The 51,707-nt window shown below is 34.4% G+C and carries 44 protein-coding genes and 2 tRNA genes (1 of these 46 only partly in view); 22 read left to right on the forward strand and 24 right to left on the reverse strand.

Annotated elements, in window-relative coordinates; genetic code table 11:
- The 7 genes from cysS to CQA38_RS06570 all read left to right on the forward strand — a co-directional run.
- A protein-coding gene (gene cysS, locus CQA38_RS06540) for a cysteine--tRNA ligase (protein WP_137633190.1) crosses the window boundary here: on the forward strand, positions 1-553 show its 3' portion. 839 nt of this gene lie to the left of the window's left edge; the window shows 553 of its 1,392 coding nt (coding positions 840-1,392); its start codon lies off the left edge, out of view; it ends in the stop codon at positions 551-553.
- Positions 546-2,291 (forward strand): ABC transporter ATP-binding protein, encoded by a 1,746-nt coding sequence (locus tag CQA38_RS06545; RefSeq protein WP_249355225.1) that lies wholly within the window; start codon positions 546-548, stop codon positions 2,289-2,291. The genes cysS and CQA38_RS06545 overlap by 8 nt, the downstream gene beginning before the upstream one ends.
- A 55-nt stretch (positions 2,292-2,346) precedes the next feature.
- Entirely contained in the window at positions 2,347-3,405 is a 1,059-nt protein-coding gene (locus CQA38_RS06550) for a quinone-dependent dihydroorotate dehydrogenase (RefSeq protein ID WP_137633191.1), read from the forward strand.
- Positions 3,402-4,649, forward strand: a complete 1,248-nt coding sequence (locus CQA38_RS06555; RefSeq protein WP_137633192.1) for a pitrilysin family protein — start codon at positions 3,402-3,404, stop codon at positions 4,647-4,649. Before CQA38_RS06550 ends, CQA38_RS06555 begins: the two co-directional genes overlap by 4 nt.
- Positions 4,646-5,536: a 4-hydroxy-tetrahydrodipicolinate synthase gene (gene dapA / locus CQA38_RS06560; protein WP_137633193.1), complete on the forward strand. Its 891-nt coding sequence runs from the start codon at positions 4,646-4,648 to the stop codon at positions 5,534-5,536. The genes CQA38_RS06555 and dapA overlap by 4 nt, the downstream gene beginning before the upstream one ends.
- An 80-nt stretch (positions 5,537-5,616) precedes the next feature.
- Positions 5,617-6,216: an isoprenylcysteine carboxylmethyltransferase family protein gene (locus CQA38_RS06565; protein WP_137633194.1), complete on the forward strand. Its 600-nt coding sequence runs from the start codon at positions 5,617-5,619 to the stop codon at positions 6,214-6,216.
- 66 nt (positions 6,217-6,282) lie between these two features.
- Positions 6,283-7,062, forward strand: coding sequence for an enoyl-ACP reductase (locus tag CQA38_RS06570; RefSeq protein ID WP_137633195.1), 780 nt, complete (start codon positions 6,283-6,285; stop codon positions 7,060-7,062).
- 267 nt (positions 7,063-7,329) lie between these two features.
- On the opposite strand, the gene CQA38_RS06575 is transcribed toward CQA38_RS06570, so the two are convergent.
- Entirely contained in the window at positions 7,330-7,824 is a 495-nt protein-coding gene (locus tag CQA38_RS06575; RefSeq protein WP_137633196.1) for a ferritin, read from the reverse strand.
- A 321-nt stretch (positions 7,825-8,145) separates the two neighbouring features.
- Here CQA38_RS06575 and CQA38_RS06580 point away from each other — a divergent pair, with 321 nt between their 5' ends.
- A complete protein-coding gene (locus tag CQA38_RS06580) occupies positions 8,146-9,135 on the forward strand; it encodes a substrate-binding domain-containing protein (protein WP_137633197.1) in 990 nt (329 codons plus the stop codon).
- Positions 9,136-9,217: 82 nt separating this feature from the next.
- On the opposite strand, the gene CQA38_RS06585 is transcribed toward CQA38_RS06580, so the two are convergent.
- Positions 9,218-11,323, reverse strand: coding sequence for a TonB-dependent receptor (locus tag CQA38_RS06585; protein WP_137633198.1), 2,106 nt, complete (start codon positions 11,321-11,323; stop codon positions 9,218-9,220).
- 163 nt (positions 11,324-11,486) lie between these two features.
- Here CQA38_RS06585 and pstC point away from each other — a divergent pair, with 163 nt between their 5' ends.
- The 4 genes from pstC to CQA38_RS09430 all read left to right on the forward strand — a co-directional run bounded on the left by pstC (position 11,487) and on the right by CQA38_RS09430 (position 16,535).
- The gene (gene pstC, locus CQA38_RS06590; protein ID WP_137633199.1) at positions 11,487-12,401 is read left to right on the forward strand and encodes a phosphate ABC transporter permease subunit PstC; all 915 of its coding nucleotides are present in this window, start codon (positions 11,487-11,489) and stop codon (positions 12,399-12,401) included.
- The gene (pstA, locus tag CQA38_RS06595; RefSeq protein WP_137633200.1) at positions 12,398-13,495 is read left to right on the forward strand and encodes a phosphate ABC transporter permease PstA; all 1,098 of its coding nucleotides are present in this window, start codon (positions 12,398-12,400) and stop codon (positions 13,493-13,495) included. Before pstC ends, pstA begins: the two co-directional genes overlap by 4 nt.
- Positions 13,489-14,229: a phosphate ABC transporter ATP-binding protein PstB gene (pstB, locus tag CQA38_RS06600; RefSeq protein ID WP_137633201.1), complete on the forward strand. Its 741-nt coding sequence runs from the start codon at positions 13,489-13,491 to the stop codon at positions 14,227-14,229. Before pstA ends, pstB begins: the two co-directional genes overlap by 7 nt.
- A gap of 206 nt (positions 14,230-14,435) precedes the next feature.
- Positions 14,436-16,535: a methyl-accepting chemotaxis protein gene (locus CQA38_RS09430; protein WP_283202095.1), complete on the forward strand. Its 2,100-nt coding sequence runs from the start codon at positions 14,436-14,438 to the stop codon at positions 16,533-16,535.
- Between the two features lie 31 nt (positions 16,536-16,566).
- On the opposite strand, the gene cmoA is transcribed toward CQA38_RS09430, so the two are convergent.
- Positions 16,567-17,274: a carboxy-S-adenosyl-L-methionine synthase CmoA gene (gene cmoA, locus CQA38_RS06610; RefSeq protein ID WP_137633202.1), complete on the reverse strand. Its 708-nt coding sequence runs from the start codon at positions 17,272-17,274 to the stop codon at positions 16,567-16,569.
- 201 nt (positions 17,275-17,475) lie between these two features.
- On the opposite strand from cmoA, the gene CQA38_RS06615 reads away from it, so the two are divergent.
- Together CQA38_RS06615 and CQA38_RS06620 are read left to right on the forward strand one after the other, a co-directional pair.
- Positions 17,476-20,172, forward strand: coding sequence for a DNA translocase FtsK (locus CQA38_RS06615; protein WP_137633203.1), 2,697 nt, complete (start codon positions 17,476-17,478; stop codon positions 20,170-20,172).
- The gene (locus CQA38_RS06620; RefSeq protein WP_137633204.1) at positions 20,169-20,606 is read left to right on the forward strand and encodes a GNAT family N-acetyltransferase; all 438 of its coding nucleotides are present in this window, start codon (positions 20,169-20,171) and stop codon (positions 20,604-20,606) included. The genes CQA38_RS06615 and CQA38_RS06620 overlap by 4 nt, the downstream gene beginning before the upstream one ends.
- Positions 20,607-20,747: 141 nt before the next feature.
- Here CQA38_RS06620 and CQA38_RS06625 read toward each other — a convergent pair whose 3' ends face one another.
- The 3 genes from CQA38_RS06625 to CQA38_RS06635 all read right to left on the reverse strand — a co-directional run bounded on the left by CQA38_RS06625 (position 20,748) and on the right by CQA38_RS06635 (position 22,365).
- Positions 20,748-22,076, reverse strand: a complete 1,329-nt coding sequence (locus CQA38_RS06625) for an esterase-like activity of phytase family protein (RefSeq protein WP_137633205.1) — start codon at positions 22,074-22,076, stop codon at positions 20,748-20,750.
- 111 nt (positions 22,077-22,187) lie between these two features.
- A tRNA-Met gene (locus CQA38_RS06630) sits at positions 22,188-22,263 on the reverse strand.
- A 27-nt stretch (positions 22,264-22,290) separates the two neighbouring features.
- Positions 22,291-22,365: transfer RNA gene (locus CQA38_RS06635), tRNA-Gln, on the reverse strand.
- Between the two features lie 98 nt (positions 22,366-22,463).
- Here CQA38_RS06635 and CQA38_RS06640 point away from each other — a divergent pair.
- Positions 22,464-23,480, forward strand: a complete 1,017-nt coding sequence (locus CQA38_RS06640) for a bifunctional 3,4-dihydroxy-2-butanone 4-phosphate synthase/GTP cyclohydrolase II (protein ID WP_137633206.1) — start codon at positions 22,464-22,466, stop codon at positions 23,478-23,480.
- Here the strand turns inward: CQA38_RS06640 and CQA38_RS06645 are convergent.
- The 8 genes from CQA38_RS06645 to CQA38_RS06680 form a co-directional block, all read right to left on the reverse strand.
- Positions 23,472-24,332: a M23 family metallopeptidase gene (locus tag CQA38_RS06645; RefSeq protein WP_137633207.1), complete on the reverse strand. Its 861-nt coding sequence runs from the start codon at positions 24,330-24,332 to the stop codon at positions 23,472-23,474. The genes CQA38_RS06640 and CQA38_RS06645 overlap by 9 nt on opposite strands.
- On the reverse strand, positions 24,329-26,323 hold the full coding sequence (glyS, locus tag CQA38_RS06650) for a glycine--tRNA ligase subunit beta (protein ID WP_137633208.1): 1,995 nt from the start codon (positions 26,321-26,323) through the stop codon (positions 24,329-24,331). Before glyS ends, CQA38_RS06645 begins: the two co-directional genes overlap by 4 nt.
- Before the next feature lie 83 nt (positions 26,324-26,406).
- On the reverse strand, positions 26,407-27,033 hold the full coding sequence (locus tag CQA38_RS06655) for an HAD family hydrolase (RefSeq protein WP_137633209.1): 627 nt from the start codon (positions 27,031-27,033) through the stop codon (positions 26,407-26,409).
- Positions 27,030-27,362 (reverse strand): hypothetical protein, encoded by a 333-nt coding sequence (locus tag CQA38_RS06660; protein ID WP_137633210.1) that lies wholly within the window; start codon positions 27,360-27,362, stop codon positions 27,030-27,032. Before CQA38_RS06660 ends, CQA38_RS06655 begins: the two co-directional genes overlap by 4 nt.
- Positions 27,359-28,804: a potassium/proton antiporter gene (locus tag CQA38_RS06665; protein WP_137633211.1), complete on the reverse strand. Its 1,446-nt coding sequence runs from the start codon at positions 28,802-28,804 to the stop codon at positions 27,359-27,361. The genes CQA38_RS06660 and CQA38_RS06665 overlap by 4 nt, the downstream gene beginning before the upstream one ends.
- Before the next feature lie 10 nt (positions 28,805-28,814).
- Complete coding sequence (locus tag CQA38_RS06670; RefSeq protein ID WP_137633212.1) at positions 28,815-30,437, reverse strand: cation:proton antiporter; 1,623 nt, start codon at positions 30,435-30,437, stop codon at positions 28,815-28,817.
- Between the two features lie 8 nt (positions 30,438-30,445).
- Positions 30,446-30,823 (reverse strand): helix-turn-helix transcriptional regulator, encoded by a 378-nt coding sequence (locus CQA38_RS06675; RefSeq protein WP_137633213.1) that lies wholly within the window; start codon positions 30,821-30,823, stop codon positions 30,446-30,448.
- A gap of 9 nt (positions 30,824-30,832) precedes the next feature.
- The gene (locus CQA38_RS06680) at positions 30,833-31,744 is read right to left on the reverse strand and encodes a J domain-containing protein (RefSeq protein WP_137633214.1); all 912 of its coding nucleotides are present in this window, start codon (positions 31,742-31,744) and stop codon (positions 30,833-30,835) included.
- A 159-nt stretch (positions 31,745-31,903) separates the two neighbouring features.
- Here CQA38_RS06680 and CQA38_RS06685 point away from each other — a divergent pair, with 159 nt between their 5' ends.
- From CQA38_RS06685 to CQA38_RS06695, 3 genes are all read left to right on the forward strand, one after another.
- Positions 31,904-33,313, forward strand: coding sequence for a DegQ family serine endoprotease (locus CQA38_RS06685; RefSeq protein WP_137633215.1), 1,410 nt, complete (start codon positions 31,904-31,906; stop codon positions 33,311-33,313).
- A gap of 116 nt (positions 33,314-33,429) precedes the next feature.
- Entirely contained in the window at positions 33,430-34,104 is a 675-nt protein-coding gene (locus CQA38_RS06690; protein WP_137633216.1) for a response regulator transcription factor, read from the forward strand.
- Positions 34,101-35,345: an ArsS family sensor histidine kinase gene (locus CQA38_RS06695; protein ID WP_137633217.1), complete on the forward strand. Its 1,245-nt coding sequence runs from the start codon at positions 34,101-34,103 to the stop codon at positions 35,343-35,345. Before CQA38_RS06690 ends, CQA38_RS06695 begins: the two co-directional genes overlap by 4 nt.
- A gap of 1 nt (position 35,346) precedes the next feature.
- Here CQA38_RS06695 and CQA38_RS06700 read toward each other — a convergent pair whose 3' ends face one another.
- Positions 35,347-36,537, reverse strand: a complete 1,191-nt coding sequence (locus CQA38_RS06700; protein ID WP_137633218.1) for an MFS transporter — start codon at positions 36,535-36,537, stop codon at positions 35,347-35,349.
- A 95-nt stretch (positions 36,538-36,632) separates the two neighbouring features.
- Between CQA38_RS06700 and CQA38_RS06705 the strand changes: the two genes are divergently transcribed.
- Positions 36,633-37,691 (forward strand): dehypoxanthine futalosine cyclase, encoded by a 1,059-nt coding sequence (locus CQA38_RS06705; protein WP_137633239.1) that lies wholly within the window; start codon positions 36,633-36,635, stop codon positions 37,689-37,691.
- Between the two features lie 69 nt (positions 37,692-37,760).
- Here CQA38_RS06705 and CQA38_RS06710 read toward each other — a convergent pair whose 3' ends face one another.
- Positions 37,761-40,385, reverse strand: coding sequence for a TonB-dependent receptor plug domain-containing protein (locus CQA38_RS06710; RefSeq protein ID WP_137633219.1), 2,625 nt, complete (start codon positions 40,383-40,385; stop codon positions 37,761-37,763).
- Positions 40,386-40,612: 227 nt separating this feature from the next.
- Between CQA38_RS06710 and CQA38_RS06715 the strand changes: the two genes are divergently transcribed.
- The 3 genes from CQA38_RS06715 to recG all read left to right on the forward strand — a co-directional run bounded on the left by CQA38_RS06715 (position 40,613) and on the right by recG (position 44,586).
- Entirely contained in the window at positions 40,613-41,437 is an 825-nt protein-coding gene (locus CQA38_RS06715; protein WP_137633220.1) for a ChaN family lipoprotein, read from the forward strand.
- Positions 41,438-41,533: 96 nt separating this feature from the next.
- On the forward strand, positions 41,534-42,757 hold the full coding sequence (locus tag CQA38_RS06720; RefSeq protein ID WP_137633221.1) for a pitrilysin family protein: 1,224 nt from the start codon (positions 41,534-41,536) through the stop codon (positions 42,755-42,757).
- Entirely contained in the window at positions 42,754-44,586 is a 1,833-nt protein-coding gene (gene recG / locus CQA38_RS06725; protein WP_137633222.1) for an ATP-dependent DNA helicase RecG, read from the forward strand. The genes CQA38_RS06720 and recG overlap by 4 nt, the downstream gene beginning before the upstream one ends.
- Before the next feature lie 26 nt (positions 44,587-44,612).
- Here the strand turns inward: recG and CQA38_RS06730 are convergent, their stop codons facing one another.
- The 8 genes from CQA38_RS06730 to CQA38_RS06765 form a co-directional block, all read right to left on the reverse strand.
- Entirely contained in the window at positions 44,613-45,203 is a 591-nt protein-coding gene (locus tag CQA38_RS06730; RefSeq protein ID WP_137633223.1) for a cysteine peptidase family C39 domain-containing protein, read from the reverse strand.
- Complete coding sequence (locus tag CQA38_RS06735) at positions 45,188-46,042, reverse strand: hypothetical protein (protein ID WP_137633224.1); 855 nt, start codon at positions 46,040-46,042, stop codon at positions 45,188-45,190. Before CQA38_RS06735 ends, CQA38_RS06730 begins: the two co-directional genes overlap by 16 nt.
- A 116-nt stretch (positions 46,043-46,158) precedes the next feature.
- Positions 46,159-47,334: a Cj0814 family flagellar-dependent secreted protein gene (locus tag CQA38_RS06740; RefSeq protein ID WP_137633225.1), complete on the reverse strand. Its 1,176-nt coding sequence runs from the start codon at positions 47,332-47,334 to the stop codon at positions 46,159-46,161.
- Positions 47,335-47,396: 62 nt separating this feature from the next.
- Positions 47,397-48,026, reverse strand: a complete 630-nt coding sequence (locus CQA38_RS06745; RefSeq protein ID WP_249355227.1) for a hypothetical protein — start codon at positions 48,024-48,026, stop codon at positions 47,397-47,399.
- Between the two features lie 177 nt (positions 48,027-48,203).
- Entirely contained in the window at positions 48,204-49,559 is a 1,356-nt protein-coding gene (locus CQA38_RS06750; protein ID WP_137633226.1) for a Cj0814 family flagellar-dependent secreted protein, read from the reverse strand.
- Between the two features lie 94 nt (positions 49,560-49,653).
- Positions 49,654-50,169, reverse strand: a complete 516-nt coding sequence (locus CQA38_RS06755) for a hypothetical protein (protein ID WP_170999480.1) — start codon at positions 50,167-50,169, stop codon at positions 49,654-49,656.
- Positions 50,170-50,193: 24 nt separating this feature from the next.
- The gene (locus CQA38_RS09210; protein WP_170999481.1) at positions 50,194-50,943 is read right to left on the reverse strand and encodes a hypothetical protein; all 750 of its coding nucleotides are present in this window, start codon (positions 50,941-50,943) and stop codon (positions 50,194-50,196) included.
- Positions 50,940-51,539: a bacteriocin gene (locus CQA38_RS06765; RefSeq protein ID WP_170999482.1), complete on the reverse strand. Its 600-nt coding sequence runs from the start codon at positions 51,537-51,539 to the stop codon at positions 50,940-50,942. Before CQA38_RS06765 ends, CQA38_RS09210 begins: the two co-directional genes overlap by 4 nt.
- Positions 51,540-51,707: the final 168 nt, after the last annotated feature.

A 51,707-nucleotide genomic window follows, 5' to 3' on the forward strand; every position in this document is an offset into this window, starting at 1 on the left:
GCTATATCTTTTAAGCTCACATTATAGGGCACATTTTTCTTATTCTTTACAGGATTTAGCTGGGGCTAAAAAAAGGCTTGATAAGCTTTACCGCCTTAAAAAACGCTTAGGTTTAGAGGCTTTTAAGGACTTAGAAACTCAAGAATTAAAAGAAGGCTTTAAAAGCGAGCTTGCTTTAAATTTGCTTTTCAATTTAAAAGATGATTTAAATATCTCAGCAGCCCTTGCAAGCTTTGATGAGTTTATAAATGAGAGCAATCAAAAGCTTGATGAAGATAGTAAAAACAAAGCCTTAAAAGCCGATCTTAGCAAAGCCTTAGAAGAAGCTTGCTTGATCTTGGGGCTTGGTTTTTTAGATACAAATGCGTATTTTCAATTTGGCGTAAGTAAAGATGAGCTTGACTTTATTGAGGAGCAAATCGCCTTAAGAGCTGAGGCAAAAAAAGAAAAAGATTTTCAAAAAGCTGATACAATCAGAGCAAATTTACTTGCAAAAGGCATTAGCTTGCAAGATACACCAAATGGCGTAGTATGGGAAAAAAATAATGAATAAAACGCGTAAAGATATGAATTTAAAAGAAGTTTTGATCCGCTTTAAGCCTTATTATATAGAGCATAAGCTTTATTTTTTACTTGTGGGTGTTGGCATTATCTTAAGTGCAGCTGGGACATCTTTAAGTGCTTGGATAATGGAGCCGGTGATTAATGGAATTTTTATCAACAAGGGCAAGGAAATGCTGTATTATCTGCCGCTTGGTATCATTGGGGTGTATTTGCTTAAAGATATAGGTATGTATATACAAAGCTACTATACAGCCTTTATAGGCACACGTATTTTGCAAAAACTTCGCGATCATATGCTTAAAAATATACTCAGCCTTGATATGCACTTTTTTCATAAGTATAGAAGCGGAGAATTGATGAGCCGCTGCACCGGCGATATAGGGGCATTACAAAGCATAGTTTCAAATATAATTCCTGAGTTTATAAGGGATTTTATTATGGTTGTGGGGCTTTTGGCTGTAGTGATTTATCAAAGTCCAACTCTGGCTTTTTTCGCCCTTGTTGTTATCCCACTTGCTCTATATCCGCTCATACTTTTTGCAAAAAAATTAAGAAAGATAGGACACGCTTCTCAAGAAAAAAATGCTGATATGCTTTCAAGATTAAGCGAAATTTTTTCAAATATAGAGCTTATTAAAGCCAATAATGCTCATACTAAAGAAGAACTTAAATTTAGCAAGGAAAATCAAGAGCTTGCTCGGCTAAGCTTAAAAAGCGCAAGGGTTGATGCGGCTATTAGTCCTATCATGGAAATTTTTGGCTCTATAGGCGTTGCTGTAGTGATCTTTATAGGTGGAAAAGAAGTTGTTGATGGTTCGCTTGATGTGGGTAAGTTTTCAAGTTTTATTACTGCGCTTTTTATGGCTTACACTCCGCTTAAAAAACTCTCATCAATGTATGGACGCATACAAGGAGCAATGGCAGCAAGTGAAAGAGTGTTTTATCTGCTTGACTTAAGAGCTGAAATTCAAGATGGTAAAGACGAGCTTAAACACATACAAAGGATAGAGTTTAAAAATGTGCATTTACACTATGAAGATGATAAGCACGCACTTAATGGCACAAGCTTTGCTTTTGAAAAAGGACAAATTTGTGCTTTAGTTGGACCAAGCGGGGGTGGAAAAAGCTCTATCATCAATCTTTTGCTAAGATTTTATGACAAACAAAAGGGTGAAATTTTACTCAATGAAAAAGATATCACAAATTATACTTTAAAATCCCTCCGCCTTAGAATCGCCCTAGTGACTCAAAATATCTATCTTTTTAATGATACGATAGCTGAAAATGTCGCTTATAGTGAGGAATTTGATGAAGCAAGGGTAATACAAGCTTTAAAAGAAGCAAGTGCGTATGATTTTGTGCAAGATTTAGGTGGTATAAATGCCGTGTTGCAAGAGCATGGCAAAAATTTAAGCGGAGGGCAAAAACAACGTATAGCTATAGCAAGGGCTTTGTATAAAAATCCAGACTTACTCATCTTCGATGAAGCCACTTCAGCCCTTGATAATGAAAGCGAAAAGGCTATAGTTGCAAGCATAGAAAAGCTAAAAAAAGATCACGCCATACTCATCATCGCTCACCGCCTTAGCACTATAGAAAATGCTGATACTATAGTTGTAGTTGAAAAGGGCAAGGTTATAGCTACAGGAAATGATGCTTATTTGCTTGAACATTGTAGCTTATATAAGAAATTTAAAGAAAAAAGTGCTCAAGGAGAAGAAATTTAAAAGCCATTTTTTAGCTAAGCTTGGCTACAATTTTTAAAAATAATCAAGGAAAAATATGAGTTATGAATTTTTCAAACCCTTGCTTTTTAAGCTTGATCCAGAAAATGCACATCATTTAGCCGAGTGGGCTTTAAGAAGCTTAAATTTTGTGTGTCCTGGGGCTTTAAGTTTTTTAGCTAAAAATTATATCGTTGATGATGATAGCCTTAAACAAGAACTTTGTGGCTTATATTTTAACAATCCTGTGGGCTTAGCAGGTGGTTTTGATAAAAATGCGACTATGATACGTCCTTTAAGTGCTCTTGGTTTTGGCTTTTTAGAATTTGGCACTTTTACGCCAAAAGCTCAAAAGGGCAATGACAAGCCTCGTTTGTTTCGCCTCATAGAACAAGAAAGCTTGCAAAATGCTATGGGTTTTAACAATGAAGGCAAGGATAAAATCGCTTCAAGGCTAGCTAATCTTTATCCTTTTATACTTCCACTTGGTGCAAATATAGGCAAAAACAAAACTACAAGCAATGAAGAGGCTTTGAGCGATTATCTTATTTTGCTTAAGAGTTTTGAAAATTTGTGTGATTATTTTATCATCAATATCTCTTCGCCAAATACGCAAAATTTAAGGGATTTGCAAAGTGAAAATTTTATCAAAGAGCTTTTCAAAGAGGCTAAAGCTATCACTTCAAAGCCTATTTTTCTTAAAATTGCTCCTGATATGAGTATAGATAAAGCCTTAAAACTTTGTGAATGCGCGATCAAAGAAGGAGTAAGTGGGCTTATCATCGCAAATACTAGCACAGATTATTCTTTACTTGATAATAACCGCACCTTTGGAGGCATTAGTGGTAAGCTTATACAAGAAAAAAGTGGGATATTTTTTAAAGAGCTGGCTAAAACACTTTTTGGTAAAACCTTGCTTATCGCAAGTGGGGGCATTGATAGCGCTGAGGTGGCGTATGAGAGGATTAAAAATGGAGCAAATTTAGTGCAAGTTTATACAGCTTTTATCTATAAAGGACCAAGCATAGCCGCACAAATTAATCAAGGCTTAGTTGAGCTTTTAAGAAAAGATCAATTCGTGCATATCAGTCAAGCAGTAGGAGCAAATTTAAAATGATCGCTTATGAAAAACAAGTGTTAAAAAACAAATTTGAAGTTTATGCTTTTCCAGTCAATGAAAAAAGCGGAGTTATAAGTGTAGATATTTTTTATAAGGTTGGTTCAAGAAATGAAGTTTTAGGCAAAAGTGGCATAGCTCATATGCTTGAACACTTAAATTTTAAAAGCACAAAAAATTTAAAAGCAGGGGAATTTGATGAGATAGTAAAAGGCTTTGGAGGGGTTGATAATGCAAGCACAGGCTTTGATTATACGCATTATTATATCAAATGCTCTAAAGACAATTTAGACAAGGCTTTGTGGCTTTTTGCAGAACTTATGCAAAACTTAAATTTAAAAGATGAGGAATTTCAGCCAGAGCGTCAAGTTGTGCTTGAAGAAAGACTTTGGAGGACTGATAATAGCCCGCTTGGTTATCTTTACTTTCGTCTTTTTAATAATGCCTTTTTATACCACCCTTATCACTGGACGCCGATTGGCTTTATGAAAGACATTGAAAATTGGAGCATAGAAGACATTAAAGAGTTTCACCAAACCTTTTACCAGCCACAAAATGCTTTTTTGCTTGTTAGTGGAGATATCAAAGCAGCTGAAGTTTTTGAGTGCGCAAATAAGCATTTTTCTCATATTAAAAATAAGGGCAAGATACCAAAACTACACACCAAAGAGCCAAAGCAAGATGGGGCTAAACGTATAGAAATTCAAAAAGAAAGTGGCACACAAATGCTCGCTCTTGGCTTTAAAATCCCAAATTTTAAGCACAAAGATATACCAGCCTTACAAGCCTTAAGCGAGCTTTTAGGCAATGGAAAAAGCTCTTTAATCAATGAAATTTTAGTTGATAAACTAGGGCTTATAAACGAGCATTATGCCTTTTGCAATGAAAGTATAGATGAGAATTTATTTATTTTCATTTGTATTTGTAATGTGGGCGTAAAAGCCGAGCAAGTCGAGCAAGAACTGCTTAAAATTTTACAAAGTATCAAACAAGAAAAGCTTGAAAAAGAAGTGCTTGTAAAGATTAAAAATAGCGTTAAAAGTGATTTTATCTTTTCTTTGGCAAATGCAAGCTCAGTAAGCAATGTATATGGAAATTTCATCGCCAAAGGAGATTTAACGCCCTTGCTAGAATATGAAAAAAATATCTCACAACTTGAGCTAAAAGACTTAGTAAGAGTAGCTAAAAAGTATTTTACAGCTAAAAACTCAACCACACTCATCTTGAGAAAGGACAAAAAATGAATACAAAATCCATCACCGGAGCCATGACAGCTCTTGCAACGCCGTTTAAAAATGGCAAGCTTGATGAGCAGACTTTTCACAAGCTCATCAAAAGACAAATTCAAAACGGCATAGATGCTGTAGTGCCTGTTGGCACCACTGGAGAAAGTGCGACTTTAACGCATGAAGAGCATAGAATTTGCATAGAAATTGCTGTTGATGCGTGCAAAGGCACAAATACAAAGGTTTTAGCAGGAGCTGGCTCAAATGCTACTCATGAAGCTGTTGATTTGGCTCAATTTGCGGCTAAACACAAGGCTGATGGTATTTTAAGCGTTACGCCTTATTATAACAAGCCTACTCAAGAAGGACTTTATCAGCATTATAAAGCTATAGCTGAAAGTGTTGAAATTCCTGTGCTTTTATATAATGTACCAGGCAGAACAAGTTGTGAGATAGAAACAAATACCATCATAAGGCTTTTTAGGGATTGTGAGAATATTTATGGGGTTAAAGAAGCAAGTGGGAATATGAATAAATGTGTGGATTTACTCGCTCATGAGCCAAGAATGATAGTTATAAGTGGCGATGATGCTATTAATTATCCTATACTTTCAAATGGCGGAAAAGGCGTCATCTCAGTAACTTCAAATCTCTTGCCTGATATGATAGCAAAGCTTACGCATTTAGCTTTAGCTGAGGATTATAAGGGTGCAAAGGCTATTAATGACAAGCTTTATAATATCAATCAAGTTTTATTTTGTGAAAGCAATCCTATACCATTAAAAGCCGCGATGCATTTGTGTGGTTTGCTTGAAAGCTTAGAATACCGCCTGCCTTTAGTTGCTCCAAGTAAAGAAACATTAAAAAAACTTGAAGAGGTTTTAAAGCAATATGAGATCGTTTAAGTATATCAAAGCCATAAGCTCAAATTTTAAAAGCAAGAATTTATTTTTGAAAAATTCCTGTTTAGATAAAGAGGTAAGCTATGTTTAACCGCTTTGTGTGGCAGTATATTTTTGCCTTTATTTTTATCGTTTATGTGTTGGTAAGTTATAGTGCTTATGATGAGCTTGTGGCAAATATTATCCGCTTTGTGGGCTTTTGTTGTGTGATTGTAGGCGTTATTGGTAGGCTTTATGCGACGATTTTTATCGGCGGTATGAAAAATGAAGGCACAGATGGGACTCATTTTATTGATTATGGAGCCTATAGCTTGTGCCGCAATCCTTTGTATTTTTTCTCTTTTATCGCCTTTATAGGGCTTGTGGCTTTAAAAGCTCAGCTTAGTCTTATCATCATCGCAGTGATTTTTTATCTGTGGGTGTATCACTATACGATTAAAGGGGAAGAAAACTTCTTGCGTTCTAAATTTGGAAGTAAATATGAAGAGTTTCTAGCTAAAACTTCAAGATTTTTTCCAAAATTTAAAGATTTTTATGTGCCTTATGAGATTAAAATGCGCCCAGAGTTTTTTCATAAAGAACTTATGAGAAGTATAAATTGGTTTTTTGGGGCTTTTGCACTTTTGCTTGTGGAAATTTTACATCAAGGTGAGTTTTTACCAAATTTGCTTAAAGTGTATTAGCTGTTTTTTAAGCAAGATTTGATAAAATTTAGACTTTAAAAGATTATATAGTTAAAGGAAGAGAATATGAAAGATTTCTTTAAGGGAAAAACCCTTGTTATAAGTGGTGGCACAAGGGGTATTGGCAAAGCTATAGTATATGAATTTGCTAAAGTTGGAGCAAATGTTGCTTTCACTTATAATTCAAACGCTGATATAGCTTCAAGTTTGGTAGAAGAGCTTGAAAGAGATTATGCTATAAAAGCAAGAGCGTATGAGTTTAATATACTTGAGCCAGAAACCTATAAAGAGCTTTTTGAAAAGATCGATGCAGACTTTGATAGGGTGGATTTTTTTATCTCAAATGCCATTATCTCAGGACGCGCTGTAGTAGGTGGATATACTAAATTTATGAAGCTTCGTCCAAGAGGGATTAACAATATCTTTACAGCCACAGTAAATGCCTTTGTAGTAGGCGCTCAAGAAGCTGCTAAAAGAATGGAAAAAGTTGGTGGGGGTTCTATCATTTCCATCTCATCAACTGGAAATTTAGTCTATATTGAAAATTACGCAGGGCATGGCACAGCAAAAGCTGCTGTTGAGGCTATGGCAAGATACGCTGCAACTGAGCTTGGGGACAAAAATATACGCGTAAATGTAGTAAGTGGCGGTCCTATAGAAACAGACGCTTTAAGAGCCTTTACAAATTATGAAGAAGTCAAGCAAGCTACTATTGATCTTAGCCCACTTAACCGCATGGGACAGCCTGAAGACTTAGCCGGCGCATGTTTGTTCTTGTGTTCTGAAAAAGCCAGCTGGGTAACAGGACACACTTTCATCGTAGATGGTGGCACAACTTTTAAATAAATCTACCAAAAAGCCTTTTTGGGCTTTTGCTCGCTTGTTTAATCCTTAAAATTATATTTTTTTAACACTATCATTTTAAAGACAAAGCACCGCTGCGCTATTAGTAAGTAAAAGCTAGAAAAACAAAAAAGAGACAAAAAAATCTGTTATTTTAAATAAAACAAGCTTAGCATTTGATAAGATTATAAAAACTCAAAGAAATTACAAAGCAAAATGAATTCAATAAAAAAGTGTGGCTTAAAATCACTTAAAAGCCACACCAAGTTTTTAGCTTTTAGCTAAAGTTTTGATATATGCATCAGCAAGATAAAGACCATTTGCGTGATCGCCAATAAGCTTGATTTTATCAACTATACCTCTAAAAAGTGCTTCTTCTTCGTGCTGTTCAGCAACATACCATTGAAGGAAGTTAAAAGTTGGATAGTCTTTTTTGATCAGCATAAAATCAACCAAATCATTAATTGACTTTGTGATGAACTGCTCGTGTTTATATGTTTTTTCAAACACATCAAGCAAGGATTTAAACTCATCATCTGGTTTTGCAACTTCAGCAAGTTTGACATGTGAATCTGTCTCATTAAGGTAAGTGATGAGTTTTTTAGCATGATCGCTTTCTTCGCCAGCATGTTCAAATAAAAACAAGCCAGCACCATCATAACTATTTTCATAGCACCAAGAACTCATACTAAGATACAAATTCGCCGCGAACATTTCTTTGTTGATTTGCTCGTTAAGTAGAGCAATAACTTCTTTTGAAAGCATAACTTTCTCCTTTTTTTGATTTTGTGAGAAAATTATAGCACAATTTTTTAATTTTTTTACAAAAAATGAAAAAAAATTTATCAAAATTATTTTATTTTGATAATAAAAAGTGCTTTTTAAACCTTGATATTTTAGTATAAATATACCTAAAAATAGACTTTTAAACTTATATTATCAAAAATATAAGTTTTTGATAATATCATTATTTAAAGAAAATATTTATCAAAAATATGAGATTTTTTTAAATAAAATGATATGTTTCTAAAAAGTTTCTTTTTTATCTTACACTTTGCGTGTTTAAATTATTTTAAGGAGAAAAAAATGAAAAAAATTCTAGCACTCAGTGTGACTGCCTTTGCCTTGACTCAAGCAGCAGAGCTAAAAATAGCTGGTTCTTCAACCGTGTATCCTTTCACAAGTTTTGTTGCTGAAGAGTATGCAGCCGTGAAAAAAACAGCTACGCCTATAGTTGAAAGTGTTGGCACAGGCGGAGGATTTAAGGTGTTTTGCGAAGGTAAAACTGATATTTCAAATGCTTCAAGAGCGATTAAGCCAAGTGAGTTTAAAGCTTGCCAAGACTCTGGAGTAAAAGACATTATAGGTGTGATGATAGGCTATGATGGTATAGTTTTGGCACAAAACAAAGCTAACGCACCTTTAAACATCACTTTAGAGCAACTTTTTTTAGCTCTTGCTAAAGAAATTCCACAAAATGGCAAACTTGTGCCAAATCCTTACACAAATTGGCAACAAATCGACAAAAAATTACCAAATCGCAAGATAGCCATTTACGGACCTCCATCAAGCTCTGGCACAAGAGATACCATAGAAGAACTTGTTTTAAGCAAGGTTTCAAAGAAATTTAAAGAATACGGCGATCAAGCTGGCAAATACAAAAGTATGCGTCAAGATAGCGCATATATCCCAAGCGGAGAAAATGATAATTTAATCGTTTCAAAGCTAGGTGCGGATAAAAATGCCTTTGGGCTTTTTGGATATGGCTTTTTAGCTTCAAATAAAGATAAAATCAATGCTGCTAAGATAGATACCATAGAAGCAAACGAAAAAAATATCGCTGAGGGCAAATACGAGCTTGCAAGAAGTTTGTATATATATTTAAACGCTAAAAACCCTGAAACTTTAGAATTTGCTAAACTTTATATGAGCGATGATCTAGCAAAAAGCGGTGGAGAGCTTGAAAAAATAGGGCTTGTGCCACTAAGCGATGCGAATTTAAAAGCAAGTCAAAAGCATTTAGAACAGAAAACAAAACTTGATGAAAGTCTGGTAAAAGCTGGCAGGGTGTTTTAAAACAGCAAAACACCTTTACCCAAAGCCCATAAAAAGGCTTTTGGGTAAGTTTAGTGAAAGAAGTTAATAAAGCTTAAAAAGCTCAAAAGTCGTATTTATAATGCATCCAAAAGCTTCTGCCCTCAGTATAGTCTTGATAGAGGTTAGCATATCCGCTTGGATTGCCTGTTGTGGCGTCTCTTCCTGTAGCTATAGGATCAAAAAAGTCTTTATCAAATAGATTGTAAATCATAAAGCTTAAGGTTGAGTTTTTATCTATCTTGTAGCTTGTGCCTAGATCAAAAGTATAAAAAGGCTTGTATTTTTCTATGTTTGTTCCACCTGCGTTAGTTAAAGGTCTATTGTTGCCACCCTTTGCTCTAGCTATAGTGTTAAATTTGCCTCTAAATTTTAAAAAAGAGTTGAATTTACCATATTCATGATCAAGTTTAGCACTAATGATATGTTTTGGTTTGTTTTCAACCCTTGTGCCACCAAGCACATTTAAAACACCATCTTTATATACATTTTCTATAAAAGTATAGCTTGAACTTAGTCTAAAATCATAAAATTTTGCACTCTTAAAAGCAAATTCTATACCCTTAGCTTGAGTTTTGCCAAGATTGATAGGATAGGTACAACCTCCGCTTGCGTTGCAAGTTACGCCATTTGGTAAAATATCTCCCATTACTGCGTTTTGTGTGCTGATTTGATTTTTAAAGTCTGTTAGAAAGCCTGTGATAGTGTAATTTGCATAATCAAATAAATTAAAATCAACCCCAAGCTCATAATTTATGCTTTCTTCTGGTTTTAAGTCCGGATTACCATAAGCATCACTTGTTGCACTTGAGCTATATCTGCCTTTTCTGATTTGCTTAGCTTGCGGTGTTTTATAGCCTTTTGCTATGCCACCTTTTAAGGCTATATCATCAGTGATATGATAGATTGCATATACTCTTGGTGTAAATTCACTTTTAAACAAATCACTATACACCCATCTTAAACCAGTGGTAAAGATGAAATCTTCAGTGATGAAGTATTCGCCCTCGCCGTATAAAGCGGCTGTGATTTGATCGATATTTTTACCTTGTAAAATATTTGTGCTGCCTCTACTTCCTGCCGTATCATCGGTTAAAACCTCATAATCAGCCCTTGCTCCAAAAGAACCAACCAAATTTCCAGCCGCACCCAAGTCAAAAGGAAGCACAGCCTTTGTTTCTCCAACTATGATTTGAGAAACAAGGTCTTTATCCCAAGTGCGTCCGTATTGTGCGTAAGAATTAATGCTTCCAAAAGCAAAACTTCCATCATAATTTCCCACGAAATTATCTTTTTTGATTACCCTATCTGAGCGAATGGCTTGCCCGCTTGTTGAACGCGTAACGATGTTATTATCATAATGCTCATAGTCAAAATAAAAGCTATTTGCTTCATCAAGCACAAAATTAAAGCGTCCGCCTATGTTTAAGGCTGTAAGCTTGCCCGGGCTATGGCTTGGAATTTGAAAATTAGCCGGTCTTTGAGTGCCATTGCTGTAAGGCACGCTAGGCCAAAGGTGAGAAGATTCGTTTTTGCTATAGTATTTTATACGAGCTGAAAAAGAAAGCTTATCTTCTATGAGTGGGGCTGAGATATAACCATTCATAGAGCCAGCATTACCATAAATATCAGGGTGTTGTTGAAGTTGGGTATCAAGAGCTATAGAGCCACTGACTTCATTACTCATCTTTTTAGTGATAATATTTATCACTCCTCCAACCGCATCAGTGCCATAAAGTGTTGAGGCTGGTCCTCTTATAACTTCTATCCTTTCTATCATCGCAAGTGGAGGCATGTAGCCGCTTTCACTGCCATCAAAGCCATTGCTATAAAAGCCATTAGCTACGCTTTGACGCTTGCCATCTATCAAAACAAGGGTATAAGCAGAGCCAAAACCGCGTATGCTATAATCATAAGTTCCAGTTTTATTCATCGACACATCAACGCCGGGAATTTCTTGTATAGCCTCACCTATGTCTTTTATAGGACGAGAATTAAGCTCTTCGCTTGTGATTACTGAGATACTCGCAGGAGCGTCTTTGATATCTTGTTCAAAGCCTGAAGCAGAGATAACTGAAGATTCAAGAGTATGCGTTTCTTCAGCCTTTAATGCCCCCCCCCCAGCGAGCAATAGTATAGCCGCTATACTTAATTTGAAGTTTAATTTCATTAAATTCTCCTTTTTTATGATTTTAAAATGAAGTTTCAATTTTATATAAAATAGTATAAAAATTCACTTAAATAAAAAGTTTATAAGTTTCCAAAAAGTTTCCAAGTCCTTTTATACTTTCACAGCTTTTTTTAAAGCAAGAATTTTAAATTTTGAAAAGAAGATTATGAAAGAAAGAGTGATTAAAAGCATACTTTTTTTATGTGCTTTTGTAAGCGTGGTGATTAGCTTTGCGATTATGCTTACTATTTTGATCGAGGCTTTGAAGTTTTTTAGCAAAGAAAGCGTTTTTACCTTTCTTTTTTCCTCTCAGTGGGCAGCTGATGCGGCTTTTACCTTAGCTGATGGTAGCACAGGGCATGGGGTTTTTGGTGCGGCGAGTTTGTTTTGGGGGACTTTTTATATCTCTGTTATCGCTATGATTACAGCTTTGCCTTTGGGTATTATGTGTGCTGTGTATCTTGGGGTTTTTGCAGGTAAAAGATCAAAAAACTATCTTAAGCCAGTGCTTGAGCTTATCGCTGGAATTCCAACCGTTGTTTTTGGTTTTTTTGCTGTGATTATCATCGCCCCTTCAATAGTCTGGGTATTTCACGCTTTTGGTATGAATGCAAGTTATGAAAGTGCTTTAGGAGCTGGTTTTATGATGGGGATTATGATCGTGCCTATAGTGGCTTCTTTATCACAAGATTGTATTGAGGCTGTAAATGTTAAGCGAATTCAAGGAGCGTATGCTTTGGGTATGACAAAAAAAGAGGTGGTATTTGCTGTGATCTTGCCAGAAGCTATGCCCGGCATTATCGCTGCTTGTTTGCTTGGGCTTTCAAGGGCTTTAGGAGAAACTATGATCGTGGTTATGGCAGCGTCTTTGCGTCCAAATATGAGCTTAAATTTCTTAGAAGATATGACAACGATAACCGTGCATATAGTCCAAGCCTTACAAGGCGATCAAGCTTTTGATAGCTCTTTAACCTTAAGCGCTTTTTCTTTAGGACTTGCGCTTTTTATCATCACTTTAATCATCAATATGTTTAGTGTTTATCTTATCAATAAATTCCACAAAGGAAAAAGCCTATGAAAACTCTCATAAAACGACGCAAAAAAGCTTCAAAACATTTTAAGTTTTTTTGTAAAGCTGGCTTGTATATTAATATGCTTTTTTTGTTTATCTTTATAAGCACGCTTGTATATCTTGGTTTGCCTGCTTTAAAGCAAAATTATATTTTAATCAGTGCTGAGTCAAACTCAAGCGTGATAGCGTTACTCTCAAGAAATGAAAGAAGACAAATTCGCCAAAACGGCTTACCACAAGATCAAATTTGGCTCTTAGCAAATGCAGAAGTTGATCAATACGCTAAGCAGAAATTCAACAAGCTTGATGACACACAAAAAGCCCTTGTGGATACGCTTATACAAAATCATTTACTTGAGGCTAAATTTAACTCAAATTTCTTTTTAAGCGGGGATTCAAAAATAGCTCCTGAGCAATCAGGCATACTAGCTTCAGTAGTAGGCACCTTGCTTTGTATGTTTGTGTGTATGGTTGTAGCTGTGCCTATAGGCGTAGCAGCTGCGATTTATCTTGAGGAATTTGCTCCACAAAATTTACTGACACATATCATAGAAGTATGTATCAACAATCTTGCGGGCATTCCTAGTATCATCTTTGGGCTTTTAGGGCTTGCTTTATTTATCAACTTTTTTGGTGTACCTCGCTCCTCAGCTCTTGTTGGTGGGCTAACTTTAGCTATTATGAGTCTTCCTATCATCATCGTTGCGACAAAAGCAGCTTTAAAAAGCGTTGATGTGAGTATGAAAAATGCAGCTTTAGCTCTTGGCTTTACAAAATGGCAGATGGTTAAAGGCGTGGTTTTGCCTTTAGCTATGCCTATGATCTTGACAGGCTCTATCCTAGCCTTAGCCCAAGCCATAGGCGAAACTGCACCTTTAATGCTTATAGGTATGATAGCTTTTATCCCAGATGTAGCAAGCTCACTCAATCAGCCTATAACCGTGCTTCCAGCTTTGATTTATAACTGGGCTTCTATGCCTGAACGTGCCTTTTTAGAGCGAGCTGCGGCTGGAATTTTGGTGCTTTTAGGACTTTTAGTGATATTAAATTTAGTAGCCATACTACTTAGAAAATACTTTCAAGGAAAACAAACATGCTAGCACAAGTTATAAATTTAAATCTTTTTTACGGAAAAAAACAAGCGTTATTTGACATCAATATGCAAATCAATAAAAACAAAATCACCGCATTAATCGGTGCTTCAGGTTGCGGAAAATCAACCTTTTTGCGTTGTTTTAACCGCATGAATGACAAGATCGCAAAGATAGAAGGGCTTGTCGAGCTTGAGGGTAAAGATGTAAGAGGGCTTGATGTGGTTGAGCTAAGAAAAAGCGTAGGTATGGTGTTTCAACAGCCCAATGTCTTTGTGAAAAGCATTTATGAAAATATAGCTTATGCTCCAAGACTTCATGGCTTAATAAAGCACAAAAGTGATGAAGAAGCTCTAGTCGTTGATAAGCTTGAAAAAGTAGGGCTTTTTAAAGAAGTAAAAGACAAGCTTAAAAGCAACGCCTTAGCCCTTTCAGGCGGACAGCAACAAAGACTTTGCATAGCTAGAGCCCTAGCGATAAATCCAAAACTTTTGCTTTTAGATGAGCCAACCTCAGCCCTTGATCCTATCTCATCAGCTGTCATAGAAGAGCTTTTAAAAGAACTAAGTCATAATTTAAGTATGATTATGGTTACACACAATATGCAGCAAGGCAAAAGAGTAGCTGATTATACAGCGTTTTTTCACTTAGGAGAACTTGTTGAATTTAATGAAAGTAAAGAATTTTTTGAAAATCCAAAAGAGGAAAAAACGAGAGCTTATTTAAGCGGAGTGTTTGGATAATTAGTGCTTTGTGATGTGCGATATTTGACTTATTGTAACCAAGAGTGTTTGTAAAGGAAGAAAAAGTTTTTATTAAAATTTTACTTTTTAAAACAAACTTTAAATATTTTCGTGATATAATCTTGCAATTTTTTGAAAATGTGCGATTATATGATAATTTTCGTCGTTTTCGATTTAACAAACTCACTACACAAAAAAGGAAAAAGATGAAGTCTTTCAACAATCTAAATATAGGAACAAAGCTTATATCTTCAGTGCTTGTTCTTGTCGCTTTGGGTATTTTTATTATGCTTTTTACCATTTCTTCTAGGGTAACAGCAACTACAGATGAAGATGTGCAAAAAATACTCACTGCTTCAGTAAATCGCTACGCAAATTTTGCTGAAGGTATCTTTCAAGAGCTTACAACCTTACTTGAGTCTTCAAGTCAAAACATCAGATCAGGACTTATTTCACAAACGATGAGTGTAGATGAGGTTGAATTTAGCATTATTTCAGCTGTTGATGCAAGTAATTATATCGAATTTGCGTATTTGCATTTACTTAATCCAAGTGCTGAATTTAAAGATCAAGACTCAGCTTTCATCAGTAAAAATAATAAATTTATGATGTTTTATCGTGATGAAAACCCAACTTCAAGAGGTGGGGTAAAGGTTGTTGATGCTGATGATGTTGTGCTTACAGGACGATCTGTTCCAAAAGTTTTAGCAGATAAAGTTCCAGTTTTAGGTAATCCTAGAATGATGGAGTTGGATGGAAAGAAATTCTATGGAGTAAATATAGTCTATCCTATCTTTGGAGCAAAAAATGATGAAATTATAGGTGTGATCGGTTTCATTGTCGATCTTAAATCTTTAGCAGATAATATTTCAGATCCAAGATTTCAAATGTATGAAGGCGATTTGCGTTTTATCATCAATGAAGAGGGCGTCATAGCAGCACATATAAATACAAGCGCTATAGGAAAAAATCTTAAAGAATTTAACCCAAATACTCAAAGTGCTCAAAAAGTTCTTGATCTTATCCATGGTAATGAAAATCTTGCTTTTATGGACGATTATCTTACGGGCGAAAATGTTGAATCCATACTTTCAATCAAAGGTTTTAACATACGAAATATCGGCACTTGGTATATGGTAACAACAGCTCCTAAAAGTGCGGTGCTAGCAAATGTAAGAAGCTTGCAAATTGATATTGCTTTGATTGGTATTGCCGTTTTAGTGGTTATTGGGGTTATTCTTTATATCCTTGTGCGTAAAATTATCGCTTCAAGAATAGGCGTAGTGCTTAATACTTTGCTGAATTTCTTCCGCTACATCAACCACGAAAATGTTAAAGTTCATACTGTTAAAATTCACGCTCAAGATGAGCTTGGACAAATGGGAATGGCAATCAATGAAAATATAACCAAAACTCAAAGAACTCTTGAGCAAGACAAACTTTCCGTCCAACAATCAGTGCAAACCGTGCAAGTGATAGAAAGCGGCGATTTAACAGCAAGAATCACAGCAAATCCGGGTAATCCTCAACTCATAGAGCTTAAAAATGTATTAAATCGCTTACTTGATGTCTTACAGCATAGAGTAGGTTCAAATATGAATACCATTCATGAGATTTTTGAGCAGTATAAAAACCTAGACTTTAGAAATAAAATTCCTAATGCAAGTGGTAATGTAGAAATCACAACTAACACTCTAGGCGATGAAATCGTAAAAATGCTTAAAACCTCATCTGACTTTGCTAATTTACTCAATGAAGAATCAAACAAACTTCAAGAAGCTGTAAATACCCTCACTCAAAGTTCAAACTCACAAGCTCATTCTTTAGAAGAAACAGCAGCAGCTTTAGAACAAATCACTTCTTCTATGCAAAATGTCTCGACAAAAACAAGTGATGTCATCACTCAAAGTGAAGAGATTAAAAATGTCACAGGTATCATAGGAGATATAGCTGATCAAATCAATCTTTTAGCCTTAAATGCAGCTATAGAAGCTGCAAGGGCTGGAGAACATGGAAGAGGTTTTGCTGTTGTGGCTGATGAAGTAAGAAAGTTAGCTGAGCGAACACAAAAGTCTTTAAGTGAGATAGAAGCAAATACTAACTTACTTGTGCAATCCATCAATGATATGGCTGAATCTATCAAAGAACAAACTGCAGGTATTACTCAAATCAATGAAAGTGTAGCTCATATAGAAAGTGTAACTCAAGATAATGTGAAGATTGCTAATGATAGTTCTGTTATTTCTGATACTGTTAATAATATCGCCAAAGACATACTCAGCGATGTGCAAAAGAAGAAATTCTAAACCTTTTTTAAGACTTCATAATAATGAAGTCTTAATCTTTAAAAGCGATAAAGCTTTCAAAATTTCCCCATTTAAAAAAGCTTTCTATTTTTTTAAATCCTGAATTTTCAAGCATAGTGATATTTTCTTTTTCACTATAAGGCACAAGCACATTTTCCAAAGCTTCTCTTTTTTTGGCGATCTCAAAATGCGAATAGCCTTGTTCTTGCTTATATTCAGCGTAAATATCTATCATTTGCTTAGCTAAAACAGCATCTTCATACACAATCTTTTCACTTAAGATAAAAAAGCCCTTAGGATTTAAGCTGTGATAAATTTTATCAACCAAAGCTTGCCTTTGCAAAGGGCGTATAAATTGCAAGGTGTAATTTGCGATAAAAATATCGTGTTGCTTAAACTCAAGCTCGTTAAGATTGCCTTGTAAAAACGAAATTTCAGCCTTAAAAGCTTTAGCCTTTTTGCGAGCGATTGAAAGCATAGCTTCAGCCTCATCTACTCCACATAAAACAAAGTCTTTTTGCAAGGAAAAGAGTTCAAAAAGTAAAGAAGCTGTTGAGCAACCCAAATCACAAATTCGGGCTTTTTTAGGCGCAAGATGAGCGATGAGTTGTGTGATGAGCTTTACATTTTGTTTGTAAAAAGGCACGGATCGTTGTATCATATCATCAAAAACGCTAGCCACGCTCTCATCAAATTCAAATTGCTTGGTGCTTATTTTACGAAAAAGTTCGTCTTTCACACTTATCCTTTTTTTTTGAAATTTTACTCGTGATTATAGCACAGAAAAAGGCATAAAAAGTGATAAAAATACTAGCAAAGTGAGTTGATTTTATGCTAAAATACGGCTATGATTTTTTAGCTTTAAGGACACACAATCAAAAAAGAACTCATTTTTATCATCTCAAGTTTTGCTCTTTTTTATCTAGCTTTTGTTAGCATTATGCCTGATTCTTTGGGTTTTATTTCTCGAATTTTAGGAGAGTTTAATCTCTTTTTGTTTGGGGATTTTGCTTTATTTTATCCTTTTGTTTTGCTTCCTTTAAATTTTATTTTTTATAAAAGAAAATACGAGTTTGATAATATTTTAAGACGCGAGAGCATAGGACTTTTTCTAGCTTTTTTTGGCTGTGTTTTGTTGTTTGGAATTTTAAGCAAAGAGGCTGGTTATATCCCTGAAGTGCTTTATACTATCATCGGGGCTCTTTTTGGGCGAGTTTTAAGCGGGATACTTGCTTTGCTTATGCTTTTACTTGCTTTGATTTTGCTTTTTCCAGCTTTTATAGAAGCGGTATTTGGTGTAAGGATTGATTTTTCGGTTTTTGCTTCTTATGAAGAAAAATTAAAACATATCTTGTATCGTTTTTTTGGCGGTAAAAATGAAAAAGAAAAAGAACAGACTAAAGAAAATATTCAAGAAGAGCTTGTGAAAGAATTTACACAAGATGAGACTTTTAAAGAAAAAGACTTTAACACGCAAGAAGCAGAGTCAGTGCAGCTTGAAAAAGAGGATTTGCAAGGATTAGAAGCTGAAGTTTTTATTCAAAGGGATTTGCAAGATAAAGATATAAACGAACAAGAACCACAGCAGATAGAAGATAGCAAACAAGAAGAAAGCAACCTAAGTGAAGCCTTAGACGAGCCAGCTTTTTCTACTCAAAACAAGCAAATTCATAATTTTGTTACCAAAGCAAGCGCTCAAAGTTTTGAATTTGAAGATTCAAATCCTCTTGAAATGAAAAAAGAAGCCTTTGTGCCAGAGCGATTTTTAAAGCCTAAAAAATTAGAAGAGATTAAGATGAATTTAGCTTACAAATCAAATTTTGATGAGCCAAGTTATAAAAGAAAAAATATCAATCTCAAAGAAGAAATAACCAGCCCAGAACAAGAAGAAACAACACAAGAGCCAAATTTAACAGAGCAAATTCAAAGCGCTAAAACCGAGCAAGAATCAGATCAGCCTTTTAGTTTTGAAGTTAACGAGCTTGAGGTAAAAGAAAAGCCAAAAGAACCAAAAGAGCAAGAGTTTATCCCTATAGTTGAAGAGTATCAGCCAAAAGAAAACTCTCAAGAAGTTTTAGCAAGTCAAAGTTTGCAATCTTTAAATTCAGCTCAAAATCAAGAACAAACTCAACACACAAAAGCATATATTCAAACCGAGCTTAAGTCAAACACCGCCTTGCTTGACAGCCTAGAAAAAGGCAAACTTGAAGCTCCAAAGGACTTTAAACTGCCCTCACTTGAATTTTTAGTCAATCCTAGCCAAAACAAAATTGAAATCAACGAGCAAGAAATCGATAAGAAAATTTATGATTTACTTGAGAAATTGCGTCGTTTTAAGATAGGTGGCGATGTGATAAGTACCTATACAGGTCCAGTTGTAACTACTTTTGAGTTTCGTCCAAGTGCAGATGTAAAGGTAAGTAGGATTTTAAATTTACAAGATGATTTGGCTATGGCTTTAAAAGCAAGCTCTATACGCATACAAGCACCAATTCCTGGCAAAGATGTAGTTGGCATAGAAGTGCCAAATGAACAAATTCAAACTATTTATCTAAGAGAAATTTTAGAAAGTGAGATTTTTAAAAATGCAAAAAGCCCTTTAACCCTAGCTTTAGGCAAGGATATAGTAGGCAATGCTTTTATCACTGATCTTAAAAAACTCCCTCACTTACTCATCGCTGGCACTACAGGAAGTGGTAAAAGTGTGGGGATAAATTCCATGCTTTTAAGCTTGCTGTATAGAAATAGCCCTAAGACTTTAAAGCTTATGATGATTGATCCAAAGATGCTTGAATTTAGCATTTATAATGATATACCGCATTTACTCACTCCAGTTATCACTGATCCTAAAAAGGCGGTAAATGCTTTATCAAATATGGTTGCAGAGATGGAGCGACGTTATAAGCTCATGGCTGAAGCAAAGACTAAAAATATAGAAAATTATAATGACAAGATGAAAGAGCTTAAAAAACAAGGCTTAGAAGCAAATGAAGAACTGCCTTTTATAGTAGTCATCATCGATGAATTAGCTGATTTGATGATGACAGCCGGAAAAGATGTCGAGTTTTACATAGCTCGCCTTGCTCAAATGGCTAGAGCAAGTGGAATTCATCTTATAGTCGCTACGCAACGCCCAAGTGTTGATGTGGTAACTGGGCTTATAAAGGCGAATTTACCAAGCCGTTTAGCCTATAAAGTAGGGCAAAAGGTTGATTCAAAGGTGATTTTAGATACTCAAGGTGCTGAAAGTTTGCTTGGTAGGGGCGATGGTTTATTTACTCCTCCTGGAACTTCAAATTTAGTGCGTATCCACGCTCCATATGCTAGTGAAATGGAGATAGAAAAAATAGTAGACTTTTTAAAAGCCCAACAGGCTGTAGAATATGATGAAAATTTCTTAAAAGATAATTCTTCAAGCCAAGCTGTATCAATGAGTGGTGAAAGTAGTGCTGGGACAAAAGATGAGCTTTTTGAGCAAGCTAAAGCTGTAATTTTAGAAGATAGAAAAACAAGCATTTCATACTTGCAACGCCGACTTAATATAGGTTACAATAGAGCTGCAAATATCATCGAACAGCTTAGCGATGAGGGCATTTTAAGCCAGCCAAATGCTAAGGGACAAAGAGAGATTTTGTGATTATACAAATTAAAGAAAAAGATGAGAATTTGTTAAAAACTCTTTTTGAAATTTGGCAATCAAGCGTAAGAGCAAGTCATCATTTTATAAGTCAAAACGACTTGCAAGCCATAGCTAAAGAAATCCCTAGCTATCTTTTGAATGTAGAAAAATTATATATTTATAAAAAAGAAAGTCAAATTCTAGCTTTTGCAGGCACAAATCAAAATTGCCTTGAAATGCTTTTTGTTGGGGCAAATATGTTTGGCAAGGGTATAGGCAAAGCTTTGCTTAACTTTTGTATGCAAAAAGGAGTAAATGAGCTAGCTGTAAATGAAGCTAATACAAAAGCCTTGCAATTTTATCAAAATATGGGCTTTAAAATAAGCAAAAGAAGCGAGAAAGACACACAAGGAAGGAATTATCCTTTGCTTTTTATGAAGCTTGAAAAATAAAATATAATTTTCATTTCAAGCAAGACTTAAAACCTAAGCCTTGCTTACTCCTAGCTTAATGAAAGCTTGCATTTTACACCTACTTCTTTATAAGTAATAGCTATGAAAAAGAAGTTTTATGCCTTATCCTTGCTTAAAACCTTATCTTGCTTCTAAAAAATCTTTCACCTCAAGCAAAATGATTTCATTATCATCGCTTTTATTTGGCTCTCTTGCATCAGAAAATGGAAAATTATTGTCATTAGCCACGATGATATGGCTACTATCTACAATATCCACATCTTCTATAGTAAAAAATGGAAAAACAAAATTTCCATCAACTAAGGGCTTTTTAGAAAGCTTATGAGTATCTTTAATCTTCATGAGATCAATATAAGCTATTTTTTGAGCTATGCCACTTTTTTCATCAAGCTTGATTTTATATATTCTTTTAAATTTAGCCGCACTTTCAAAACACTTGCTTGTATCCTTTGTTTTGCAAAGCTTGTCTTTCACTCCAGAACTATTATCTCTTTCTATGACAAGGGCGTATTTTTCATCTATCATGTTAAAATCACCTATAGCATGGTCATTTTCTTCAAAAAAGTATTTATAGCTCTTATTTGTAAATTTCTTTTTTGCCACATCAAATTCAAGTATTCTTGTAAATTGCTTACCCTTTTCGTTTTCATACTCTTCGTTTATAAAAAGTGCACCCTCAAGCATAGGATAAAGAAAGCTTCCATCTTTTGAACTAGCCATTGCTTCAAAGCCTTTTGAACGTCTTACATTAAAAGAGGCTTGCTTTGATTGAGGTTTTGAGCTAAGCTCTAGGCTAGGGTGATCAGGAGAAAGAAGCTTAGCACCTTGCGCGTAAGTTTCAAAGACTTCTTTTAAAACTCCATTTTTATCAAAATGAAGCAAAAATGGTCCAAATTCTTCGCCTACCCAAAATTCACCCTTAATGATTTGAAAGCTTTCAGGATCAAAATCAGCCCCAGTTAAATACCGCTCTTTTGTGCCTTCAAGTGTGATTTTATAAGGGGATTTTTTGTTTGTATCTTTAAAAAATATAGTTTGCAAACGTTGATAAGAGCTATTTTTAAAATCAAGCTTATATTTGCTAATAAAAAGCATATTATCAGCTGAATTTGCCTTAGTGCCAAGCCCATTATCAGTAATTATATAAATTTCATCATTGCCAAGATATTTGATCCCGCTATGACCTTGCACAGCTTGATCCTTAAAAGGAATCTTGAAATTTTTTATCCTATCTTGAGGCAGATACTGGGCTTCAAAGCTATGAAGCTTTTCTTCTCTTGTCCCATTAAAAAATTTCCCAGCAGTATGCAAAAACTCAGGCGCATCTTTTGGAGGCTTGATTTTTTCATCAGCCTTAATGACTATATGTCCAGCCAGTCTTGCTTCATACTCCTTAGCTGCAAGCAAACTGAGGCTCAAGCTTAAGCCCAAAGCAATTTTTTTAAGCATTTTTTCTCCTTTGAAAATTGTTTGTGAAACTATATTTCAAATGGGAAACATTTTGAATACAATGTGCTTAAATTTTTAAAATAAAAACACTAAAAAAGGTAAGGATATACTTGGTTGCGAAGGGGAGATTTGAACTCCCGACCTTCGGGTTATGAGCCCGACGAGCTAACCACTGCTCTACTTCGCGTCAGTAAAATGAGAGATTTAAAAAGAGTGGATGGGGTAAAGGGATTCGAACCCCTGAATGACAGGACCAAAACCTGTTGCCTTACCGCTTGGCTATACCCCATCAAAGGTTTTTAAAATGTGATTATAGTCAATTTTAATATAATTGTCAAGATTTTAGGTTATAATTTCGTTTTGAAATTAAATAAGGAGAAAAATTATATGGCTTTTGTAAGCGTAGAGCAAGCGATTGAGGATTTAAAAGCTGGAAAAATGCTTGTTATGGTAGATGCAGAAGATAGAGAAAATGAAGGAGATTTGATCTTTGCTGCTGAGTTTAGCACTCAAGAAAAGGTAAATTTTATGATAAAAGAGGCGAGGGGAGTGGTGTGCGTGGCATTAAGCGAGCAAATTGCTAAGCATTTTGACTTACCTTTAATGGTGCCAAAAAACACTTCAAATCACGAAACAGCCTTTACTATAACCGTTGATGCTAAGTCTGCAAGCACTGGTGTGAGCGCGTATGAACGGAATTTAACCATCAAACTTTTTGCTGATGAAAAGGCTAGGGCTGATGATTTTGTGCGTCCAGGACATATTAATCCACTCATTGCTAAAAAAGGTGGCGTGCTTGAACGCACCGGACATACTGAAGGCACGGTTGATTTGTGTCATTTGGCTGGGCTTAAAGAAGCTTGTGTTATTTGTGAGATCGTTAAAGAAAACGGCGATATGGCAAGAAGGGCGGATTTAGAAGAGTTTTGCAAAATTCATAAACTTAATATGATAGCAGTAAGTGATTTGATCGAATATCGCTTAAAGCACGAAAGCTTAATCGAACTTGTAAGCGAAAGCCAAAGCGAAATAGCAGGCTTTAAGGCAAAAAAACTCAGCTTTAAAGATCATAATAATCTCACGCATATTGCTTTTGTATTTGGCACACCAAGAAGGAGTGAAAATGTGAAATTTCACACAAGTGGAAGTGATTTTGAGCTTCTCACTTCAAGTGAATTCAGTGATTTTTTAAAGCAAATCGAATTTTTAAGTCAAAATGGCGGTGTACTTGTTTTTATGCAAATGCAAAAAAATACAGGCTCGCAGTTTAAAAACTACGGCATAGGAGCTCAAATTTTGCGTTTTTTTGGTATAGAAGAAATCAAGCTTTTAAGTAAAAATTGCGATAAGGATTTTATCGCTTTAAAAGGCTTTGGTTTAAATTTACAAACTTGCTCAGTGTGAGTGTTGCTGGGTAAATAAAGCATTAAATTTATTAATAAAATCTATAGGATCAACTTGGGTGCCACCAGCAAAAATACCAAAATGCAAGTGCGCGCCCGTAACCCTGCCGCTATCACCACTTAAAGCGATAATTTGTCCTTTTTTAACTTTTTGTCCAACCTTAACTTTAAGCTCTGAAAGATGATAGTATTGAGAAAAAATTTGATAGCCATGATCGATGACTATGGATCCACCAGCATAATACCTATCCTTAGCGATACGCACTATACCATCATTTGCAGCCTTTATTGGTGTGCCAACACTTGCTCTAAAGTCAGTTCCTGAATGATAGCTTGCAAGGGTATTGTTAAACACTCTTGCTGAGCCAAATTTGCTGGTAATGCTTGAGTTTAAAGGCAAGATAAACTCGCCATCAAACAAAGCCTCATCAGTAAAGCTGGCATATACTGCATTTGCTTCATTTAACTCGGCTTTAATACGTTTTAAAGCTTCTTTAGGAGGGCTGATCTTGCTTTGTGCGACTTTAAGAATTTCTTGAGGATAAAAGCCCTCATCACCTAAAATATCATAGCGAAATTTTTCTTTATTGCTATAAAATGCCGTTACCATAGCCTTTTTTATAGGCTTTTTATAAGCTGATGAAAAGATCAAGATGACTTTGTTATCCTCGGTAGGATGAACAAAAAAACGTTGTTTTTTAGGCTCTTGTTTCTCATCTTTGCTGGCTTTTATCTCTTCTAAGCCCTTTTTACTAAATTCTAAAATAACGGCTTGTCCTTTACTTATGCTTAAATTTTGATCAGCAAAACTTAAAGAAGTAAAAAATGCTAGTATAAATATAATTTTTTTCATACGCTCAACTCCTTAATATCAGCTATATTTAAAAAAGCCTTGTAAATACTATAAACTAAAGCTTGGCGATTGTTTTTGATCTGGCTATCTTGAGTATTAATCATCACCTTATCAAAAAAATCATCAATATAAGGTTTTAAAGCAAATAAGCTTTCAAGCACCACCTTAGGTTTAGCGTTTAAATCGCATTTCTTAAAAGCTTCAAAAAGTGTGCTTTCAGCCTTGTGTTCAAAAAGCTTTTCATCAATTTTGGCTGAGTTTGCACTTGCTATATTAGCAAGTCTTTTAAAGGTTGTAAAATTTTCATTAAAATTTTCTTCGTTGCTAAGCTCTATTAAGGCTTTAATGCTTGCATCAATGTGAAGTAAATCATCATTTTGTGAGCTTAAAACCGCCTTTATAAAAGAAGCATTTACCGGATAAAAAGTATAAAGTCTTTCAAGCATGAAATCATATAAAATTCTTGTATCAAAGCTTTTATAATTTAGGCTTAAGCTATCAAGTAAATTTTTAAGTTTTAAGCTTTTTTGAAGCTTAAAAACAATCTTTAAAATCCCATTTGCAGCGCGCCTTAAAGCATAAGGATCCTTAGTGCCACTTGGGATTTTGCCTATGCTAAAAAGCCCCATAAGCGTATCAAGTTTATAAGAAAGTGCAACTATGCTTGAAAACTCACTACTTGGTAAAGGATCTTTTTCAGCATTTGGCAGGTATTGTTCTTTAATAGCCTCAGCTATTTCTTCACTCAAGTTCATCTTTTTAGCATAATAATACCCCATCACGCCTTGAAGCTCGCCAAATTCATAAACCATTTGAGTAAGTAAATCACATTTAGCATAATCTAGTGCCTTTAATATCTCTTGTTCGCTTAAATCATAACTTTGACACAAAAATGAAGCGATTTTCTTTTCCCTAGCAACCTTATCAAGCATGGTGCCAAGCTCTTGCATATACATGATATTTGAAAGCTTGCTCGGCTGAAGTCCTGTTTTTATATCATTTTGCCAGAAAAACATCGCATCGCTAAGCCTTGCTCTTAACACTCTTTCATTACCCATGATGATTTGCTTATAATCTTTGCATACCGCATTTGCAACAACGATGAAATGATTGCTGAGCTTGTTTTTATCAAAGACGCTAAAATAACGTTGATTTTCACGCATAGAAGTGATGATAACCTCACTTGGAATTTCTAAAAACTCAGCCTCAAAACTACCTAAAAGGGCTTTTGGGTATTCAGTGATAGCAACAACTTCTGCTAAAAGCTCTATATCTTGAGCGATACTAAGTTTGTGTTTTGCTTCAAGTTCTTTAAATTCAGCAAGGATTTTTTCTTTTCTTCGCTCTTGATCAAGAATGACAAAATTATCTTTTAAAAGCTTAAAATACTCATCTATAGTCTTAAATTCTAAGGCTTCATAGCTTACACTTCTATGCACGAAGCTTTTTTTTGCGCTTTTTACACCATAACTTTCAAACTCGATTAATTCATCTCCTAAAATACACACAAAAGAGCGAATCGCACGGATAAACTCATACTCGCCATTACCCCAACGCATAGTTTTGCCAAAATTAAGGCTTTTAAGCCATTCTTCTATCATTTGTGCTAAGAGCTTGCTACTTTTTACACCTTGAATTTCTTTTTTGTGATATAAAACTTCTTTGCCTTTAATCTCTTTAAATTCAAGCTCGTTTTCTTTTAAACCTGTTTTTTGCATAAAGCTTTTTGCCGCTGCACTTAAAACACCATCTTTGTAAGCAAGCTCTTTTGGTGCTCCTATAAACTCAGCAAAGCTGTTTTCTTGCTGAGTTTTAAAGCTTTTGTGAAAAAGTACTAATCTTCTTGGGGTATAAAAAAACTCAAATTCACTTGCTAGGGCGTATTTTTCAAGCACGATTTGCCATTTTTTGCTGATATTATCAAGTTCTTTAAGCAAAGGTATGGCAGGTAGTTCTTCTGTGCCAACTTCTATGAGTAGTTTTTGATCCATGTTTCCTCTTTAAGAAAAATAAGCCTTTATTTTAGCTTATTTTTCTTTGTAAAATGCTAAATTTAAAAGCAAAATATGAAAATTTATGCTTTCATTTGAGTGCGTAAAAGTTCGATGAGTTCATCAGCGTTTTTAAACTCATCTTTTTGGCACTTTTCTTCGCCCCATTTAGCGTGAAAATAAGGCATATTAGCATTTTGTGCTGCTTGTTTGTCCTTATCACTATCGCCTACAAATACGCTTTTTTCAAAAGGTGCTTCATCACTGATGAGTTTTAACATCATAGGGTGTGGCTTTGGCTCTATACCTAAGGATACGCCTAAAACCTTGCTGAAAAAGGGCAGGATATTATGCTTGTTTAAAATTTGTGTTAAAGAGCTTTGTGGGGCATTTGTAGCTATGGCTAGGTAGCAGTTTTTGCTTTTTAAAAACTCAAGCACTTCTATAACCCCATCATATAAAAGCACGCTTTTTTGATAATGTTTGATAAAATACCGCTCAAAGCCATCTTTAAAGCTTGAATGCTCAAATTTATCTATATCATACAAGATTTTTGCCCAGTCTTTACCTGGTGTGTTTATGGTTTGCATGATAAAACGAGGCTCAAGAGGAGCAAGCTTTAAATCCGCTCTGATTTCATTGACAGCCGAGCTTATGGCATTTGCACTATTGATTAAGGTGCCGTCCATATCAAAAATAACATTAATCATTCATACTCCTTAAATTTACTTTTATGCTTGTCTTTTTTGTAAGTTTGACTTTTTTTGAGCTTATCAAGGTTGTTTGCTTTATTCAAAAGCTCTGCTTTTGAGTTTTTAAAATCCAAGCATGCATTTACAAAGCTTTCAAGTTCTTTGATATAGCTAGAATTAAGTTTTATCACTTCGCATTTTTCAAAAAGTTTATAGTTTTTAAGCATTCTTTCTTGAAAAAGCATTTCATCAAAATTTTCTTTTTTAAGTGCTGATATAGCTGCATTAGCAAATTTTTCAAGTATTCTTAGATAGCGTGTGCGTAAGGATTTTTCGCTTATTTTCATAGGTTTGGCTCAAAATTTTTGATATTTTCTTCAAAGACATTTTTATCATTGCATAAAATAAGGAGCAAATCTCCTTCTTCAAAGATCAAAGAGCCGCTGGCTTTGATATATTCGCCTTCTCTTTTAACGATAAGTATAATGAACTCTCCACTTAAATTTAGCTCAGCTATGTTTTTACCGATAACGCTTGAGTTTTCTTTAAGTGTGTATTGTCTAAAGGTGCTTAAAGCGATTGGTAGATTATAACTTTCTGTTTTGGCTTCCTCAGCTGTCAGTCTTAAGGCTTTTGCAAGAGGATTAAGGCTCACACCTTGAATCAAAACAGATAAAAGCACGATAAAAAAGACTATATTAAAGATAAAATGTGAGCTTTCAATGCCAGCTGCAAGTGGATAGGTTGCAAGTATGATAGGCACGGTGCCACGAAGTCCTACCCAAGAGATGAAAAGCTTTTCTTTGAAGTTAAATTTCTTAAAGAAAATGAGACTGATAAAAACAGCGATTGGACGCGCAAAAAACATAGTTACAAAAGCTACTCCAAGTCCTATAAAAGCAACACTTGGAAGCTGGCTTGGAAAAACTAAAAGCCCAAGTGTTAAGAAAATCACCACTTGAGCAAGCCACGCTACACCTTCAAAAAAACCAATAAGTCCTTTTTTATAGATAAATTCCTTACTATTTGCAACAATACCTAGCAAATACACACACAAATACCCATTTGCTCCTATTTTGTTGCTTGCGCTAAAAGCAAGCATAATCCACGCTAAAGTAAAAACAGGATACAAGCCCCAAGAGCCAAATTTGATTTTATTTAAAATAAGTGGCATTAAAGCCCCAAATACATAAGCACAAATAAAAGCTAAGATAAATTGAGTAAGCATAGTCAAAGCAAAATCACTCACGCTTGGTAAAGATGAAAGCGTAATCATTTGTATAATAGTGATGGTAAGAAAAATCGCCATAGGGTCATTACTTCCGCTTTCAAGTTCAAGTAAAGGAGCGATATGATTTTGAAGCTTTAAGCCCTTTGATCTCATGATAGCAAAAACAGCAGCTGCGTCAGTTGAACTGATAATGGCTCCTAAAAGCAAAGCATCATTAAGTGAAAAATCAAAAAGATAATAACAAAATAAAGCAATAAAAATTGCTGTCAAAACAACCCCAAGAGTAGCTAAAACTATACCTTCTTTAAGCACGGGGCGAATAAGCTTAAAACTCGTATCAAAACCACCACTAAAAAGTATGAGTATAAGACAGAGCATACCTATATCTTGAGCGATTTTGCCATTATCAAAAGGTATGCCAAGTACTCCATCACTTCCAGCAAACATACCCACAAAGATAAAGATAAGCAAGGCTGGTATGCCGTATCTATCACTAAATTTGCTTAAGATCACACAGCTTAAAAATAAGATCGCAAAGATTAAGATAAGTGCTTCCAAATTTGCCTCTTTAAGTGATATTGCTATTAATCTTGCACTCAAGTGCTTCTTGCACAAGTGTTCTTGCTACAGCTCTTTCAGCCTTAATGATATGAAAATTTTCTCTAGAATTTAAGAAAAGAATTTTTTCAAGATCACCACTGACTTGCACTATAGTTTGGATAGGTTTTTTGCAGTTTGAAAGCACTTGAGTAAGCATTTCAAGCTTAGCTTCATTGCTTAAGGTGATGATAGCAACGGCACATTCTTCTATATTGGCAATTTGCAAAGTTTGTTCTTGTGTTGCGTCTGCAAAAAAGATATTTTCGCCCCTACTTGTGCCAAGCTCAACTAAATTCAAATCACTTTCTAAGACAAGATAAGGAATTCCAGTGTGTTTGATCCTTTGTACGACTTCTTGCCCCAAACGCCCATAACCAAAGATCACAAAGTGGTTTTTAAAGCTTTGATTTGAAGGCAGATATTCGTTTGGAATTTCTTTGTTTGTCTCAACTGCATTTGAAATTTTTTGTATATTTTTAAGCACAAAAGGTGTGATAACCATAGTGATGATAGAGGTGATGATAAGAATTTGAGCACTTGCGTTATCAAGCAAGGAACGAGCTTGAAGCAAGGAAAAGATCGCCAAAGCAAATTCGCCTATTTGCATGATACTTAAAGCTGTTTTTAAAGCCACTCTTCTTTTTGTATATAATCTTAAAAGTAAGTAAATGACGCCAAATTTAACTATTAAAACCAAGCATACCAAAAAAAGCACTAAAGACCAGTTTTCAAATACGATTTTAAAGTTGATTTGCATACCAACAGAAACAAAAAATACCCCCAAAAGCAAGTCTCTAAAAGGGATTAAATCAGCTTGAATTTTATGTTTATATCTTGTCTCACCGATTAAAGCTCCTGCTAAAAACGCACCCAAAGAGTAAGAAAAGCCAAATTTATGTGCCAAAAAGCTTGCACCTATAACGATAAATAAAATCGTCGTGATGAAAATTTCTTGAGAAGAAGCCTTAATCACAAAGCGAAAAAATCCGTCTAAAAAATACCTACTGATGATAAGAAGCAAGATGATTAAGATCGCAGCGCTTGCTAAAGTCGCGATAACAAGGCTTGTGATATCGTTATTTGGCGTAGAAAAAATATCGACCATTAAGAGCAAAGGGATCACAGCTATATCTTGAAAAAGCAATATCCCAAGGGCTTTTCTACCATAGTTTTGATTGATCTCGCCACTATCGTTTAGAATTTTAAGCACCACAGCTGTAGAAGAAAGAGCAAGTGCAAAGCCTACAATGATAGAAATTCTATCATTCAAACCCAAAAGAAAAAACACAATTAAAGCACAAGCAAAACCGCAAGTAAGCATTTGTAAAGAGCCATTTAAAAACACTTCTTGTTTCATCGCTAAAAGATGTTTAAAGGAAAACTCAAGTCCTATAGTAAACATCAAAAACACTATACCAAACTCAGCGATATGGCTTAATTCCTCAGAGCCATGAAATTGATAAAGTGAGGAGACAATAACACCTGTGATGATATAGCCGATAATGCTTGGAATCTCAACGCGCTTTAAGATGACATTAAGCACTATAGCACTTGCCATAGCGATGAGAAAGCCTTGTAGATAATTTTCCAAAGCTCGCCTTAAAGCTTTTTCTTATCATCATAAAAGATGAGATCAAAACTGCTTTTGTGTTTAACTACAGCTTTACCGCTTTTGCCTTGTCTTTTGTCAAGCTCGAGGCGAAGTTCATTGACAAGGCATTCAAATTCAGTAATTTGTGTTTTAAGCTTAAGTATCACATCAACACCGGCTAAATTCACGCCCATATCACGCGTTAAACGCAAAATAAGCTTAATGCGATCAATATCTTTTTGAGAATACAAACGCATTTTACCATCTGTCCTACTTGGCTCGATAAGCCCTTCTTTTTCATATTGCCTTAAGGTTTGAGGGTGTATGCTTAAAACCTTTGCGACAACGCTGATGAGAAAAAGTGGTTCTTCATAATTTTGTTGCATAAATCCTCCTTAAGGTAGCTTTGCTTCAAGCTCTTTAACAAAAGCTTTATCAAGCGTATCAGTATTTGGTAAAATCACATTTAAGCTTAAATACATATCCCCATAAATATCATTTTTTCTATTTTGCACCCCATAGCCTTTGAGGCGAATTTTTTGGTTGTTTTTTGAATTTGGTGGGATTTTAACACTTACACTTTTGCGTGGAGTGCTTACTTCCACCTTGCCTCCAAAAAGAGCAGTTTTAAGCGATATATCAAGCTTTTTGTATAAATCATCATCTTCTCTTTCATACTCATTGCTTGGCTCAACCTGCACTTTGATAATCAAATTTCCTCTTTTTCCACCAAGGCTTCTGCCTTTGCCACTAATGCGAAGCTTATCGCCGTTTTTAATACCGTGTGGGACTTTGATCTTAATGCGTTCGCCATTAAAGTTTATGCTATGTTCTCCACCTAATATGGCTGTATCAAAAGGGATTGAAACCTTAGCTTCTAAATCAAGATCAGCCTCATCATCAAAACCAAAAGAACTAGAAAAGCCATTTGAGTTAAAGCCTCTTGAGCCTGAAAAGCCCCCAAACCCACCGCTACTGCCAAAACCTCCAGCACCGCCAAATCCGCCACCAAAGATATTTCTTAAGATATCATTTATATCAGCCCCGCCAGCTCCAGCACTTCTTGAAAAATCACTAAAGCTTTGTCCGCCAAACATATTATCCCCATACATATCATACTGCTTGCGTTTTTGCTCATCGCTTAAAATTTCATAGGCTGCATTGATTTCTTTGAATTTTTCCTCAGCCCCTTTTTCTTTATTGATATCAGGATGATACTTGCGCGCTAGGCGTCTGTAGGCTTTTTTTATCTCATCAGCGCTTGCGTTTTTATCAATCCCTAATGTTTCGTATAAACTATTACTCATTTATTATATCCTTATTTATTTTTAGTGTGATTATAACATAAAGTTTAGTCTAAGTCAATCAAGTTTTGTAAATTTTTTTACTTAATTTTGTTTCATTTACAATTGAGTAAAAGTTAAATTTTATACTAGCTACGAACTTAAATTGAAAGGACTTAAACAATGAAAAAGAAAATGTTTTTACTCAGTCTTTGTGCGAGTTGTGTTTTAGCTGCAAATATAAATTTCAAAGAAGCCGCGCAAGATATAAAAAGAGCTGATCCTTCAACTCAAGCAGGTGTGGTGCTTTCTTATCATGATGCGATTAAAGATGTGAAAAAAAGTGTGGTAAATATCTCTACTTCAAAAACGGTTACGCGTAATATGGCTGGTTTTGATGATTTTTTTAACGATCCGTATTTTAAGCAGTTTTTTGGCTTTGATTTTCCTCAACAACAAAGAGGCGGTTCTAAAAAAGAAGTGATAAGCTCTCTTGGTTCTGGGGTGATTATCTCAAGTGATGGTTATATCATTACAAATAACCATGTTATTGCTGATGTAGATAGCATTAGCGTGTCTTTGCCAGATGATGATACTGAATATAAGGCTAAGCTTGTAGGAGCTGATGAAAAAACTGATTTGGCTGTGATTAAGATAGAAGCAAAAAATCTTTCAGCTGTGAGTTTTGCGGATTCTGATAAGCTTATGGAAGGAGATATGGTTTTTGCACTTGGCAATCCATTTGGTGTAGGCTCAAGCGTAACAAGCGGTATAGTTTCAGCTTTAAATAAAAACAATATAGGCTTAAATCAATACGAAAATTTCATTCAAACAGACGCCTCGATAAATCCGGGAAATTCAGGTGGAGCTTTAGTAGATAGTAGAGGAGCTTTAGTTGGTATTAACTCAGCCATACTTTCAAGAAGTGGGGGTAATAACGGCATAGGCTTTGCTATACCTTCAAATATGGCAAAAGATATAGCTAAAAGATTAGTTGAAAAAGGAAAGATTGAAAGAGGCTTTTTAGGCGTTACGATAACAAATTTAGAAGGCGAAACAAAAAAAGCGTATTCAAATCAAAGTGGAGCTTTAATCACTAGTGTTGAAAAAGGTTCATCAGCTGAATCAGCTGGGCTTAAAAGAGGAGATTTAGTCCTTAAGGCGAATGAAAAAAATATAACAAGTGCAAGCGATCTTAAAAACTACATCGGCACACTTGAGCCAAACCAAAAAATCACAATCATTTACGAAAGAGATGGCGTAAGCAAAAGTGTGAGTTTTGTGCTTAAGGCAGATACACAAAGCATTAGCTCACAAGGGCTTATTGATGGACTTGAATTAAAGAATTTAGATACAAACGCAAGAGCAAAAATCCCAGCAAATATCAATGGTGTCTTAGTAACAGGTGTAAAAGAAGGCTCAAAGGCTGATAATGCTGGCTTTGAAGTAGGGGATATCATCATTGGCGTAGAACAAGATGAGATTAAAAGCCTAGAACAGCTTTCAAGTGTGCTTAAAAACAATCAAGCCAAAAGCTTTACAAAAATTTGGGTATATAGAAACGGCGTAGCTCAGCTTCTCGTGCTTCGCTAAATTTGTGTTAAGCTAGGTAAATGAAACAAAGAACAAAAAGAAAATGAGCCCAGTTTTCTTTTTGTTGAAACAAATGTTTTACAATTAAAAGTAAGATTTTACTTGAAGGGAAGATTATGGTAAATATTTTGATGATAGAAGATGACTTAGAGCTTGCTGAGATTATCGCTGAATACTTAGAAAAATTTGATATGAAGGTTGATATAGCTCATGAACCTTATATAGGGCTTTCAAAGCTTGCTTTAAAAGAATATCAGCTTGTGATACTTGATCTTACTCTGCCCGGACTTGATGGACTTGAAGTATGTGAAGAAATTCGCAAAAAATACGATACACCTATCATTATTTCAAGCGCAAGACATGATCTTAGCGATAAAGTTAATGCGCTTGAGTTGGGGGCTGATGATTATCTTCCAAAGCCTTATAATCCAAAAGAGCTTCAAGCCCGCATAAAAAGCCATTTGCGTCGTATGAGCACGACTAAAAAGGCTATGGCTGAGAGTGTAAAAGACTTGGTATATGATCAATATAAACATATCATCACGATGAAAGGCAAGGAAATTCAGCTTACAAATGCTGAGTTTGATATTTTAAGTTATTTAATCAAAAAAGAAGGCGGAGTAGTGAGTAGAGAAGAGCTTGTGTATAATTGCTCAAGCATAAGTGAGGACAGCTCAAATAAAAGTATCGATGTTATCATCAGCCGAATTCGTCAAAAAATGGGCGATGATCCAAAAACTCCAAAGTATATCCACTCTATCAGAGGCATAGGCTATAAGCTTACTCAATGAATCGATCGTCTATTTTTTATACCATTACCTTAATCTTTATCTTAGCTATAGTAAGCGTTATACTCGCTTTTTTATGGCTCATAGAATACGATCAGCAAAACTACACTAAGGTTTTAAACGACAAATACACTCTTGTTGCAAATGCTAGGCTTTTGTATTTTAATGGCGTGATGAGCGAGGAGGAGTTTTATGAGCAAACTAAGCATTATAAAATGACTCAGGTTATGAAGCCAAGCGAGATTAGAAAGGTTATTTTTAGGGGCGATGTTTTAGCAAGAGCACAAACTACGACTGGACTGATTGAGATTATCTCGTATGAAAAAGAGATTTTTTTAAAGATTATTCACGAGGGGAAATTATATCTTTATAATGATCAAGATTATGAAGGGTATCGTTACTTTAAATTTAAAGCCCTTGCTTTTGGTGTGATTTTAGTGCTTGTTTTGCTTTATGTTTTTGTGATTAAAAAGCTTAGACCGCTCACTTCACTTAAAAAGCAAATCGATAAATTCGCCCAAAACAAACTTGATGAGATTAAAGATGTCAGCAGCGGAAATGATGAAATTTCTCAAGTTGCACAAGCCTTTTTTCAAGCAATCACTCAAATTCAAAAGATGAATCAATCAAGGCAGTTTTTTATCCGCAATATTATGCATGAGCTAAAAACGCCTATCACTAAAGGCTTAATCACCCTTGAAATGCTTGAGGATAATAAATACAAAGAACGATTAAGAGGGATTTTTGATCGTCTTGAAATTCTTATCAATGAATTTGCTGCTATTGAGCAAATCACTTCAGGAGCAGCTTTTATCAACCGCAAAAAGTATAATATCTTAGATATTTTAGATGAAGCAAAAGAAATTGCAATGAATGATGATAAAAAAATTCGCATTCATCTAGAACAAAGTTTTTTTGTGAGTGTGGATTTTAAGCTTTTTACAACGGCGATTAAAAATATGATTGACAATGGCGTTAAGCACTCAAGTAACGAATTTATCGAGCTTGAGATATGCAAGCAATACCTTTGCTTTAAAAATCAAGGCAAAGCCCTTGAAAAACCTCTTGAATACTACACTCAAGCCTTCACTCAAGGGGCGAAGCAAAAAGATAGCTTTGGGCTAGGGCTTTACATAGTTGATACCATTTTAAAAGCCCATAATATGAAGCTTGAGTATGAATTTAAAGATGGCTTTAATTTGTTTTATTTTAAAGAGCTTGAGCATATCATCGTCAAAGAATAAATCAGCTCAAATAACGTTTATAAAACCAATGCCAATAAAAACTTGCAAAGATAAAAAATCCCCCAAGTAAAGCCGTAATAAGCATCAAAGAAAAACCAAGTTCAAAAAGTAAGCCACTTAAAAGCGAAATAAACACGCTAAAACTCAAATAAGTCATATCAGTATAAGCAATCACGCGTCCAAAATACTCTTTATCACAATGCTCTTGTATAAGCGTATAAGTAAAAGACCAAATCGATGAGGTGCAAAAACCAGCCGCAAGCAAACCTATAAAGGAAAGATAAAAATCAAACTGCGTAAAACTCCACAGCAAAATTCCACTTCCTTGCCCGAAAAAGAGGTATTTAAGCGTGCGTTTGTTTGTAAAAGAGCTTAAGATGATAGGAGCGATGATTAAAGAGCATGCTCGAACAGAGTTTAAAAAGCCTATGACAAGAGCAACTGATAAAATTTCTTTATATTCATGCTTAGCAAGCAAGGTTACTAAGGTTTCATACGCTGTAAGTCCTATAAAAGCATGCAATAAGATAAGATGAAAGATGAGCTTGTTTTTAAAGATATACACAAAGCCATCTTTAATCATACTGATAAATTTTTGTGCTTTTGCAGGCTGAAATTGTGGGATTTTTAAAAGAAGCAAAAGCGATATACCAAAGGCTAAAAGTATGCAGTCAAACAAAAACGCACTATACACGCCAAAAGCACTGATGAAAAAGCCAGCCAAAGCCATACCTAAAGTGTATGAAACCGCCCAATTAATGCTGTGAATTTCATTGACAAGTTTAAGCTCTTTTGGCTCTAAAAGTTTTGCCATAAGACTCATTTCAGCTTGAAAATAAAGCGTTGCGACACAAAGCCTGATAAAGATTAAAATAAACAAAAGCCAAAGCATACTCAAGCTTGTTACAAAAATCAGCATAAAGATAGAAACAAGCTCAAGGCTCGCACTTAAAAGCAAAAGCGTTTTAGGCTTGCTCTTTTCAACAATCACGCCACTAATAGGTGCAAGTAAAATTCCGGGCAAAAAAGCCAGCATAGCACTTATAGAAACTGCCCAAGTAGGAGCGTTTAGATCAACTAAAAGAGTAAAAACGCCAGTTTGTGAAAACCATGCTCCAAAATACACGATAAATTGCACGAAAGCCAAAATACGAACATTTTTGTTGTTTTTAAGCAAAATGATATAATTCATAAGTGAAATTGTAGCATATTTCAAATTTAAAATGCTATAATACAGCCTTTAAAACACAAAAAAGGAAATTTGTGAAAACGATGAATGCAAAAGATATGAATTTTAGCAAAAGACTCAGCCAAAAAGAAGCTTTATATCTGCTTCAAAATGCTGATTTATACGAGCTTGGTGAGCTAGCGTATCAAAAAAAACTTGAGCTTCACCCAGAAAAAATCACTACTTTTGTGGTGGATAGAAACATCAACTATACCAATGTTTGCTGTATAGATTGTGATTTTTGTGCTTTTTTTAGGCATGCTAAAGATAGTGATGCTTATGTGCTAAGCTTTGATGAGATAGGACAAAAGATAGAAGAACTTTTAGCTATAGGTGGCACGCAAATTCTTTTTCAAGGCGGAGTGCATCCTAAGCTTAAGATTGAGTGGTATGAAGAGCTTGTGGAGTTTATCGCTAAAAAATACCCAAGCATTACCGTGCATGGCTTTTCAGCTGTTGAGATCGCCTATATCGCCAAAATTTCAAAAATTTCTATCAAAGAGGTTTTGCAAAGATTGCAAGCAAAGGGACTTTTTAGCATACCCGGAGCTGGAGCTGAGGTTTTAAGCGATAGAGTAAGAGATGAGATCGCTCCTCATAAATGTGATACTCAAACTTGGCTTGAAGTGCATAGGCAAGCACACAAGATAGGTATGAAAAGCACAGCTACGATGATGTTTGGCACTATAGAAAGTGATGAAGAGCTTATCGAGCATTTTGAGCATTTGCGAAATTTACAAGATGAAACAGGAGGCTTTAGGGCTTTTATTTTATGGAGTTTTCAAAGCGAAAATACTAAGCTAAAACTCAAACACCCAGAGATTATGAAGCAAAGCTCAAACAAATACTTGCGTTTGCTTGCTCTTGCAAGGTTATATCTTGATAATTTTAAAAACCTACAAAGCTCATGGGTAACGCAAGGCTCTTTGATAGGACAGCTTGCCTTAAAATTTGGAGCCAATGATCTAGGCTCAACCATGATGGAAGAAAATGTCGTCTCAGCAGCTGGAGCAAGCTATAAGATGAATCAAGATGAGATGATAAGGCTCATTGAAAGTTTGGGCGAAAAGCCAGCTAAAAGAAATACAGCTTATGAAATTTTACAAAGGTATTATTAAATTATTTTTTAAAGCAAACAAAGTTAAGCTAGGGCTTTGTTTGCTTATTTTTTGGTTTGATAAGCCTTTTTAATACCTATATCCCACCTCTACCCAAAACTGCCGTCCTGTTTCATAAGTCTTTTTTATAGTTCTTGTGGCTGTTTTTCCTGTGGTGGTAATGCGTCTATTTAAAACATTTAAAATATCTATATTTGTATAAAAGATATTACCTTTGCTTATATCTATATCAAAGCCAACTCGCATATCCCATGAAAAATTTCCAGCTATTCGTTCATTTTCATATACATAAACTCTTCTATTTAGCCCATCTATATTTTGCATTCTTTCGCTTGTATTTACAAGGGCTTGATATGCTCCTCTATATCGAAAGAAGTTATTTAAAAGCCAAGTTGTCCTGCCTTTTTTAAGCTGATGAGTGCTTGTAAGTCTTAAGGTGTAAGGGCGAGTGAAATTTGAGCTAGGTAAGTCTTTAAGCTTGATAATACTGCCTTGATATTCTGCATATTCACGATCAATTGGATCAAATTCATCATTAAAGTCATTATAAGAACGTTTGGTTTGAGTATAATCAAAGGCAAATAAAAAATAATTATCAATAAAACCTAATGCAAAAGGATTAGAATTTTGCACGCTTAAAGTGATGATATCACTATCTGATCGCCCTGTATTATCATAAGTATAAACACTACTGCAAGCATTGCTCGTAGGATCGATGATACAATTTCTTTGAATTTGATCGCGTCCAAAGCGGTGTATATATTTGCCTACAAGATCAAAATGATAAAATTCTTGAGTAAGACTTACGCTTAGTTCATCATCGTAAGGAATTTTGAGTTTTTTAAAGCTTGTGTTGTTTGGTACAGCATTTACTAAAGTGTTTTCATCGAAGTTTTGGTTAGGATCCATTCTAAAATAATTTTCTTCTAGAGCACTTTTACCATCAGCCAAACGATAAGCAAAGAGATTGCGTCCATAGTAGCGATTTGCTCCAAAGATAAAATTTGTATTAAGTCTATCATCTCGCCCCCAAGGTGCTATATATTTAAGGCTAAATCTTGGAGCAATAGGAGCTTTTTGCATATAGGTATCATAATCCATTCTTAAACCTAAGCGAGTGTTAATATCGCCTTTGTTATCAAGATCAAATTTAAGCTCATCTTCTATAAAAAAAGCTAAATTTGTGCTATCTAAAGAAATTTTGCCTTTTTTGTATTTATTCATAACGCCAAGGAATTGCCCGTAATTAGCTCCTGTTGGATCGATTAAGTTGTTGCTTGGATCGACTGGAGCTGAAGAGCAGTATTCATCTTGACACACATAGTTTGGATCTTCTATACCAAAAGGACTTAAAACATCGCTAGATTCACTAAGTCTTTTAAAATGAGCCTTGGTGTAACCAAGTTCAAACCCAGCATTAAAAATATTTTCAAAGTTATCATTATAATAAGGCTCAAAGCTTTGATTGAGTTTTAGCTCAACATCGCTTTGTATATTATCCTCATCGCCAAAACTTCCTTCGTATTGAAAATCATTAGGATCGCCCCAATTTTTATCAGCTGAATAAATCCATGTTTTGGTGCCTTTTGCATCGCTTCGACGCGATTCTTCAAGATAAGAAAAGCTTGTTTGAGCTGTGAGAAAACCAAATTTATTGTTTATATAGGCTTTTGCACCAAGATTATGCCCTCCGCTTTTTATGGTTGTCCCAGAATTAACATAATCAGCATTATAATACTTGTTGTATTGAGGCATAAAAGCATAACTTGTTTCAAGTGCTATATCATCATTTACTTGATAATCAGCTTTGATAAAGAAATTATAACTTTGCCTTTTTTCTTTTCTATTAACTGAAACTAAATTTGAGGGTGTATTTTGATCTTGCACGAATTCTTTTACCGGAATAAAGCTTTGAGTGGTGGTAAAACTAGCGATGATACCAAGTTTATCATTTATCCTACTTTCTAAAGAAGAACGAAAAGAGTGTTTGATAAATTTGGGTTGATTGCTTCCAGATGAAGAGTTTAAAAATTCTTCTTCATTGCCGTAAATATGATACTGAGTAAGCGAAAAAGCACCCGGCGAGGCATTGCCTTGTGAAATTTGATAAGCAAAATTTGCTCCAAATTCTTTTTGAGCTTTTTTAGTTGTCGCCTCAACAACCCCACCCGTAAAGCCACCATAACTTGCTCCTATATTGCTATCTTGCACGCTTATGTTTTCTAGTAAAAAGCTGTCTATGTTAAGCCCTTGAGAACGTCCTGAAAATTCTCTTTGCTCTCCAGGCGTGTAATCTTCGTTCATACCGGGTTTATTAACTCCTCCGCTTAAGTCATTATTCATGCTCATACCATCAAGTAAAAAAGAATTTTGATAATACAAACCCCCGCTTATAGAGATATTTGCTGGATCAATTTCTCCTGGAGTATTTGAATTAAGTTGGTTATTATCAAACTGCACATTAGGAAGGACTTTTAAAAGACTAGTTATATCACCGTTGCCATTAGGCGCGTTTTTAATAAAGCTTTCATTGAGGCTTTGTCCGGAGCTGTAAGGGTAGTTGCTCGCTTCAACGACTGAAGCTTCAAGCGTGTAATGCCCCCCCCCCGTCGATACTGAAGTGTTATTATCTTCAGCCAAAAGAGAGCTTGAAAGACAAAACAAAGAAGCGACGAGGCTTAAATTTTTACTCATTTTTTGTCCTTTTTACAAAATTAAGCTATGATTATAATATAAATTTTCATAATTTTATATTAAAAATATGTTTTTTATAAAAAATAATTTGAAAGTATATATTAATTATATATTTTAAGATAATTATTTTTTAGGATTTATAAATTCATATACAAACAAAATTTTTAATTTTAATTTAATATTATAAATGATAATATCTACTTTTTATTTTACAAAAAAGGAAAATAATGAGAATAGTTATTTTGTTAGCAAGCTTCTTTTTTCTTGCCTGCTCTACACATCAAAACTCAAAACAAGAGCTTTCATTTCTTGATCAAAACACTTCTTTTAAAGTCAAGGATATGAAAACAAAACATTTTATCTCTTATGATGATTTACTTAATACACTTAAAAAGCAAGATATTGTCATACTTGGAGAATACCACGATGAGAAAAAGCACCATGATTTAGAGCTTGCTTTGGTAAAAGCGCTTTCAAAAAATGAGCCTATAACTATAGCTTTTGAAATGCTAAATGATGATAAACAAGGCTTTATCAACAAAACAAAGGCTGAGAAAGCTCGCATAAAACCTTCTCATATAAGCAAGGCTTTGTCTTGGCAAGATGAGTGGAACTATGAGGATTATAAGGATTTGATCGAATATGTTTTGTATTCAAATAATGATTTTTTAGCTGTAAATTTAAGTCAAGACAAGCTTGATATGGTTTATAACAAAAAGCTCGCACCTCTTCAAGGCAAGCATTCTACAGCCTCAAAAGTTAAGAAAATTCTTTTTGATGAGATTAATTCTTTTCATGCGATGAGTCCTGAGGCAAGTGAGATTTTTGTTGAAGCCCAGCTTAGAAAAGACAGAAATATGGCTGAGTTTTTGCTCGCAAGTAAAAAGCAAATCGTGCTTATTGCTGGGCTTTATCACGCTAATAAAAGCTTAGGTATTCCTTTGCATCTTATGGATTTAGACACCAAACAAGCAAAAAGCGTGAGTGTTGTAGCTCTTGAAGGAAGTGAGATTGGTGAGCAAGATGCTGATTTTATGATTTTTTGGCAGTAAAAGAAAGTATTTGAAAACTAGGCTAAACAAGTTTCAAACTCTTTTTAGCCTAAAATTGCTATAATTTTTCCTTTATTTTACGCCAAAAGGACAAGTATGCTTCATCAGCTTAAATTTAAAGACATTCAAGTTCCTGTTATTTTTGAAGAAAATCATGATTTGCCTATTTTTGTTTTAAGACTTGTATTTAAAAACGCTGGCAAAGCGTATGAAGGCGATATAGATGGACTTGCAAGTATGTTTGCAAGGCTTTTAAATGAAGGAAGTGATGAGAGCTTTTTTAAAGAGCTTGAATTAAGAGCGATTGATTTTAGTGCAAATAGCGGTTTTGAGAGCCTTGAGATAAACATTTCTTGCTTGAAAGAACACGCTCATTTTGCTATAGAAAAATTAAGTCTTTTATTTGAAAAGGTAAATTTTGATGAAAATTTGCTTGCTAGGCTTAAAAAAATCACGCTTGGTGAGCTTGCAAGCAAGGAAAGTGATTTTGACTTTTTGGCTAAAAAATTGCTTAATCAAAGTGTGTTTGAAGCAAAAGAATTTCGCACTAGCAAATACGGCGACAAACAAAGCCTTGCAAAGATGAGTTTAAAAGATTTGCAAGACTTTTACGCAAAGCATTTAAATTTAAACGAACTTATAGTTTGTGGGGGAGGGGATTTTGATTTTGCTGAATTTAAAGCTTTAATCACACCTTGTTTGTCAAAGCTTAAAATCGGCAAGCTTGAAAAAACAAAGACTTTTAAACTCAGCAAAAACCTTAAAGATAAGCTTTTGCTTAAATCTGAAAGCCAACAAGCTTATATTTATTTTGCTTCGCCAATTGATTTTAAATTTAATGATAAAGATACTCACCTTGCAAAACTTGCACTTTTTATACTAGGAGCTGGGGGCTTTGGCTCAAGACTTATGGAAGAAGTGAGGGTAAAAAGAGGCTTGGCGTATAGTGCTTATGCTATGCTTGAGGCGAATTTAAGCTATCAAAGAGTGTTTGGGTATTTGCAAACCAAAAATGAAAATGCAAAAGACGCAAAGGCTTTGGTGTGCGAGCTTTTTACTGAATTTGTAAAAAATGGCGTGAGCGAAGATGAACTTACTCAGGCTAGAAATTTCTTGCTTGGAAGCACGCCACTTCGTTATGAAAGTCTTGAAAAACGACTTGATATGGCTTTAGGCGAGTTTTATAAAGGTTTGGAGCTAGGACACAGCCTCAAAGAACTTGAACGCATTAAAAAAACGAGTTTAAGCGAGCTAAACGCTTATATCAAAAAGCATACAGAACTTAGTCAAATCAGCTTTGCAAGCGTGCAAAATAAATGAAAGTTACGTCTTGTGATCTAGGACTTTTTAAAAAATTACATATTAAAAATGCGATCAATTTGGCTTTATTGTTACCCAAAAAGATAGAAAATTTAAGTCTAAGCAAAGAGCCAAAAGAAGGAATTTGCACTGAAGAAGTGCAGATTTTGGAGTCAAGTTTTAGAGGCGGAAAGCTTTTTGGGCTGTGTTATTGTAAAAATTGGGATATAAAAGCTCATTTTGTCTTTTTTCACCCAAGCAGATGGCATGTGGGCGTTTTTAAACAAGGAAAAGAGTGTATTTTTCACGCTAAGGTGAGCTTTTTTAATAATTTTTGGCAGTTTAATAACCCAAAAATCATCAAAAATGCTAATGCCTTTGAACCAAAATATCAAATTGCTGGCATAAAAGATGAAAACATAGCCAAGCTTATACAAGAATACGTCACAAAAGAAAACCTTGTGGCTGAGGGTATAGATGAAAAAAGAGCGAATTTGCTTGTAAATTTACACCGCTATGACGAACAAAGTTTTGAGATTTTTTCTCATTTAGAGAATTTTTTACCAGATTTAAAATTTGTGGAAATTTATAGCTTTTTAAAACGCTTGCGTCAGAAAAAAACTAGTCCAAAAGCCTATGAAATAAAGCTTTTTGATATACATTCTTGGCTTGAGAGCTTACCTTTTAAGCCAACCTTAGATCAGCTTGGTGCCATCAATGACATAAGGGCTGATTTAAGTCAAAAAGAGGCAAAAAGACGCATTATTATGGGTGATGTGGGCTGTGGTAAAACCCTTGTTTTGCTTGCAGCAGCACTTAGTGTATATCCAAGACAAGCACTTTTAATGGCGCCCACAAGTATCTTAGCAGCTCAGCTTTTTAATGAGGCTCAAAGACTTTTGCCAAATTTTATGCAAGTTGTCTTTGTCAAAGGTGGCAGAAAGGAAAAAGCCCTTGATGAAAAGCTTGCAAAGGCTCATCTTATCATCGGCACGCACGCACTTATCCACCAGCAAGGCTTTGAAGCGGTTTTAGTGATGGTTGATGAACAGCACCGCTTTGGTTCAAATCAACGCCAAAAGATCAGCGAGCTTGCAAGTAAAGATGGACTAAGTCCTCACTTCGTGCAATTTTCAGCCACGCCTATACCAAGAACTTTAAGTATGATACAATCTGAGCTTGTGAGTTTTTCTTTCATTAAACAAATGCCCTTTAAAAAAGATATTCAAACTTTTTGCATACAAGATAAGGATTTTCAAGGCTTACTTGAAAAGATTAAAAGTGAGCTTAAGCAAAATAATCAGGTTGCGATTATTTATCCTCTGGTTAGTGAAAGTGAAAGCTCGCAGTATCTTTCTTTAGAGCAAGCTAAAGAGTATTGGCTTAAGCATTTTAAGAACGTATATATTACGCATGGAAAAGATAAATTTAAAGATGAAGTTTTAGCTCAGTTTAAAGAAAAAGGGCAGATTTTGCTTGCTACAACTGTGGTTGAGGTTGGAATTTCTTTGCCTAGACTTAGCACCATTGTCATCGTTGGGGCTGAAAAACTAGGGCTTGCGACTTTACACCAATTACGCGGCAGGGTAGGGCGTGTGGGGCTTAAGAGCTTTTGTTATCTTTATACTAAGCAAAAAGAAATTCCAAAAAGATTGCTTGAATTTGCTGGGACTTTAGATGGCTTTAAGATCGCTGAGCTTGATCTTAAAAATCGCTTAAGTGGGGATTTAATCGATGGCTTTATGCAACATGGCAATGAGTTTAAGTTTTTTGACTTTAGTAGTGATGAAGCAATCTTAGAAGAAGCAAAGAAAACCTTAAATAAGCAAGATTTATCTTTGAAAGAGTAGGGGCGATTGGCGGTTTTGTTTGTTTGTTATTTTAGCCCTTGAAATTCAAAAATCAAATTTTCAGATAGTTTTTTATCAATGTCTTTGTATTCATTGTGAGTTTCTACAAACAAAGCATATCCGCCCTTTTTGTGCCTATCCCAAATACTAAAAAATTCACTTTTTAAGCTGAGGTATTCACCATGGCTTGGATCAAGCACTTCTAAAAAATCCCCTTTGTGATTGATGATGACTACAAAGTGTGGGAAACGTGGATCATCTTCAATCTTCACAAGCATAGGGATATCCGTAAGCTTATCTAAATTTTCTCTTGTGATTTGGTAAGTCTCGCTTTTATAATCAAGCTTATGCGCGCTTTGTCTTAACTCTGCGAAGCTAATCATATCTGTAAAAAGCTCTTTGTCGCCAAAAAGCTTTAAAAGATCAAGTTCGCTTAGTTTTTTATCATCTGTGAGATTGATTAAAGTCGCTAGTGCAGCTGCTCCGCAGGATTCTTCATAATTTTGTCTTATCGTTCTTTGGTTTTTTAGCTCTTGATAAGAACTAACCACAAATTCAGCCCTTACAAACAATGGCAAAAGCAAGAGCAAGCATAAGACTTTTAGAACTTTTTCCATATACTCAAACCAAAGATACTATCAGGAGAAGCTGAACTTCCGCCAAAGCTTGCGTTAAGTGAAACGGCGGTATCAGAGTTTATACTATAAGTTGAGCCTAAATTTAAAGTTGGGATAGAGCGAATTTCTGAGTTTTGATAGCCATTGATCTTTTGTTTGGTTTGAAAGCGTTGCTGTGCACCCAAGTCTAAAGTGATCTTAGGGCTTAAGATGATGGATAAATCCCCACCTACATAAATGCTATGTCCGTATTCAACCTTGCCTATATCAAAAAATCTTGGCGCATTATACCCAAAGCCAGCATATAAGCTATATACCACCGGATCGCTATAGCCTCTTAAACTTGCTTGCAAGCTTTGGGATTTAAGATAAAAATTCTTTGTGTTGTTGATCACTTTTTCTCTTTGTACCAAAGCTGTTTGAAGGGTGATTTGCGGGATAAGATCAGCTATGCTATCGGCTGTATAGATAAAGCCTAGCCAAAGATTATCAAAACCTATTCTTGTTTTGCTTGAGTATTCGTTAGTGAAAAAATTCGTGTATTCGTGTCTTGCATAACTTGCACTTGCTGAAACAAGTATATCAAATTTAGGATGCAGGGTATAAACAAAGGTTTGACTTAAAAAGCCTTGCTTGGTGTCATTCCAAATGGTGGGATCTCCGCTTATGGTGATATTTGGATAAAGTGAATATGAGTTTGCATTGCCTGTGCTAAGAAGTGAAAAACTCGTAATGCTTCTTAAGCCAATCTGCTTTTTAAAAAGCGAATCTATACTGAGCTCATCACTTGCAAGCATAGCATTAAGGCATATAAATAGAGTTAAAAGAAAACGTTTCATTTAAGATGCAATCCTTAATTTTCGTGGTTTTATCATAAATAAGTTGTTTTTTATATCATAATCTCAAGGCATAAATTTAAACCCTAGCAAGTCAAATCTATCTTGCTCTTTTGTTGCTATACCTTCACATCCAAACTCTTATTTAAAGTATGAAAAGTATTTAAATTTATCTTAGAAAGCATACTTACTAAATCATTTGAATTTAAAAACTCACTTGAATTTAAATCAAGACTTTTTAAATTTAAATTTTTATCTTTTATCCCAAAAATCATTTCAAGAAAATCTTTTTCATCAAAGCTTTCTTCTAAAAGTTTTTTAAGAAGTTCATTTGTATCTATAGCTTTATAAGTTTCATTTTTACTTTCTGCTTGTATTGGAGTAAAAGTTTTTTTGTTTGCTTCATCACTTTGTGAGTTATCATTGTTTTGGATTGAGTTTTCATTTAGCCATTTAGCTTGCTTTGCTTCGACATAGGATTTAAATTCTAAATACTTTTCTTTAAATTCATCAATGCTTAAATTTGAGTTTAAAAGCTTTTGATACGCTCTTTCATCACTACTATTAACCCAGATAAAAATTTCTCCATTCCCAAGTTTATTTTGCTCTAAAAACTGCCTTAAGTCATTTACACTTTCTTCGCTTAAACTTCTATCAAGCCCTAAAAGTTTAGCTCTTATGCTAGTTTGTCCTTCACTTACAAACTGAGAAATTCTCGTTGCAAAAGCATGAAAAACGCCCATTTTAGATATACTACCATCTTCTTGAGTGTAAAGCTTTGAACCTATATCCATTCCATAATAAGAAAAAATATCTTCATTTTTTTCAAGTTTGTATTTTTCAGCTGATTGAGCATTTTGCCAAGGATTAGCAAAGCTAATATAAATATTTGCTTTGTTGCGTTGTTTTAAGCTCATCTGGTTTAGCTCATCAAAAGTATAAGTTTTAGTTATTTCAAGTGTTTTTTTATCAAATTCAAAAGCAAAAGGAAAATTTTGTAAAAGCTCTTCTTTTGTATAACTTTCTTTGTCTTCAAACTTGCTCATAAGCTGAGAAAAAAGCTTATAAACATTTTGTAAAGTTTTAGTTGTATCAAGCTCTGTAAATTCAGCATAATCATTTAAATCAACCTTTCTAAAACCATAATCAAGGGGATTGTAAGCTTGATCATTATTTTTATAGTTTTGCACAAACTCAGCTTGAGTTTGTGGATTGGTGTTTTGTGAGTTTTTGTTAGTGGTTTGTAAAGCTTGGCTTGATGGCGTTGGATGAAAATTTATGGAATTTATCGTCATTACCTTACCTTTAAATATTTATTTAGAACTATTAAATCTTCAATAGATTTGCAAATAGGCTTCTACCTTTTTAAGAGATACTCCATATCACCATTATAAGCATTTCTCATTTCTTGTATTACTTTGTAATGATTAAGCACTTCGCTTGATTTGAATCTATACCAAGAACCAGATTGATGAATTACTGCTACACCATATGAAAAATATAATGTGCGTTTGCCATGACTATCCACATTAATGTGTCTTTTAACGGTATAACCAAGATAAGTTGTATAAGGATCATCTCCAATTATACTCATAACTTCAATTAATCTTCTCTGTGCTTGAGTATAGTGTTTTTGATTGTTTATAGCAGAGGATAGACGGCACTCGCTTACACCTAGTTCGCACATACCGCCATGCAATAAAAGCCCTTGTCGATTGTAATAATATTTTGTCCCATCCTTTTCTGTATATAAGCCAAGTTCTGTATTCCAGTTTGGCACAGCATAAGCAATGACTTCATCATTAGAAAGGGCTTTAAAGCCGACTTGATACCCACCCTTAACCTCTTTCATCTCTTCAAGGCTAAGTTTTTTTACCCCAACTGAATAATCACTTAAATTCCCTTTACTTATCCTTGCTAAAAAATCATCTGCAAAAGTTAAGTTTGCAAACACTAAAACCAAACAAAAAAAGAAAAGCTTTTTCATGATCAAGCTCCTTAAATTTAAGATTTTTTATTTTAAAATTATAACATAAAAATTAACTTATTTATGATAAAGCTTTAAAAAACTTTAAAATTAAAGTAACATTTTTACTAACTAAAAATTTAAATATAAAGCCTTAGTTAAATGAATACTCATTTAGTTAAACAAATATTTTTAAATTTATACCTTCACATCCACACTTTTATTTAAAACATTAAAAGTATTTAAGTTTATCTTTGAAAGCATACTTACTAAATCATTTGAATTTAAAAACTCATTTGAATTTAAATCAAGACTTTTTAAATTTACATTCTCATCTTTTATCCCAAAAAGCATTTTAAGAAAATCTTTTTCATCAAAACTTTCTTCTAAAAGTTTTTTAAGAAGTTCATTTGTATCTATAGCCTTATAAGTTTCATTTTTACTTTCTGCTTGTATTGGAGTAAAGGTTGTTTTGTTTGCTTTGGTGTTTTGCTTACCTTTGATATTTTCTTTCTCATTTTCTATGATAGTTTCTATTGATTTTAACTCATTTTGTGTTTGGCTTGCTTCTTTGTTTTGAAGTTTTTGCCATTGTGTTTTAAACTCGTCAATGCTCAAATCAGAACTAAACAAATCAAGTATTTTAGACATATAGGCAATGCCTTCTTCAAGAGTTTTAACTGAGTTGCTATCTCCTAAAAAAGAATTGCTTTCTATAAAGTCGTTTAAGCTCTTAATGTCTTCTTTGCTTATCGTGGTATCAAAACCCATTAGTTTGCCACTTATGGTTGTTTGCCCACTGATTAGAAAACCATTTTCGTTTTGATTGAGTTGATTTTTTGCAAAAGCTACAAAAATTCCTCCTTTACTTATACTGCCATTTTCTTTTATATAAGAATTTGCATTTTTTTGAATGCTGGTGTAATTTTCATATTTTTGGGAAGAATATGAAGAAAAACTAAAAGAATTTTGAGTATTTTTACTAAAAAAGGTAGAAGTTTCATCTTTGCTTACTGCTTTGTTTAGTTGATTTATATCATTATAAATTTCAAGCACATTGAGATTTTTTCTATCATATTTAAAACCCAAAGGTAGGCTTTGAATTTGTTCCTTGCTAAGTGAATCTTCGCTTGAATACGACATAATCTGGTTAAAAATTTTACTTACATTTTGCAAGGTTTTATCAAAATCTATATTGGAAAAATGTTTGTTTTGCAAGAGTTGATTTAATAGCTCTTGCATATCCTTGGAGTAAATTTTATATTCTTTGGGTAAATTTAATTTTTCATTAAAATCACTAGTAAAAAAGCCTTCCTTATCCACACCATAACCTAAGACTTGAGAGACTGCCTTGTTTTTATCTTGGACTAAATTTGAAATGCTTGAATTTAAAGCATTAGTTTGTGTTATGTTTAAATTTATAGCTTGAGTAGCATTATTTGTCTTAGCTAATGTTTCATTTGAATTTTTGGCTTTTTCTTGTTGAGAATTTAAGGTATTTATATGATTTAAGCTTGCAGAGCTTAAGTATGAATTTATAGAGTTTGTTTGCATTTGAGTTTGCCCTTTAGGGTTGATTTAAGATATAATATATATCGACAAAATACAATTTTGCTGAAGTCATAAACTCCAGCAAATTGAAAAAGCATTATTTAATTCGTAAGCCACCAAGCTGATTATCAAAAGTATTTTTATATCTATAGCTTAATTCTCTGACAATACCATTATTGTTTAAAACAGAGTTTGATTCCTTCCACATTCTACCAGTAGATCTATCAAGAACTACGGCTGCATAGGTAAAATAATTATAGCGTTTTCCTTGTCTTGAAATTGTCCAATTGTTTTGCACTATAAAACCAATATGTTTGTTTGTATAATATGGCTCTTCATTTGTAATCACGGCTTTGAAGTCCTTGTAGTGAGTTCCTGTAATTGCTTGACTTACAGCAAAACTAAGGCAAAAATTAGAACTAGTAAAACAATTTCCTACAGATTGAAACGCACCACCCTTAACCTCTTTCATCTCCTCAAGGCTAAGTTTTTTCACTCCAACTGAATAATCACTTAAATTTCCCTTACTTATCCTTGCTAAAAAATCATCTGCAAAAGTTAAGTTTGCAAACACTAAAACCAAATAAAAAGCCTTAGTTAAATGAATACTCATTTAGTTAAACAAATACTTTTAAATTTATACCTTCACATCCAAGCTTTTATTTAAAACATTAAAAGTATTTAAGTTTATCTTTGAAAGCATACTTACTAAATCATTTGAATTTAAATCAAGACTTTTTAAATTTACATTCTCATCTTTTATCCCAAAAAGCATTTTAAGAAAATCTTTTTCATCAAATTTATCCTCTAAGAGTTTTTGTAAGAGTGTGTTTGTGTCTATACCCTTATAGGTTTCAGTATTAAAGCTTTTGCCTTCTATAGGAGTGAAGTTTTTTTGATTTTTTTCATCGCTTTCTTGTGTTTCAAGCGGCTTTTCTTTTTCTAAATTTCCTTGCGATGTATTGAGTTTATTGCTAAAATCAACAGAGTAATTTTTTTGAAGCTCAAGATATTTCGTTTTAAATTCATCTATGCTTTTACTTGTGTGAAAGACTTCAATATAAGCTTCATCATAACTTACCCCATTAACATTCATCCAATGCGGTGATGTAGTATTTTCACTTATCCATTCAAAGAGTTCGTTAGTTTCTGCTTCTGATAATTCATTTTTTCTAAGTTTATCCTCTATCGAGCCTTCAAGCAATCCTACTTTATCGCTTAATTCGCTATAATCCTTATATATATTTATAAAACTATTGCCTAGCTTTTCTCTTTCCTCCTTTGTAAGTTCAGGATTTCCATTTTGAATGCTGTCATTTTTAATATGAGTAAGCGTTTCTAGCGGATTGCTTCCAAAATATCTGTTAAAAGAACTTAAAGTTATCATCTTGCATACCATCCTCCAAGAGCAGATTCCATTTGCTCTTTGTATTTATTTGCCATCTCTTTAATAATCATATTATTATTCAACATAAGGCTGGAGTTAAATTTATACATTTGCTTGCCTTGAGTATCATATGCACCAACACCATAAGTAAAAACAACACAAGGTTTTCCCATATTCGAAACTTTTACTTGCCTTTTAACTGTATAAACAGGAAGCATAGAAAGAGATTTTTGCGTTATTTGCAAAAATGCTGTAAATCTATTTTTGCTAGGATTTGAGCAAGATGTTTGATCTATGCCACAAAGCCCTTGTGGCGCACTCGTATTCCCTTGAAGATAGTTTGCCATATACTGCAATTCCCCTTGTGTGTATTTTGCTATAGCATATACTTCATCTGCTGGATTCCATTGAGACCCATTGTGCAAAAACACAACTTGATACCCACCCTTAACCTCTTTCATCTCCTCAAGGCTAAGTTTTTTCACTCCAACTGAATGATCACTTAAATTTCCCTTACTTATCCTTGCCAAAAAATCATCTGCAAAAGTTAAGTTTGCAAACACTAAAACCAAACAAAAAAAGAAAAGCTTTTTCATGATCAAGCTCCTTAAATTTAAGATTTTTTATTTTAAAATTATAACATAAAAATTAACTTATTTATAATAAAGCTTTAAAAAACTTTAAAATCAAAGTAACATTTTTACTAACTAAAAATTTAAATATAAAGCCTTAGTTAAATGAATACTCATTTAGTTAAACAAATA

Origin of the sequence: Campylobacter sp. MIT 12-5580 (assembly GCF_005406235.1) — a bacterium.
Taxonomy (GTDB): domain Bacteria; phylum Campylobacterota; class Campylobacteria; order Campylobacterales; family Campylobacteraceae; genus Campylobacter_D.

What these genes read in the sequence shown, in the direction of transcription:
- CQA38_RS06545 (WP_249355225.1), top strand. Translation starts at nt 546, where the DNA reads ATGAATAAAACGCGTAAAGATATGAATTTAAAAGAAGTTTTGATCCGC.
- CQA38_RS06550 (WP_137633191.1), top strand. Translation starts at nt 2,347, where the DNA reads ATGAGTTATGAATTTTTCAAACCCTTGCTTTTTAAGCTTGATCCAGAA.
- CQA38_RS06555 (WP_137633192.1), top strand. Translation starts at nt 3,402, where the DNA reads ATGATCGCTTATGAAAAACAAGTGTTAAAAAACAAATTTGAAGTTTAT.
- dapA (WP_137633193.1), top strand. Translation starts at nt 4,646, where the DNA reads ATGAATACAAAATCCATCACCGGAGCCATGACAGCTCTTGCAACGCCG.
- CQA38_RS06565 (WP_137633194.1), top strand. Translation starts at nt 5,617, where the DNA reads ATGTTTAACCGCTTTGTGTGGCAGTATATTTTTGCCTTTATTTTTATC.
- CQA38_RS06570 (WP_137633195.1), top strand. Translation starts at nt 6,283, where the DNA reads ATGAAAGATTTCTTTAAGGGAAAAACCCTTGTTATAAGTGGTGGCACA.
- CQA38_RS06575 (WP_137633196.1), bottom strand. Translation starts at nt 7,824, where the DNA reads ATGCTTTCAAAAGAAGTTATTGCTCTACTTAACGAGCAAATCAACAAA.
- CQA38_RS06580 (WP_137633197.1), top strand. Translation starts at nt 8,146, where the DNA reads ATGAAAAAAATTCTAGCACTCAGTGTGACTGCCTTTGCCTTGACTCAA.
- CQA38_RS06585 (WP_137633198.1), bottom strand. Translation starts at nt 11,323, where the DNA reads ATGAAATTAAACTTCAAATTAAGTATAGCGGCTATACTATTGCTCGCT.
- pstA (WP_137633200.1), top strand. Translation starts at nt 12,398, where the DNA reads ATGAAAACTCTCATAAAACGACGCAAAAAAGCTTCAAAACATTTTAAG.
- pstB (WP_137633201.1), top strand. Translation starts at nt 13,489, where the DNA reads ATGCTAGCACAAGTTATAAATTTAAATCTTTTTTACGGAAAAAAACAA.
- CQA38_RS09430 (WP_283202095.1), top strand. Translation starts at nt 14,436, where the DNA reads ATGAAGTCTTTCAACAATCTAAATATAGGAACAAAGCTTATATCTTCA.
- CQA38_RS06615 (WP_137633203.1), top strand. Translation starts at nt 17,476, where the DNA reads ATGCCTGATTCTTTGGGTTTTATTTCTCGAATTTTAGGAGAGTTTAAT.
- CQA38_RS06625 (WP_137633205.1), bottom strand. Translation starts at nt 22,076, where the DNA reads ATGCTTAAAAAAATTGCTTTGGGCTTAAGCTTGAGCCTCAGTTTGCTT.
- CQA38_RS06640 (WP_137633206.1), top strand. Translation starts at nt 22,464, where the DNA reads ATGGCTTTTGTAAGCGTAGAGCAAGCGATTGAGGATTTAAAAGCTGGA.
- CQA38_RS06645 (WP_137633207.1), bottom strand. Translation starts at nt 24,332, where the DNA reads ATGAAAAAAATTATATTTATACTAGCATTTTTTACTTCTTTAAGTTTT.
- glyS (WP_137633208.1), bottom strand. Translation starts at nt 26,323, where the DNA reads ATGGATCAAAAACTACTCATAGAAGTTGGCACAGAAGAACTACCTGCC.
- CQA38_RS06655 (WP_137633209.1), bottom strand. Translation starts at nt 27,033, where the DNA reads ATGATTAATGTTATTTTTGATATGGACGGCACCTTAATCAATAGTGCA.
- CQA38_RS06660 (WP_137633210.1), bottom strand. Translation starts at nt 27,362, where the DNA reads ATGAAAATAAGCGAAAAATCCTTACGCACACGCTATCTAAGAATACTT.
- CQA38_RS06675 (WP_137633213.1), bottom strand. Translation starts at nt 30,823, where the DNA reads ATGCAACAAAATTATGAAGAACCACTTTTTCTCATCAGCGTTGTCGCA.
- CQA38_RS06680 (WP_137633214.1), bottom strand. Translation starts at nt 31,744, where the DNA reads ATGAGTAATAGTTTATACGAAACATTAGGGATTGATAAAAACGCAAGC.
- CQA38_RS06685 (WP_137633215.1), top strand. Translation starts at nt 31,904, where the DNA reads ATGAAAAAGAAAATGTTTTTACTCAGTCTTTGTGCGAGTTGTGTTTTA.
- CQA38_RS06690 (WP_137633216.1), top strand. Translation starts at nt 33,430, where the DNA reads ATGGTAAATATTTTGATGATAGAAGATGACTTAGAGCTTGCTGAGATT.
- CQA38_RS06695 (WP_137633217.1), top strand. Translation starts at nt 34,101, where the DNA reads ATGAATCGATCGTCTATTTTTTATACCATTACCTTAATCTTTATCTTA.
- CQA38_RS06700 (WP_137633218.1), bottom strand. Translation starts at nt 36,537, where the DNA reads ATGAATTATATCATTTTGCTTAAAAACAACAAAAATGTTCGTATTTTG.
- CQA38_RS06705 (WP_137633239.1), top strand. Translation starts at nt 36,633, where the DNA reads ATGAATTTTAGCAAAAGACTCAGCCAAAAAGAAGCTTTATATCTGCTT.
- CQA38_RS06710 (WP_137633219.1), bottom strand. Translation starts at nt 40,385, where the DNA reads ATGAGTAAAAATTTAAGCCTCGTCGCTTCTTTGTTTTGTCTTTCAAGC.
- CQA38_RS06715 (WP_137633220.1), top strand. Translation starts at nt 40,613, where the DNA reads ATGAGAATAGTTATTTTGTTAGCAAGCTTCTTTTTTCTTGCCTGCTCT.
- CQA38_RS06720 (WP_137633221.1), top strand. Translation starts at nt 41,534, where the DNA reads ATGCTTCATCAGCTTAAATTTAAAGACATTCAAGTTCCTGTTATTTTT.
- recG (WP_137633222.1), top strand. Translation starts at nt 42,754, where the DNA reads ATGAAAGTTACGTCTTGTGATCTAGGACTTTTTAAAAAATTACATATT.
- CQA38_RS06730 (WP_137633223.1), bottom strand. Translation starts at nt 45,203, where the DNA reads ATGGAAAAAGTTCTAAAAGTCTTATGCTTGCTCTTGCTTTTGCCATTG.
- CQA38_RS06735 (WP_137633224.1), bottom strand. Translation starts at nt 46,042, where the DNA reads ATGAAACGTTTTCTTTTAACTCTATTTATATGCCTTAATGCTATGCTT.
- CQA38_RS06740 (WP_137633225.1), bottom strand. Translation starts at nt 47,334, where the DNA reads ATGACGATAAATTCCATAAATTTTCATCCAACGCCATCAAGCCAAGCT.
- CQA38_RS06745 (WP_249355227.1), bottom strand. Translation starts at nt 48,026, where the DNA reads ATGAAAAAGCTTTTCTTTTTTTGTTTGGTTTTAGTGTTTGCAAACTTA.
- CQA38_RS06750 (WP_137633226.1), bottom strand. Translation starts at nt 49,559, where the DNA reads ATGCAAACAAACTCTATAAATTCATACTTAAGCTCTGCAAGCTTAAAT.
- CQA38_RS06755 (WP_170999480.1), bottom strand. Translation starts at nt 50,169, where the DNA reads ATGAGTATTCATTTAACTAAGGCTTTTTATTTGGTTTTAGTGTTTGCA.
- CQA38_RS09210 (WP_170999481.1), bottom strand. Translation starts at nt 50,943, where the DNA reads ATGATAACTTTAAGTTCTTTTAACAGATATTTTGGAAGCAATCCGCTA.
- CQA38_RS06765 (WP_170999482.1), bottom strand. Translation starts at nt 51,539, where the DNA reads ATGAAAAAGCTTTTCTTTTTTTGTTTGGTTTTAGTGTTTGCAAACTTA.